This is a genomic window from Pseudoalteromonas apostichopi (assembly GCF_030297135.1).
GTDB classification, from domain to species: domain Bacteria; phylum Pseudomonadota; class Gammaproteobacteria; order Enterobacterales; family Alteromonadaceae; genus Pseudoalteromonas; species Pseudoalteromonas apostichopi.
Window position 1 is genome coordinate 2843374 of the sequence record NZ_AP028065.1, and the last position, 57671, is coordinate 2901044.

General features: G+C 41.8%; 45 protein-coding genes and 1 tRNA gene (2 of these 46 only partly in view). 30 read left to right on the plus strand and 16 right to left on the minus strand.

All coding sequences use genetic code 11. The annotated features are described in order from the left end of the window. The 23 genes from QUE86_RS12885 to purF all read left to right on the plus strand — a co-directional run. Positions 1–431: the 3' portion of a hypothetical protein gene (locus QUE86_RS12885; RefSeq protein ID WP_286257675.1), read on the plus strand. The gene continues 343 nt to the left of window position 1, outside the view; 431 of the gene's 774 nt are visible here — the last part of the coding sequence; its start codon lies off the left edge, out of view; it ends in the stop codon at positions 429–431. A gap of 698 nt (positions 432–1129) precedes the next feature. Next, a tRNA-Met gene (locus QUE86_RS12890) sits at positions 1130–1206 on the plus strand. A gap of 289 nt (positions 1207–1495) precedes the next feature. Then, positions 1496–1951, plus strand: coding sequence for a ribosome maturation factor RimP (rimP, locus tag QUE86_RS12895; protein WP_054553177.1), 456 nt, complete (start codon positions 1496–1498; stop codon positions 1949–1951). 38 nt (positions 1952–1989) lie between these two features. Next, the gene (gene nusA, locus QUE86_RS12900; RefSeq protein ID WP_130051981.1) at positions 1990–3489 is read left to right on the plus strand and encodes a transcription termination factor NusA; all 1500 of its coding nucleotides are present in this window, start codon (positions 1990–1992) and stop codon (positions 3487–3489) included. A 25-nt stretch (positions 3490–3514) separates the two neighbouring features. Next, a complete protein-coding gene (gene infB, locus QUE86_RS12905; RefSeq protein WP_130051980.1) occupies positions 3515–6172 on the plus strand; it encodes a translation initiation factor IF-2 in 2658 nt (885 codons plus the stop codon). A gap of 110 nt (positions 6173–6282) precedes the next feature. Then, positions 6283–6687 (plus strand): 30S ribosome-binding factor RbfA, encoded by a 405-nt coding sequence (gene rbfA, locus QUE86_RS12910; RefSeq protein ID WP_130051979.1) that lies wholly within the window; start codon positions 6283–6285, stop codon positions 6685–6687. Next, on the plus strand, positions 6687–7631 hold the full coding sequence (gene truB / locus QUE86_RS12915; RefSeq protein WP_130051978.1) for a tRNA pseudouridine(55) synthase TruB: 945 nt from the start codon (positions 6687–6689) through the stop codon (positions 7629–7631). Before rbfA ends, truB begins: the two co-directional genes overlap by 1 nt. Positions 7632–7741: 110 nt before the next feature. Further along, positions 7742–8011, plus strand: coding sequence for a 30S ribosomal protein S15 (rpsO, locus tag QUE86_RS12920; RefSeq protein ID WP_130051977.1), 270 nt, complete (start codon positions 7742–7744; stop codon positions 8009–8011). A 243-nt stretch (positions 8012–8254) separates the two neighbouring features. Further along, entirely contained in the window at positions 8255–10384 is a 2130-nt protein-coding gene (gene pnp / locus QUE86_RS12925) for a polyribonucleotide nucleotidyltransferase (RefSeq protein WP_130051976.1), read from the plus strand. Between the two features lie 128 nt (positions 10385–10512). Continuing rightward, positions 10513–11391, plus strand: a complete 879-nt coding sequence (gene nlpI / locus QUE86_RS12930) for a lipoprotein NlpI (RefSeq protein ID WP_130051975.1) — start codon at positions 10513–10515, stop codon at positions 11389–11391. A 13-nt stretch (positions 11392–11404) separates the two neighbouring features. Then, entirely contained in the window at positions 11405–12577 is a 1173-nt protein-coding gene (locus tag QUE86_RS12935) for a hypothetical protein (protein ID WP_286257683.1), read from the plus strand. Positions 12578–12788: 211 nt separating this feature from the next. Beyond that, positions 12789–15581, plus strand: a complete 2793-nt coding sequence (locus QUE86_RS12940; RefSeq protein WP_286257685.1) for a monovalent cation/H+ antiporter subunit A — start codon at positions 12789–12791, stop codon at positions 15579–15581. Beyond that, positions 15581–15925, plus strand: a complete 345-nt coding sequence (locus QUE86_RS12945) for a Na+/H+ antiporter subunit C (RefSeq protein ID WP_054553167.1) — start codon at positions 15581–15583, stop codon at positions 15923–15925. The genes QUE86_RS12940 and QUE86_RS12945 overlap by 1 nt, the downstream gene beginning before the upstream one ends. After that, on the plus strand, positions 15922–17439 hold the full coding sequence (locus QUE86_RS12950) for a monovalent cation/H+ antiporter subunit D (RefSeq protein WP_130051972.1): 1518 nt from the start codon (positions 15922–15924) through the stop codon (positions 17437–17439). Before QUE86_RS12945 ends, QUE86_RS12950 begins: the two co-directional genes overlap by 4 nt. Then, positions 17439–17975, plus strand: coding sequence for a Na+/H+ antiporter subunit E (locus tag QUE86_RS12955; protein WP_130051971.1), 537 nt, complete (start codon positions 17439–17441; stop codon positions 17973–17975). Before QUE86_RS12950 ends, QUE86_RS12955 begins: the two co-directional genes overlap by 1 nt. Then, complete coding sequence (locus QUE86_RS12960; protein ID WP_130051970.1) at positions 17969–18238, plus strand: K+/H+ antiporter subunit F; 270 nt, start codon at positions 17969–17971, stop codon at positions 18236–18238. Before QUE86_RS12955 ends, QUE86_RS12960 begins: the two co-directional genes overlap by 7 nt. An 8-nt stretch (positions 18239–18246) precedes the next feature. Further along, positions 18247–18579: a Na+/H+ antiporter subunit G gene (locus tag QUE86_RS12965; RefSeq protein ID WP_130051969.1), complete on the plus strand. Its 333-nt coding sequence runs from the start codon at positions 18247–18249 to the stop codon at positions 18577–18579. Positions 18580–18718: 139 nt separating this feature from the next. Further along, positions 18719–19513 (plus strand): tRNA pseudouridine(38-40) synthase TruA, encoded by a 795-nt coding sequence (truA, locus tag QUE86_RS12970; protein WP_130051968.1) that lies wholly within the window; start codon positions 18719–18721, stop codon positions 19511–19513. 158 nt (positions 19514–19671) lie between these two features. After that, complete coding sequence (accD, locus tag QUE86_RS12975) at positions 19672–20547, plus strand: acetyl-CoA carboxylase, carboxyltransferase subunit beta (protein WP_130051967.1); 876 nt, start codon at positions 19672–19674, stop codon at positions 20545–20547. A gap of 25 nt (positions 20548–20572) precedes the next feature. Continuing rightward, entirely contained in the window at positions 20573–21838 is a 1266-nt protein-coding gene (gene folC / locus QUE86_RS12980; RefSeq protein ID WP_130051966.1) for a bifunctional tetrahydrofolate synthase/dihydrofolate synthase, read from the plus strand. Between the two features lie 11 nt (positions 21839–21849). Further along, positions 21850–22503: an SPOR domain-containing protein gene (locus QUE86_RS12985; RefSeq protein ID WP_286257696.1), complete on the plus strand. Its 654-nt coding sequence runs from the start codon at positions 21850–21852 to the stop codon at positions 22501–22503. A gap of 308 nt (positions 22504–22811) precedes the next feature. After that, positions 22812–23306, plus strand: coding sequence for a CvpA family protein (locus QUE86_RS12990; protein WP_130051964.1), 495 nt, complete (start codon positions 22812–22814; stop codon positions 23304–23306). An 18-nt stretch (positions 23307–23324) separates the two neighbouring features. Next, positions 23325–24851, plus strand: coding sequence for an amidophosphoribosyltransferase (gene purF / locus QUE86_RS12995; RefSeq protein WP_130051963.1), 1527 nt, complete (start codon positions 23325–23327; stop codon positions 24849–24851). A 53-nt stretch (positions 24852–24904) separates the two neighbouring features. Here purF and QUE86_RS13000 read toward each other — a convergent pair whose 3' ends face one another. Then, positions 24905–25456 (minus strand): HdeD family acid-resistance protein, encoded by a 552-nt coding sequence (locus tag QUE86_RS13000; RefSeq protein ID WP_130051962.1) that lies wholly within the window; start codon positions 25454–25456, stop codon positions 24905–24907. A 156-nt stretch (positions 25457–25612) separates the two neighbouring features. On the opposite strand from QUE86_RS13000, the gene QUE86_RS13005 reads away from it, so the two are divergent. From QUE86_RS13005 to yegD, 6 genes are all read left to right on the plus strand, one after another. Beyond that, on the plus strand, positions 25613–27307 hold the full coding sequence (locus tag QUE86_RS13005) for a mechanosensitive ion channel family protein (protein WP_286257701.1): 1695 nt from the start codon (positions 25613–25615) through the stop codon (positions 27305–27307). A 368-nt stretch (positions 27308–27675) separates the two neighbouring features. Continuing rightward, positions 27676–29937 (plus strand): TonB-dependent receptor, encoded by a 2262-nt coding sequence (locus QUE86_RS13010; RefSeq protein ID WP_167658453.1) that lies wholly within the window; start codon positions 27676–27678, stop codon positions 29935–29937. Between the two features lie 110 nt (positions 29938–30047). Then, on the plus strand, positions 30048–30347 hold the full coding sequence (locus QUE86_RS13015) for a hypothetical protein (protein ID WP_054561952.1): 300 nt from the start codon (positions 30048–30050) through the stop codon (positions 30345–30347). 65 nt (positions 30348–30412) lie between these two features. Next, entirely contained in the window at positions 30413–31069 is a 657-nt protein-coding gene (locus QUE86_RS13020) for an HAD family hydrolase (RefSeq protein ID WP_130051960.1), read from the plus strand. Positions 31070–31146: 77 nt separating this feature from the next. Continuing rightward, complete coding sequence (locus QUE86_RS13025; RefSeq protein ID WP_175580445.1) at positions 31147–31986, plus strand: DNA ligase; 840 nt, start codon at positions 31147–31149, stop codon at positions 31984–31986. A 67-nt stretch (positions 31987–32053) separates the two neighbouring features. Next, positions 32054–33421 (plus strand): molecular chaperone, encoded by a 1368-nt coding sequence (yegD, locus tag QUE86_RS13030; protein ID WP_130051959.1) that lies wholly within the window; start codon positions 32054–32056, stop codon positions 33419–33421. Between the two features lie 30 nt (positions 33422–33451). Here yegD and QUE86_RS13035 read toward each other — a convergent pair whose 3' ends face one another. From QUE86_RS13035 to QUE86_RS13050, 4 genes are all read right to left on the minus strand, one after another. Next, on the minus strand, positions 33452–33916 hold the full coding sequence (locus tag QUE86_RS13035; protein ID WP_130051958.1) for a methylglyoxal synthase: 465 nt from the start codon (positions 33914–33916) through the stop codon (positions 33452–33454). A gap of 8 nt (positions 33917–33924) precedes the next feature. Beyond that, the gene (locus QUE86_RS13040) at positions 33925–34557 is read right to left on the minus strand and encodes a LysE family translocator (RefSeq protein WP_130051957.1); all 633 of its coding nucleotides are present in this window, start codon (positions 34555–34557) and stop codon (positions 33925–33927) included. A gap of 98 nt (positions 34558–34655) precedes the next feature. Further along, positions 34656–36494, minus strand: a complete 1839-nt coding sequence (locus QUE86_RS13045) for a S8 family serine peptidase (RefSeq protein ID WP_130051956.1) — start codon at positions 36492–36494, stop codon at positions 34656–34658. A gap of 223 nt (positions 36495–36717) precedes the next feature. Continuing rightward, positions 36718–37890, minus strand: coding sequence for a multidrug effflux MFS transporter (locus QUE86_RS13050; RefSeq protein WP_167658455.1), 1173 nt, complete (start codon positions 37888–37890; stop codon positions 36718–36720). A 166-nt stretch (positions 37891–38056) separates the two neighbouring features. Between QUE86_RS13050 and QUE86_RS13055 the strand changes: the two genes are divergently transcribed. After that, the gene (locus tag QUE86_RS13055; protein WP_167658456.1) at positions 38057–38533 is read left to right on the plus strand and encodes a hotdog fold domain-containing protein; all 477 of its coding nucleotides are present in this window, start codon (positions 38057–38059) and stop codon (positions 38531–38533) included. Here the strand turns inward: QUE86_RS13055 and QUE86_RS13060 are convergent. From QUE86_RS13060 to bcsQ, 11 genes are all read right to left on the minus strand, one after another. Continuing rightward, a complete protein-coding gene (locus QUE86_RS13060; protein ID WP_167658457.1) occupies positions 38530–39009 on the minus strand; it encodes a bactofilin family protein in 480 nt (159 codons plus the stop codon). The genes QUE86_RS13055 and QUE86_RS13060 overlap by 4 nt on opposite strands. Next, on the minus strand, positions 38999–40150 hold the full coding sequence (locus tag QUE86_RS13065; RefSeq protein ID WP_167658458.1) for a M23 family metallopeptidase: 1152 nt from the start codon (positions 40148–40150) through the stop codon (positions 38999–39001). The genes QUE86_RS13060 and QUE86_RS13065 overlap by 11 nt, the downstream gene beginning before the upstream one ends. 152 nt (positions 40151–40302) lie before the next feature. Further along, positions 40303–41616 carry a fumarylacetoacetase gene (gene fahA, locus QUE86_RS13070; protein WP_178926751.1) on the minus strand — a complete coding sequence of 438 codons (1314 nt, stop codon included), beginning with the start codon at positions 41614–41616 and terminating at the stop codon, positions 40303–40305. Between the two features lie 155 nt (positions 41617–41771). Next, positions 41772–42818: a 4-hydroxyphenylpyruvate dioxygenase gene (gene hppD, locus QUE86_RS13075; RefSeq protein WP_130051950.1), complete on the minus strand. Its 1047-nt coding sequence runs from the start codon at positions 42816–42818 to the stop codon at positions 41772–41774. 315 nt (positions 42819–43133) lie between these two features. Then, complete coding sequence (locus QUE86_RS13080) at positions 43134–45857, minus strand: metallophosphoesterase (RefSeq protein ID WP_286257720.1); 2724 nt, start codon at positions 45855–45857, stop codon at positions 43134–43136. 116 nt (positions 45858–45973) lie between these two features. Beyond that, positions 45974–47404: a peptide MFS transporter gene (locus QUE86_RS13085; RefSeq protein WP_130051948.1), complete on the minus strand. Its 1431-nt coding sequence runs from the start codon at positions 47402–47404 to the stop codon at positions 45974–45976. Positions 47405–47648: 244 nt separating this feature from the next. Beyond that, a complete protein-coding gene (locus tag QUE86_RS13090; RefSeq protein ID WP_250661816.1) occupies positions 47649–51461 on the minus strand; it encodes a cellulose synthase subunit BcsC-related outer membrane protein in 3813 nt (1270 codons plus the stop codon). Then, positions 51452–52567, minus strand: a complete 1116-nt coding sequence (gene bcsZ / locus QUE86_RS13095) for a cellulose synthase complex periplasmic endoglucanase BcsZ (RefSeq protein ID WP_250661817.1) — start codon at positions 52565–52567, stop codon at positions 51452–51454. Before bcsZ ends, QUE86_RS13090 begins: the two co-directional genes overlap by 10 nt. Beyond that, a complete protein-coding gene (gene bcsB, locus QUE86_RS13100; RefSeq protein ID WP_286257726.1) occupies positions 52567–54816 on the minus strand; it encodes a cellulose biosynthesis cyclic di-GMP-binding regulatory protein BcsB in 2250 nt (749 codons plus the stop codon). Before bcsB ends, bcsZ begins: the two co-directional genes overlap by 1 nt. After that, positions 54813–57479, minus strand: coding sequence for a UDP-forming cellulose synthase catalytic subunit (bcsA, locus tag QUE86_RS13105; protein WP_286257728.1), 2667 nt, complete (start codon positions 57477–57479; stop codon positions 54813–54815). The genes bcsB and bcsA overlap by 4 nt, the downstream gene beginning before the upstream one ends. After that, positions 57469–57671: the end of a cellulose biosynthesis protein BcsQ gene (gene bcsQ / locus QUE86_RS13110; RefSeq protein ID WP_167658465.1), read on the minus strand. It continues 520 nt past the right edge of the window; the window shows 203 of its 723 coding nt (coding positions 521–723); its start codon lies beyond the right edge, outside the window — the gene reads right to left on this strand; it ends in the stop codon at positions 57469–57471. The genes bcsA and bcsQ overlap by 11 nt, the downstream gene beginning before the upstream one ends.

Below are 57671 nucleotides of genomic sequence, written 5' to 3' on the forward strand. Positions count from 1 at the left end.
TGCGTAACTTGGTGGGTGCTAAGAAACAGGCAGCCATTGCCAAACAGATGAGCGCCGCATCTGAGCGTTACGGCCTACTTATTAACGGCGAGCAGCGTAGTATTGATAGGCTCATGGCTGAAAAGTACACCTTAACATCATATGCTAACAAGGTTGCCAATAATGAGGTCGCTAGTTTTATTCGCTCAAAACAGATTATGCGTAAAATTTCAGAGCACGAGAATAAAATAGATACTTATCAAGCTGAGCTTAACATGCAAATGTCAAAGCTTGAGCAACAACTAAGTAGCCGCCCTCGCAATTTAGCTGATGCAAATAGCGACAATGCATTAGCAGACAAAATGACAGCTCTAACTAGTCGCTTTAATACTCTTATCGCTATTGAGCAAAAACAAATCGACAGACTCAACAGCGAGTTAACGAAGCTATGAACTTAATCGTGCGGGACAATACGCGCTAAAAGACACCACATTTGAATAAGAAAACAAGTAACTTTTGACAATATTTGCAAACACTCTCGTAGCTTGCAGCCAAGCGCGATGCAATTGAGAGTCAATTGGGTGAATGTATGATTTGCGGGTTTCGATAAAGGCTCTGCAAAGCGAATCGATATCGTTAAAGGATACTTTTAAAAAGCTTAGGTTATTTGCTAAGTAATGGATAAATGGTGTGACTTGATGTAAGTCATCAAGATGACTGATTATCTTATTCAAAGCACAATACAAGATATAACTGCGCTTAGTTATGCTTTCATGATCTGGCACCACCATAGTTAACTTATATGAACTAAGATTGCGATGATAGGCGCTTGTATACTGATGAAAATCAGGTTTTAGCAATTCAATGTCTTGTAGTAACAGTCTTTTTTGAAATGAAGATAGACTCATAGTACATCGCTTAATAGCCGAGGCTATAGGTTGTTCTTATTATTTGATTAAATATAGACAAGAATTTCCAGTTTTGGAAAATTTATGACAAGGTTGTCATAAATTTTTTAGGCAAAAAATAGTCTAACTAATTCATGCTGGAAGGTTGCTAATTGAGCGCTACATGCTTATAATGGCCGCCATTGAATTGAGGTGTTTTGCACTCGATTAGATGATATTAAGTTACTTTTAATATCTATTGGCGCGGGATGGAGCAGCCTGGTAGCTCGTCGGGCTCATAACCCGAAGGTCGTCGGTTCAAATCCGGCTCCCGCAACCAAATACATGCTAAGGCATTGTAAGTGTACTTAGTATGCACAGTAATTTTTACTGTATGAAGTCGCGCATTCTGGTAATGCGCGTTTTGCGTTTAGGCTATCTAGTTTAATTTGGTCAGGTAATTGACTCGCAACCAAGCTTGGCCCTAGGCCACACAGTTTTATGCTTTAGGTGTGACGCCCCGCTTGGTTCGGGGCGTTGTTGTATCTGCTTGGCGGTGATTTTAAATCATTATTAAACTCAGTATTTCAGGGCTATATGCCCTTTTTTTGTTTGTATGGAGGATTTTCGTGACAAAACTTGAGCAAGATTTAGTAGCCATGCTCTCACCGGCCGTTGAAATGTTAGGCTTTGAGTTACATGGTCTTGAGTTTGTGCAAGCTGGTCGCCACTCTACATTACGTGTTTATATCGATCACGATGCAGGGATTACGGTTGACAATTGTGCCGACGTTAGTCGTCAAGTTAGCGCAATTTTAGATGTCGAAGACCCAATTACAAATGAATATGATTTGGAAGTTTCGTCTCCTGGTGTTGATCGTCCATTATTCAAACAAGATCACTACGAGAAGGCGCAAGGAGAAGAAGTACGCGTGCGTACTAAGCTTCCGCAAGATGGTCGTCGTAACTTTAAAGGCGATTTAGTATCAGTTAGCAGTGATATGATCACACTTTCAGCAGATGGCACTGAGCATATGATTATGATCAGTAACATTGAACGTGCGAACATCATCGCAAAGTTTTAATTCGAGTGCGAAGGAATAGGGCAAGCGAGGCATAACCCATGGCAAAAGAAATATTATTGGTTGCTGAAGCCGTCTCCAATGAGAAAGCGGTTCCAAAAGAAAAGATTTTTGAAGCGTTAGAGTTCGCATTAGCGACTGCAACAAAGAAAAAACACGATGGCGAAATTGACGTTCGCGTATCAATCGATCGTAAAACTGGTGATTACGACACGTTCCGTCGCTGGAAAATCGCTGAAGTTCTTGAAGATGGTTCTTTAGAACATCCATACAGCGAAATCACGCTTGAAGCAGCACAAGTTGAAGACGAAAACTTACAACTAGGTGATTACGTCGAAGAACAAATTGAGTCAATCAAGTTCGACCGTATTACGACACAAATGGCAAAGCAAGTTATCGTACAAAAAGTACGTGAAGCTGAGCGTGCTTTAGTTGTTGAAGAATATAAAGATCAACAAGGCGAATTGGTAACTGGTGTTGTTAAAAAAGCAACACGTGATGCAATCGTACTTGACCTTGGTAACAATGCTGAAGCGGTTATCTACCGTGATGATATGTTACCACGTGAGAACTTCCGTCCAGGTGACCGTATCCGTGGTTTACTTTACGAAGTTAAGCCGGAAGCTCGTGGCGCGCAATTATTTGTAACGCGTTCTAAACCTGAAATGCTAATGGAGTTATTCCGCATTGAGGTACCTGAAATTGGCGAAGAGATGATTGAATTACGTGCTGCAGCACGTGATCCAGGTTCTCGTGCAAAAATCGCAGTAAAATCTAACGATAAACGTATCGACCCAGTGGGTGCGTGTGTTGGTATGCGTGGTGCTCGAGTACAAGCTGTTTCAACTGAGCTTGGTGGTGAGCGTGTTGATATCGTTCTTTACGATGATAACCCAGCACAATTCGTTATCAATGCAATGGCGCCAGCAGAAGTTGCGTCAATCGTAATGGACGAAGATACTCATTCAATGGATATTGCTGTTGAAGCAGATAATCTAGCACAAGCAATTGGTCGTAACGGTCAAAACGTTCGTCTTGCTAGCCAGTTAACTGGTTGGGAATTAAACGTAATGACAGTTGATGACATGCGTGCGAAGAACGAAGCTGAATCAGACAAGCTAATTAACTTATTCACTGAATACCTAGATATCGATGATGAGTTTGCAACATTACTTATCAACGAAGGTTTCTCAACACTTGAAGAAGTTGCTTACGTTCCTGCATCGGAATTCCTAGAAATCGACGGTTTAGATGAAGAAACAGTTGATATCTTACGTTCACGTGCAAAAGACGCATTAACAACTAAAGCGCTTAAAACGGAAGAAAGTTTAGAAGGTGCTGAACCTGCAGAAGACCTACTAGCACTTGAGGGCTTAGAGCGTCATCTTGCATTTGTTATGGCAAGCAAAGGTGTAGTAACACTTGAAGACTTAGCTGAGCAAGGTATTGATGAGTTAGTAGACATCACTGAGCTATCAGAAGAAGAAGCTGGTAAGCTAATTATGGCTGCGCGTAACATTTGTTGGTTCGCAGACGAGTAATTTATTAACGGAGGTATTACACACTATGGCAGAAGTAAATGTTGAAAAACTAGCCGGAGATATTGGTACAACTGTTGATAAGTTATTACAGCAGCTTGAGCAAGCCGGTATATCTAAAAAAGCAGGTGATATGGTAACGGAGGCTGAAAAGTCAACATTACTTGATCACTTAAGCAAGCAGCACGGCGGTACAGGGTCTGAAGGCCCTGCTCGCATGACTTTGCAACGTAAAAGCAAGAGCACTCTAAGTGTGACTGGCTCAACAGGTAAAGCAAAGTCTGTGCAAGTTGAAGTACGTAAAACACGTACTTACGTCAAGAAAAGCGCCATTGAGCAACAGCAAGAAGAAGAGCGTTTAGCTGCAGAAGAAGCTGCACGTAAAGCAGCAGAGCTTAAAGCCCAGCAAGAAGCTGAAGAGCTAAAAGCGAAACAAGAGGCAGAACGCAAAGCGAAAGAAGAAGCTGAGCGTAAAGCCAAAGAAGAGGCTAAACGTAAAGCTGAAGCTGAGCGTAAAGCGAAACAGAAGCAGATGACCCCAGAGCAAAGTGCTAAGTCTGAACAAGATCGCGCCGAAGCTGAGCGTCTGCAAAAAGAAGCAGAAGAGGCCGCATTGAGAAAAGCTGAAGAAGAAGCGAAACGTCAAGCAGAAGAGGCAAGAAAGCTAGCTGAAGAAAATGAAGCTCGCTGGAAAAAGGAAGAAGAAGAGCGTAAGAAGCGTGAAGAAAGCGCTGATCACCACCTTACGACTTCAACTTACGCACGTGAAGCAGAAGATGAATCTGACGCACGTGAAGAGCATAGCGCTCGTCGTAAGAAAAAGAAAAAAGGACCTCAAAAAGATAAACAGGCTGCCGGTCCTAAAGGTAAGAAAGGCAAGCTAAAAGCACCAACGTCTTTACAACATGGTTTCCAAAAACCAACCGCTGACGTGAAAAATGAAGTTCGTATCAGTGAAACAATCACTGTTGCTGAGCTTGCATCACGTATGGCAGTTAAAGGTGCTGAAGTTGTTAAAACAATGATGAAGATGGGTGACATGGTTACCATTAACCAAGTGATTGACCAAGAAACAGCACAGCTTGTTGCTGAAGAAATGGGTCACAAGGTTATCATTGTTAAAGAAAATGAATTAGAAGAGAAAGTACTAAACGACCGTAGCGAAGAAGGTAAAGCCATTCCTCGTGCACCGGTTGTGACAGTAATGGGTCACGTTGACCACGGTAAAACGTCAACACTTGATTACATTCGTTCAGCAAAAGTTGCTTCTGGTGAAGCCGGTGGTATTACTCAGCACATTGGTGCATATCACGTTGAAACAAATGGTCATATGATCACATTCTTAGATACGCCAGGTCACGCCGCGTTTACATCAATGCGTGCTCGTGGTGCTAAAGCTACGGATATTGTAATTCTTGTTGTTGCAGCCGATGATGGTGTAATGCCACAGACTAAAGAAGCGGTTCAGCACGCCCGTGCTGCAGGCGTTCCTTTAATCATCGCAGTAAACAAGATGGATAAAGAAGGCATCGACCCAGATCGCGTTAAGAACGAGCTAGCACAATTAGATGTTATCCCAGAAGAGTGGGGTGGTGAAACACAGTTTGTGCATATCTCTGCGAAAACAGGTTTAGGTATTGATGACCTACTTGAAGCAGTATTAATGCAAGCTGAGCTACTTGAACTAACTGCGCCAGCTGAAGGTATGGCTGCAGGTGTTGTAATTGAATCGCGTCTTGATAAAGGCCGTGGTCCAGTTGCTTCAATCCTAGTTCAGTCTGGTACGCTTAACCAAGGTGATATCGTACTTTGTGGTCTTGAATATGGCCGTGTACGTGCGATGAAAGATGAGAACGGACAAGACATTAAGTCTGCTGGTCCATCTATTCCAGTAGAGATTTTAGGTCTATCTGGTATCCCTGCTGCTGGTGATGAAGCAACAGTAGTTAAAGATGAGCGTAAAGCGCGTGAAGTAGCACTTTACCGTCAAGGTAAATTCCGTGAAGTGAAGCTTGCTCGTCAACAAAAAGCGAAGCTTGAAAACATGTTTACGAACATGGCTGAAGGTGATGTATCAGAAGTTAACATCGTTCTTAAAGCTGACGTACAAGGTTCAATCGAAGCAATCGCTGATTCATTAACTAAGCTTTCTACTGATGAAGTTAAAGTGAAGATTGTAGGTTCAGGTGTAGGTGGTATCACTGAAACTGATGCAACTCTTGCAGCAGCGTCTAACGCGATTGTTGTTGGCTTTAACGTACGTGCTGATGCATCAGCTCGTAAAGTGATTGAGTCAGAAAACCTAGACTTACGTTACTACAGCGTAATCTACAGCCTGATTGAAGAAGTTAAACAAGCGATGTCAGGTATGCTTGCTCCAGAATTCAAGCAAGAGATCATTGGTCTTGCTGAAGTTCGTGACGTGTTCAAGTCACCTAAGATTGGTGCAATCGCAGGTTGTATGGTTACTGAAGGTATCGTTAAGCGTAGCGCACCTATCCGTGTACTTCGTGATAACGTGGTTATCTACGAAGGTGAACTTGAGTCACTACGTCGCTTTAAAGACGACGTTCAAGAAGTTCGTAACGGTATGGAGTGTGGTATCGGCGTTAAGAACTACAACGATGTTAAAGTTGGCGACCAAATCGAGGTATTCGAGACGGTTGAAGTACAACGTTCACTTTAATTTCGTTTAAGTTATTGCTTTAAATGGGGGCCTAGCCCCCATTTGTGCATTCGTAATTAAATTAACTTATTCTTTAACATCAATAAGTTATTATTTTAGAGTGAAATGAAATGAGAGAATTTTCTCGCACTGATCGTGTTGCTCAGCAAATTCAAAAAGAGATTGCTGTTATTCTTCAACGCGAAATCAAAGATCCACGCCTAGGCATGGTAACAGTGTCTGCGGTTGAGGTATCTCGCGACTTATCTTACGCAAAAGTATTTATCACGGTATTCAACACGGATGATGAAGATAAAGCCAAGCAAAGCGCTAAAATCTTAAATGAAGCAACGGGTTATATTCGTTCTTTATTAGGTAAACGCATTCGTGCGCGCATCATGCCAGAGTTACGTTTTGTGATCGATAACTCACTAATGGAAGGTATGCGTATTTCAAACTTGGTTGATTCTGTTATTCGTGAAGACAATGCTAAGCATGTAGACGAAGACGACGGCGAAGAAGGCACTAAAGGCTAATGGCTAGACGCAGTAAAGGTCGTGCTATTGACGGCATCTTATTACTTAATAAGCCGCAAGGTATTTCATCAAACAAAGCATTGCAGCAAGCAAAGGGAATATACTTTGCTCAAAAAGCAGGTCACACCGGTGCGCTTGATCCGCTCGCGACGGGTATGCTGCCTATTTGTTTTGGTGAAGCGACTAAGTTTACCCAGTTTTTGCTCGATACAGACAAAACCTATGTTGTTCGTGCCAAACTTGGTGAGCGAACTACAACGTCTGATTCAGATGGTGAAGTGGTTGAAACGCGTGAAGTATCGGTAACACCTGAGCAATTAGCTGAGCAAATTGCCAGTTTCTTAGGTGAGTCGGATCAATACCCTTCGATGTACTCTGCGCTTAAATACCAAGGTCAGCCTTTGTATAAATATGCCCGTGAAGGTATTGAAGTGCCGCGTAAGTGTCGAAAAATTAATGTATTTAGTTTAACGCTTGATGAGTTTGATGAAGCTAATAACGAAGTACAAATGACGGCACATGTATCTAAAGGCACTTATATTCGTACTATTGTTGACGACTTAGGTGAAAAGCTTGGCTGTGGTGCTCATGTTATCATGTTACACCGCAGTGCAGTTGGCCATTATCCAAGTGAGAAAATGGTCACTCTTGAGCAACTTGAAGAAAAGCTACAGCAAGCAAAAGCAGACGATGTTGCACCTTCAAGCTACCTCGATGAGCTACTATTGCCAATGGATACTGCTTTGGTTGACTTACCTGTGATTGAGATTACCCAAGAGCAGGGCGTGGCATTTAGTCATGGTCAAACAGTAGTGATTGGCAGGCCTGTACCAGATGGGGTAGTAAAGGTAATGGCTGATGGGGTGTTCATTGGTACCGGTGAGCGCCATAAAGATGGTCACTTAAAATCAAAGCGTGGCTTATCAAATCAGCTGCCTGAGTAAAGATTACCTTGTAGTTATAAGCAAAGCTGGGTAGAATACGCCCCGCTCAATCGTTTTGGCTGAATTAGTGATCGGCTAAAACACAATTTAAATTAATTTTTGGAGTTACTATGTCACTAAGCAATCAAGAAAAAGTTGAGATCATCGGTAAATTTGCACGCGCTGAAGGCGACACTGGTTCACCTGAAGTACAAGTTGCACTTCTAACTTTCGATATCAACAAGCTTCAAGGTCACTTTGCTAGCCACAAGCACGACTTCCACTCACGTCGTGGTCTTCTTCGCAAAGTAAGCCAACGCCGTAAACTGCTTGACTACCTTAAAGGTAAAGACATTGCACGTTACACTGCGTTAATCCAAGAGCTTGGCCTACGTCGCTAAGAACTAGATTACGAGAAAAGGGGCTATTTAGCCCCTTTTTTTGTGCGCGCATGAAAGGTATACTAGCGCACATCTTAGTAGGTGAATCTACTAAGTAATTGAAAAAACATCATTGCCAATTGTAGTACTTAATCGTGTTTTCATAAGCACAATTAAGTACTGTAATTGGTACTTTGATGGACTATTTTTTACCAATTCGGAGCACTGCTCTGAGTTGCTTTTACATTTAAAGGATATTTTTAAGTGCAAGCAATTATTAAAGAATTTCAACTAGGTCAACACACTGTGACTCTAGAAACTGGTGCTATCGCTCGTCAAGCTGACGGCGCAGTACTAGCAAGCATTGGCGATACTTCAGTATTAGTTACTGTTGTAGGCAAGCGCGATGCACAACCAGGTCAAGACTTCTTTCCACTAACAGTTAACTACCAAGAGCGTATGTACGCTGCGGGTCGTATCCCTGGTGGTTTCCTTAAGCGTGAAGGTCGTCCTAACGATGGCGAAACGCTTATCGCTCGTTTAATCGACCGTCCAATCCGTCCACTTTTCCCAGACGGTTTCGTAAACGAAGTACAAGTAATTGCGACAGTTGTTTCTGTTAATCCAGAAATCCAACCTGACATGGTTGCTATGATTGGTACTTCAGCAGCTCTTGCTATCTCTGGTATCCCATTCAATGGTCCTATCGGTGCATCACGCGTTGGTTTCATCAACGGCGAATATGTACTTAACCCAACACTAGCTGAGCTTGAAGAGAGCCAATTAGACCTAGTTGTTGCAGGTACTGATAACGCAGTACTTATGGTTGAATCAGAAGCTGAAACACTATCTGAAGAAGTAATGTTAGGTGCGGTTGTTTATGGTCATGAGCAATCTCAAGCTATCATCAACGCAATCAACGAATTCAAAGCTGAAGCAGGTAAACCAGCTTGGGATTGGACTGCACCAGAGAAAAACGTAACACTTGCTGAGAAAATCTCTGCAATCGCTGCTGAAAAAGTAGGTGAAGCATACCGCATCACTGACAAAGTAGCGCGTAAAGAAGCACTAGGTGTAGCGAAAGAAGAAGTTGTTGCTACTTTAACTGCAGAGCTTGCTGAAGGCGAAGAGCTAGATACACAAGAAGTTGGTAAACTATTTGGTTCTTTAGAAAAAGAAATCGTTCGTGGCCGTATCATCGCAGGTGAGAAGCGTATCGATGGTCGTGAACCAGATATGATCCGTGCACTAGACGTAATGACAGGGGTTTTACCTCGTACTCACGGTTCTGCAATCTTTACTCGTGGTGAGACGCAAGCACTTGTTACTGCAACACTTGGTACAGAGCGTGATTCACAGTTAATCGATGATTTAACTGGTACTAACAAAAACCACTTTATGCTGCACTATAACTTCCCTCCGTTCTGCGTAGGTGAAACTGGTTTTGTTGGCTCACCTAAGCGTCGTGAGATCGGTCACGGTAACTTAGCTAAGCGTGGTATTGCAGCTGTATTACCAACGTTAACTGACTTCCCATACTCAATCCGTGTTGTTTCAGAAATCACTGAATCAAATGGTTCATCGTCTATGGCATCAGTATGTGGTACGTCATTAGCTCTTATGAATGCTGGTGTACCAATTAAAGCATCTGTTGCTGGTATTGCGATGGGTCTAGTTAAAGAAGGCGAAGATTTCGTTGTTCTTTCTGACATCTTAGGTGATGAAGATCACTTAGGTGACATGGACTTTAAAGTAGCGGGTACTTCTAATGGTATCACTGCATTACAAATGGATATCAAGATCGAAGGTATCACTAAAGAAATCATGCAAATCGCTCTTAAACAGGCGAAAGCAGCACGTTTACACATCTTAGGTGTTATGGACGAAGCGATTTCAGCACCTTCTGAAGAGTTATCTCAGTTCGCGCCACGCATTTACACAATGCAAATCCCTGCGAAGAAAATTGCTGAAGTTATCGGTAAAGGTGGCGCAACTATCCGTCAACTTACAGAAGAAACTGGTACTACGATTGAAATCGAAGATGACGGTACAATCAAGATCGCAGCAACTGATGGCATCAGCGCTAACGATGCTATTAAGCGTATCGAGCAATTAACTGCTGAGCTAGAAGTAGGTACTATCTACACTGGTAAAGTTGTTCGTATCGTTGATTTTGGTGCGTTCGTTAATATTCTTCCAGGTAAAGATGGTCTAGTGCACATTTCACAAATCAGCACTGAGCGTGTTAACAACGTGACTGACCACCTGAGCGAAGGCCAAGAAGTTAAAGTTAAAGTTCTTGAAGTAGATCGCCAAGGTCGTGTACGTCTAAGCATCAAAGAAGCTATGGAATCAGCTGCTGAAGAAAAAGCAGAAGAGTCTAAAGACGCTTAATGATGATTGAATAACCAGTTATTTGCTGGATATAAGAAAAAGGGGCTGTTTAGCCCCTTTTTTTATGCTTTAATGAAACCTATCCGCTTCGATTTTGTCTACAGAGAATTCAGGTATTAAGGAATTTAATGATTTTTAAACACTTAGCATTGACCGCTGTGGCTATTTTTTCTTTAAGTGCATGCCAAACCACCACACAATCTGAGTCAGTCCCTATTGTTAATGTGCCTTTTACCGCACCATTGGCGCCTGATTTTCGTAATGAAATTACGATTGCTCGTTACTCTGAGTTGTTAAACCGCGCAGATTTAAGTGCTGAGCAACAGGCTAAGCTTTATTACGATCGCGGCGTGTTATTTGACAGCTTAGGTATGTCGACGTTAGCGCGAATAGACTTTAACCGTGCGATTAAGCTCAAACCAGATTTGGCTGAGGTATATAACTTTTTAGGTATTCACCACACACTGATGCAGCAGTATGAACAAGCCTACGAATTTTTTGATTCTGCACTTGAGCTTAATGAGCAGCATGAGTACGCCTATTTAAATCGTGGGATTGCACTTTACTATGGTGAGCGCCCATTACTTGCACAAGATGATTTACAACAGTTTTTAAATCGTTCACCCAGCGATCCTTATCGTGTGTTATGGCTTTATTTAGCGCAATCAGAAGCTGATAAAAAGCAAGCCTTAATTGATTTAAAAGCTAACTCACAAGGTGTAGATGAGTCACAATGGGGTTACCAACTCTTGGCACTTTACTTAGGTGACATTAGTGAGTTTGAATTTTTATCTGGCATTATTGAAGGCGTTACTTCAGAGCAAGAGTATGCACATCGCTTATGTGAAGCTTATTTCTATTTAGCTAAAATGCATCAAGCAGCTGGTGATAACTACCTTGCTGCTGACTATTTTAGGCTTGCCCTTGCCACCAATGTACATGAATTTGTTGAATACAAATATGCCCGTTTAGAGCTTGAGTTAATGGCTGGTGAAAACGCAAGCTAAGGTTTCTTTAATTGTGATTCTATTACTGAGCTTGGGTCTTGTTTCAAGCTCAGTGTCTCGTTTTATTCCCGCTTATTTTTATTACGCAAATACCAGCCCTTCACAAGTGACAGCTATCTATCATTTAGCGCCGAGTGCTATTAATTTGCAGCATTTAGTGTTGAGTAACTCGCAACTTCGCCAGCTGGCAAAGCTCGATGATAGCAATGCCGTGTATCAGCTTGCGCTTAGGTTTTTGCAGCAACAAGACTACACTGCAGCAAAATTATGGTGGCAGCCTTACTTTGCTGAATTTACTTTATTGCAGCAGCAAGCCTTAGCGGATCAGCTAGTCCAAACGCAACAGTGGCACGATATAAGCGGTTTAGGCCAAGCTGGCAAGTTACCCGAGGGGGATGCTAAGCAAGCTTGGCTATTGCAACAACAAATGCCGGTAGCTCAAATTGCCCCTGCTTATGCTCAGCAACAGCAATTTGCTTTATCAACAGCGACTTTACAAGCAAGCAGCCAGTGCAAATTTAATGTTTTAATGATGACAGATCACTACAAAGGGATTCAGGCTTTAAATCAGTATAAGCAGCAATACAGCAAAGCTCCTGAGCCCGCCAAAGACAGCTTTTGCTTCACTGAGGTTGTTTATGTAGCCGATAAATTTAAGTGTGATGCAAGTGGTGGGGCGCTTAGTTGTAATTGGCAAAATGCTGCAGAGCAAAAATGGCCTGAAGGTTTTGACTTTATTGTGATGATGTCGAATCAAGGGGCAGCAAATGTTCAAGGCGGTATTATGCATATTAACTCATCGCAACCTTATGCAGTGTTTTTACATGAATTAATGCACTTTAGTGGTTTTGAAGATGAATATGCTTTAGCAGAGAAAAAACAGCAGTGGCTGTGCAAGCAGCAAGGGTTAGTCGCTCCAAATTTATTTATCGCAAATGGCGTTCTTCCACCAAAAAGCTGGCAAAAGAGTGTCGCTTGCGACAATGAAAAAGCCTATAAACCTAGCCCTAATTGGTCGATTATGCAGTACCAAACTATGGGGTTATCTGAGCAATACAGAGCGCTTTGGCAAAAACAAATTAACCAGCCCTTAACAAAGCCGGTTCGGTTTTCTGAATATTTTGCCTTTTTAGGCTTAAAGCCAGTGTTTACAACAGCTTCCAAAGAGCAGAATTTTTCTGACTAATCGACTATTTATTGCTATTTTAGTATGCAAAGCGGTTAAATATTGTGCAAATAGGAGTGTCTCCTATAGACAAAATAGCACCTGATCAGTATAACTATACGCATTGTAAGCTTTTTTTGAAGCCAACTTTTAACCATCCAAATGAACAGTACGCAACTAATTAAAACTAGAGCGGTATTGATATTCTTATGACACTAAAAGGCTCCTAATTATGACTTTGCTCTGGATACCCCTGTTATCCTTAATCGGCAGTGTTATTTCATCCTGCACTTCAAAACTAACACGTAACCAAAGCACTGCTTTGACCATGTTAGCGCCTTTGATTGCCCTTGGAATTGTATTTTCGTATACCCCTGCAGTCTTTTCTGGTGAAATAATTCGCTACACTGCTGAGTGGATCCCGCTTTTAAACATGCAAGTTTCGTTTCGACTTGATGGTTTAACGTTACTCTTTCTGTATATGATCTTGGGTATAGGTACCCTAGTGATTTTTTATGCGCGTTATTACTTGAGTAATAGCGACTCAATGCCAAAGCTATACTGCTATTTAATGCTATTTATGACCGCAATGGTTGGCATCGTGATGTCAAACAATGTGATTCAGCTTTGGTTTTTTTGGGAGCTTACCAGTATTAGCTCTTTTTTATTGATCAGTTATTGGTGGCATAAATCAGAAGCTCGAAAAGGCGCGCGCATGGCGCTTGCTATTACCGGTGCCGGTGGTCTTGCATTACTAGCTGGTTTATTACTTATTGGTGATATTGTTGGTAGTTATAATCTTGACGTTATTTTAGCAAGCAAAGCGCTTATTCAATCTCATGAACTCTATGAAGTTGCGCTGGTATTAGTGCTATTAGGTGCTTTTACCAAATCTGCGCAATTTCCATTTCATTTCTGGTTACCACATGCGATGGCGGCACCGACACCAGTCAGTGCCTACTTACACTCTGCAACCATGGTTAAAGCGGGTATCTTTTTATTAGCGCGTTTTTATCCAGCGCTATCAGGCACAGATACTTGGTTTATCTTAGTGGCGATGACGGGTCTGGCGACTTTATTGGTTGGCGCTTATATCGCGTTGTTTAAGCATGATTTAAAAGGCTTGTTGGCTTATTCAACAATCAGCCATTTAGGTTTAATTACATTACTCTTAGGTTTAGACACTGAGCTTGCTACAGTGGCTGCTATTTTCCACATTATTAACCACGCTACGTTTAAAGCGTCGTTATTTATGGCAACGGGTATCATTGATCATGAAACTGGCACCCGTGATATGCGTAAACTTAATGGTATGTGGCGATTTATGCCGTATACCGCCACACTTGCTATGGTGGCAGCTGCAGCCATGGCGGGCGTGCCACTGTTAAATGGTTTCTTGTCGAAAGAAATGTTCTTTGCCGAAACACTACATCAACAAGTGCTTGGCTCTATGTCGTGGTTAATTCCAGTGTTAGCAACGATTGCTGGTGCACTATCTGTGGCGTATTCAGCGCGCTTTATTCATGACGTGTTTTTCAATGGCGACCCAATTGATTTGCCAAAACAGCCCCATGAGCCACCACGCTATATGCGTGTACCAATCGAAATTTTGGTTGTGCTGTGTTTACTCGTTGGTATGTTCCCGCACTTTGCAGTAAGCGATATTTTAGCTTCGGCATCTTTCGCAGTGCTTGGTAATGTAGCCCCGGATTATAAGCTATCAGTATGGCATGGCTTTAACTTACCTCTGTTAATGAGTTTTATTGCAACAAGCGTTGGTGTGATGATTTATGTGCAGCGTAAGCACCTGTTCCACTTCCAAGCGTCATTACCAACTTTGAATGCTAAAAAAGGCTTTGAGCGTGGCTTATATAGCTTGATTAAGTGGTCACAAGAAAAGATTAAACGTATCGAAAATGGCTCCTTACAGCGTTATGCCTTTGTGATGATTGCGGTGGTGCTCATGTGTGCGGGTTGGCCTTTATTTGAAATGCGCCAGTTAGCAGGAGCAAGCGAGTTAACCCCAATCGATTTCCATAATGCAATAGGTGCAGGCTTACTAATAATTGGTGCGTTGGCAACGGTTATTTGGCACCGCTCACGAATGATATCTTTGATTATGATTTCAATTGTAGGCCTGATGGTATCTGTTGCTTTCACTCGATTCTCTGCGCCAGATTTAGCACTGACTCAGTTAACGGTTGAAGTTGTCACCGTGATGCTACTGATGCTTGCACTGTTCTTTTTACCGCAGCGTACTCCGAAAGAATCGAGCTCACTGCGTATTCTGCGTGACTTGGGTATCTCATCGGCCATTGGTGTGGTTGTGGCAAGTATTTGTTATGCGCTTCTGACAAGACCACTTGAGTCAATTTCTGACTTCTTTGTTGCCAATGCAAAAACTGGCGGTGGTGGTACTAACGTTGTAAACGTTATCCTCGTTGACTTTAGGGGGTTTGATACCCTAGGTGAAATTACCGTATTGGGTATTGCTGCATTAGGTATTTATAAACTGCTTATTAACTTGCCGCTGTTTATGCCAGCAAGTGATAGCGAAGGGCGCCCATGGGCAAGAGAGCGTTACCCAATTCTACTCTCGAGTATTTCACAAAGCTTGTTACCACTTGCATTACTTGTGTCTGCGTATATTTTCTTACGTGGCCATAACTTACCAGGTGGTGGCTTTATTGCAGGACTCGTTACCGCGATTGCATTTATTTTGCAATATATGGCCAATGGTTCGCATTGGATTGCAGACAGATTTGACGTGAATTATCGTAAGATTATTGCGTCAGGTATTGCTATTGCATTGTTCACAGGTATTGGAAGTTGGTTCTTCGAACGTCCATTCCTAACAACCTGGTTTGATTATTTTGATATTCCGTTAGTCGGCAAAACAGAACTTGCTAGTGCTATCGTATTTGATTTAGGTGTGTATTTAACTGTTGTAGGTGCAACGCTGATGATTTTAGCAAGTTTAGGTAAATTAACTGCTGATACACCCAAGCAAGAGGTAAATATTTAATGGAAGTATTGTACGCATCGTGCGTCGGCGTGCTGGTTGCATGCGGAATTTACTTAATATTGCGGGCTCGTACTTTCCCTGTGGTACTCGGCCTGACTATGTTGTCGTATGCAGTTAACCTGTTTTTATTCTCTTCAGGTCGCTTAACAATTAACAAAGCGGCTGTACTTGGTACAGGCAGTGAGTATGCCGACCCACTCCCTCAAGCGCTGGTTTTAACAGCAATTGTAATTGGCTTTGCGATGACCGCTTTTGTGGTTATTTTAGCGATTCGTGGTCGTGCAGATTTGGGTAATGACCATGTTGATGGTCACCTTGTTAAATCATCGAAGGAGCAAAAATGATTCAGCATTTAGCTTCTTTACCGATTCTAATTCCGATGTTGGCAGGTGTTATTTTACTCATGCCGCCATGTGGTAAAAACTTACATATCCGTCGTGTTTCGTCGGTTATTTTGTCGATTGTCACATTATCAGTAAGTGCTTACTTATTATACCACGTTAATAGTACAGCACCGCTTGTTTACGCAATCGGTGACTGGTCTGCACCATTTGGTATTGTGCTGGTTGCCGATAGACTAGCAACACTACTGGTGTTACTTACCAGTTTCCTTGGTGCGGTTGTAGTGCTCTATAGCTGTGCAGGTGATGATAAAAAAGGGAGCTTTTTCCACCCATTAGTGCACTTTTTAGTGTTAGGTGTTAATGGTGCCTTTTTAACTGGCGATGTGTTTAACTTATTCGTATTCTTTGAAGTCTTGTTAATTGCCTCATACTCATTATTGATGCATGCAGGTAACAAACACAGTACACGTGCTGCACTGCAATATGTGATTTTAAACTTAATTGGTTCAAGTGTGTTCTTGATTGCGCTAGGTGTACTTTATGGTGTACTAGGCACATTGAATATTGCTGATTTAGCGCAAAAAGTCCCGCAATTGACGGGTGACGATGTTTACCTCGCTAAAATTGGTGGTTTGTTATTAATTGTGGTATTTGCTTTAAAAGGCGCGTTATTACCATTGCATTTATGGTTACCGAATACCTACGCAAGTGCAATGCCATTGGTGGCTGCATTATTTGCGATTATGACCAAGGTAGGTGTTTATGCCATGCTACGTGTGTATACCGTAATATTTGGTGATAATGCTGGCGAGCTTGCTCACATGGCACAACCTTGGTTATGGGGCTTAGCACTAGCGACCATAGTTATGGGTGGTATTGGTGTATTAGCGAGTCAAGACCTTAGAAAGCTTGTTGCGAATCTGGTTGTTGTATCTGTAGGTACTTTAGTGGCATTGGTTGCGATTCAAAATGTCTCTGCAACAGCTGCATTACTTTACTACTTAGTGCATTCAACTATTATTTGCGCAGCACTATTTTTAATTGCAGATTTAATTGCTCAACAACGCGGTAAAGTTGCCGACCGATTAGTAGCAGGTCGTGCCGTTGCACAGCCATACTTGCTTGGTGCTTGTTTCATAGTTGCTGCTCTTGCCGTTGTTGGTATGCCGCCGTTATCTGGCTTTGTAGGTAAAGTATGGATTTTAAAGAGCACGCTAGATAGTGAAAAAGCCATGTTGTTTTGGCCAATTTACCTAGTATCTAGTTTGGCGTTATTAGTGGCGGTTTCACGCGCTGGTACAAGCTTATTCTGGGATCATACTCATAAAGACAGTGAAGCAATTGAAGGCACCAAAGCACATCCTCTTAAAGTGATTTCAGTAGTTGCGCTACTTGCATGTTCACCTTTAATGGTTGTATTTGCAGGACCTATTTCAGACTATATGCTAGCAACATCAGAGCAGTTGTTTGATATCAACACTAGCATCAACACTGTATTACAAGGAGGCCATTGATGCGTTTAGAAGCTCGCTTTCGTTGGTTGCCAACACCATTTCGCAGTGTTTTATTATTTATTGTATGGCTGTTGTTAAATAACAGTGTGTCGCCTGGACACCTGTTTTTAGCTGCATTTTTCGCAATTACCATTCCGTGGATTACTTTCCCATTTCGTGATCCTCAGCCGCTAATTGTAAGGCCGGGTCTTGCGTTTAGGCACTTATTGTTGGTGCTTTATGATATTGTGACTGCCAATTTACAAGTGGCACTGTTGATTCTCGGGCCCACTAAAAAATTGCGCCCAGGTTTTATAAAAGTGCCTTTGGATTTAAGCCACGAAATGCCAATTACTATTTTGGCAAGTACAGTGTCGTTAACGCCGGGTACTGTGAGCGCAGAGGTTTACCCTATTCCTGAGTCCCTCGAAGAGGGGGCAGAGATTGAGCAGCGCTATTTATTAATCCATGTGCTCGATTTAGCTGATGAACAAGCGTTAATTAAAACGATTAAGCAGCGCTATGAAGCACCGCTTAAGGAGATTTTTCGATGCTAGATACCGTTTTTTTAATAGTTTACGCCATGATAGCTATATCTTTATTATTAAACGTGTGGCGGTTAATTGTAGGGCCGTCGGTACCTGATCGTATTTTGGCTTTAGACACTATGTTTATTAACACCATCGCTTTAATTATTCTGTATGGCATGAGCATGGGAACAGATTTATATTTTGAAGCCGCATTATTAATCGCTATGCTTGGCTTTGTTAGCACGGTAGCTGTATGTAAGTATTTGCTACGTGGCGATATTATTGAATAGGGTAGCAAATGATGAGTGAATGGATTGTATCAATCTTACTATTAATTGGTGGTTGCTTTATTCTAATAGGCTCAATAGGCCTTGTGAAAATGCCTGATTTTTTTATGCGTTTACACGGTCCAACTAAAGCAACAACCCTAGGAATGGCATCGTTATTGATTGCTGCGATGGTGTATTTTAGCTATACCAATGAAGGGATGAGCGTAAAAGAAATTCTCATTTCAATTTTCTTACTGATCACCGCGCCTATTAGCGGCTATATGCTGATTAAGTCAGCAATCCATCATAAGCTTCGTGCTAAAGATGGCACTAAGGGCCTCGATAACATCGAAGAAGATTAATACCAGCTCGCAATAATACTTAAGGAATTGGTGTGATATCTGAGTAACAGAACAATGTGATCTACTCGAGTGGCTTTTATTGAGCTCGTAGATCGCATAAAATGCCCCGTCATTTAGTACAGTAGGTAAATAGAGCATTATGCGAGTAGCACTTGGAGTAGAATACAACGGCGCGCGTTACAGTGGTTGGCAACGTCAATCACACGTCAATAGCGTACAACAAGAAGTAGAAACGGCGTTGTCGCGTATTTGTAATCATCCAGTCGAAATTGTTTGTGCAGGCCGCACCGATGCGGGTGTACATGGCACCGGGCAAGTGATCCATTTTGATACTCACGCTGAGCGTGAAATGGTCGCGTTCACTATGGGTATGAATACCTTACTGCCAAAAGATATTGCTATTCGCTTTGCCCAGCCTGTAAGCGAAGACTTTCACGCTCGTTTTAGTGCTACAGCTCGTCGCTACCGCTATGTGATTTATAATTACACCTATCGCGGCGCTATCATGAGTGAAGGGGTGACACACTTTCATCACCCATTAGACGAAACTAAAATGCAAGAAGCCTGTCAGTATTTAATAGGCGAGCATGACTTTACTTCGTTTAGAGCACTACATTGCCAAGCAAATACAGCAAATCGTACTATTCACCACCTGTCGGTAAAACGCCAAGGTGATTATGTGATTATTGATATTAAAGCCAATGCGTTTTTACATCACATGGTACGAAACATCACAGGGTGTTTGATGGACATTGGTCTTCATAAGCATGAACCCGTGTGGTTAAAAGAATTACTCGATTTAAAAGAGCGCGCTAAGGCAAGTGCGACAGCGAAAGCTGCTGGCCTTTACTTAGTTGACGTGGATTACCCAGAACATTTTGGCATTCCTAAAACACCATTAGGGCCTTTGTTTTTACCTGATTCAGACAGTTAGACTTTAGTAGACTACTACTAAGACCAGTTTTTTATATCGTCTGCGGGTAATTCATGTTTTAATTGAAAAAATCTGTCTGTTTATTTGTTATCAGAAACACAAGTGAGTGTTTCCAATTAAACAGACTGCGACACAGAACAGCATTAAGAGAGTTGCAAATGAGTTGGTTAGAAAAAATCTTACCTAAAACGACTAAATCGTCAGGTCGTAAAGAAATCCCTGAAGGGGTTTGGGCTAAGTGTACAGACTGTGATTCAATTTTATATAAAGCAGAATTAGAAAAAGCACTCAACGTGTGTCCTAAGTGTGATCACCACATGCGTTTAAGTGGCCGTAAACGTCTTGAAAACTTTTTAGACGATGCTGATCGTCAAGAACTTGGTGCAGAGCACGAACCAAAAGACGTATTAAAGTTTAAAGATTCTAAAAAATACTCTGACCGTATTACCCAAGCACAAAAAGCAAGCGGCGAAAAAGACGCACTTGTGGCAATGAAAGGCCGTTTAAAAGGCATTCCTGTTGCTGCTGTTGCTTTTGAGTTCTCGTTTATGGGTGGTTCAATGGCGTCAGTAGTAGGTGCTCGTTTTGTTGAAGCTGTAGACCAATGTTTAGAGCACGACATGCCACTTATTTGTTTCTCTGCATCAGGCGGTGCACGTATGCAAGAAGCACTTATGTCATTAATGCAAATGGCTAAAACAAGTGCTGCGCTTGCGAAAATGAGCGAAAAAGGCTTACCGTTTATTTCAGTATTAACTGATCCAACAATGGGTGGTGTATCTGCATCACTGGCAATGCTTGGTGATGTAAACGTTGCTGAACCTAAAGCGCTTATCGGTTTTGCGGGTCCTCGCGTAATCGAGCAAACAGTACGTGAAACGCTTCCTGAAGGTTTCCAACGCAGTGAATTCTTGCTAGAGCACGGTGCAATCGACATGATTGTTGACCGTCGTGAAATGCGTGACACCCTTGCACGTATCTTAGCGAAATTTATGAACTTGCCTTCTACTGAACAAGAGCATAGAGTAGCGTAAATTTCAGCTTAACTGATTAAACGCTATGACAGAAATCCTTCCTAGCCAATCATCAAGCCTTGATGATTGGCTTTGTTATTTAGAAAATGTCCATCCTGCCAATATCGAAATGGGTTTAGAGCGCGTAGAACGCGTGGCAAACCAAGTAGGTTTACTTGATACATCAAGCAAAATAATCCTTATTGCAGGCACTAACGGTAAAGGGACCACTGCCCGTTGCCTAGAAAGCTTATTACTTGCACAGGGTTTTAGTGTGGGTACTTATGCTTCGCCGCATCTTATTCGTTACAACGAGCGCGTACGTATTAATGGCCAAGAGCTTGATGATCAATTCCATGTTGATGCTTTTGATATGCTAGAAAAAGGCCGTGCTGACACGCAACTAACTTATTTTGAGTACGGTACCTTAGGTGCACTGGCTATTTTTAAACGTCACGCCGTTGATTATGTACTGTTAGAAGTCGGCCTTGGTGGTCGTTACGATGCCACTAATATCGTTAAACCACATGCTTGTGTGATCACCACCATAGATTTAGACCATAAAGAATATCTAGGTGATACCCGTGAACTTGTTGGTTACGATAAAGCTGGCATTTTCCGCACCAATACGCCTGCTATTGTTGGCGATTTAGCCATTCCACACACAGTAACTGATTATGGCAACGAAATTAACGCTGATATGGTGCTATCAGGTCGTGACTTCATATTCACAGAAGACAGTGAAGGCTTTAAATGGCAGTACCAAGATAAAGACTGGCGCTTAGCTAAGCCTGCGATCCCTTGTCAAAATGCAGCAACCGCGTTGACCTTACTAGCAAAACTTGACCTACTGCCAAGCGAGCAACAAGTGCGTGACTGCTTAGCTAACCTTATTGTCGAAGGTCGCTTTCAGCAGTTAAGTGAGCAACCGCTTATTTTTACCGATGTTGCGCATAATCCTGAATCTGCTCGATATTTGGCACGCAAATTAAGCGTGTATAAAGATCAAGGGTTTAAAATTCATGCATTAGTCGCTATGCTTGCAGATAAAGATAAGGTGGCTGCTATGTCGGCCATGGCGAATGTTGTTGATCAGTGGTCGTTAGCAAGCTTAGATTGTTTCCGTGGAGACAAGGTTGAGAATCTTGCTAAAGCATTAGCCGAAACCGCATCAACAGCGCCAAGCACGCACTATGCGAGTGTTGAAACTGCGCTAGATACGTTATTACCAAATGTCGATGAAAACACGTTAGTGATTGTGTTTGGTTCATTTATAACTGTGGCTGCAGCCATCAATTACTTTAAAAAATAGAGAGGAAATCGGTGAACGCAGGGTTTATTAATCGCTTAGTAGGAACCACGATTGTGGTTGTGGCGGCTATTGTCTTCATCCCAAACATTTTGGATGGTGAAAAGGTTCATTATAAAGAAGGCTTTAAAGCAATTCCTGAACGTCCTGAGTTCACTACCATTGACTTGCAAGAGGCGATTGATAATAAAGTATCTTCAGCGGAGCAACCTTCGCAAATTTCGGTTGAAGATATTCAAGCAAAGGATACTGAACTTGTTACTAATGAAACCCAGCAAATTGATGATGCGCCGAAAATGGTTGAAGCCTCAACAGATGAGCCTGTCATTACCAAAGCTGAGCCAAAAGTTGTAGTGCAAGAACCAGCAAAGCCAATCGCTAAAACCCCAGAGCCAACTCGTAAGCCAGAAGAGAACCTCACACAAATGGCTTATGTCATTCAGCTGGGGAGTTTTTCCCACGCACCTAATGTGAAATCACTACAGGAAAAATTAAAAGCGAATGGTTTCAAAACCTTCACTCGGCCAGTCAAAACCCCGAACGGCACACTTACAAAAGTCTTTGTAGGCCCTTCACTTAGCAAGAAAGAGTTAGAGAGTAAGCTTACTGAGTTAAAGCAGTTAACCAAGTTAAATGGCAAAGTTACTCAGTTTGAAATTACAAAATGATCTGGCAAAGGATACCCAAACTACCTGTGGATCCAAGTTTCAGCACTATTACAGGGATTAAAACTCAGGGCTTGGCATTCAAGTAGTAGGTACCTTTCAAATTGCTACAACGCAGTAGTGGAAGCCCTGTGAAGCGCCCGAAGGGCATGGCTAAAACGCATTTATTCTGCGTTATTGATTTTGACAAGGGGACACCATTCCCTACAATCAATGCCTTGCCTAAATGCGTTTTATCTCATGCTGAATTCTTGCATCCACAGGTGGTTTGGGTATAGAATGCGCCCCAAATTAACGACTAGTTGGTTCTTATGATCTGGGTTGATTACGCCGTACTTGGTATTATTGCACTATCCACTATCATCGGCTTAATACGTGGCTTTGTAAAAGAAGCAATGTCATTAGCTGTATGGGCTGGCGCATTTATCATCTCTAGCTTGTTTTACCAATATTTAGCATCCTTCCTAACAAGTATTTCAGAACCCCTTTTAAGAAATGCAGCCGCAATAGCCATATTATTCTTTGCGACACTCCTGTTGGGTGGGTTACTAAACTATATTTTAGGTGAACTTGTACAACGTACTGGTTTATCTGGCACAGACCGTGTGTTCGGCATAGTGTTTGGTGCTCTTCGTGGCGTGTTGGTCGTAAGCGCGTTACTCTTCTTTCTTGATGCTTTTACCGGTGCACCTAATACGCATTGGTGGGGCAACTCTATTTTGATTCCAGAATTTGGCTTTGTTGTTGAGTGGTTCTTCTCGTACCTCGAAAACAACTCGAGCTTTTTAAATTCTGTAAACCGTTAATCGGCGAGGATAAATTTAATGTGTGGTATCGTTGGCATAGTCGGAACTTCTCCTGTTAATCAGGCGTTATATGACGGCTTAACTGTTTTGCAACACCGCGGTCAAGATGCAGCTGGCATCATTACCATTGAAAACAACACGTTTAGCTTACGTAAAGCCAATGGCCTAGTAAAAGACGTATTTCATACCCGTCATATGAAACGTCTGCAAGGTACAATTGGTATTGGCCATGTTCGCTACCCGACAGCTGGTTCTTCTAGCTCGTCAGAAGCGCAACCTTTCTATGTTAACTCGCCATTTGGTATCGCACTTGCGCACAATGGTAACTTAACAAACGCAGAAGCATTAAAGCAGCAACTATTTTCAGAAGCTCGCCGTCATGTTAATACAACGTCTGACTCTGAAATTTTACTTAACATCATGGCGCATGAGTTAAGTAAATCAAACAAGCTGAAACTTGATGCGGAAGATATCTTCACTGCGGTAACTGAAGTTAATAATAAAGTAACAGGTGGCTATGCAACGATTGCGATGATCATTGGTCATGGTATTGTTGCATTTCGTGACCCTAACGGCATTCGCCCACTGGTTTTTGGTAAGCGCGAAACAGCAAACGGTACTGAGTACATGTTTGCATCAGAAAGCGTTGCTTTAAAAACCGACGGCTTTGAGTTTGTTCGTGATGTTGCACCAGGTGAAGCAATTTACGTAACTGAAGATGGTCAGCTGTTCTCACAATCGTGTGCTGAAAAAGCAACTTACGCACCGTGTATCTTTGAGTTCGTTTACTTTGCGCGCCCAGATTCAACGATTGACCGTATGTCTGTTTATGCAACACGTGTAAACATGGGAACTAAGTTAGGTGAAAAAATTGCACGTGAATGGGCTGATAAAGACATCGACGTTGTCATTCCTATCCCTGAAACATCATGTGATGTAGCGCTTGAGATTGCCTCTGCTCTTAACCTGCCATACCGCCAAGGTTTCGTTAAAAATCGCTACATTGGTCGTACGTTCATCATGCCAGGCCAAGAAATGCGTAAGAAGTCAGTTCGTCAAAAACTGAATGCCATTGACCGCGAGTTCAAGGGTAAAAACGTATTACTTGTTGATGATTCAATTGTGCGTGGTACAACGTCAGCACAAATCGTTGAGATGGCTCGTGAGTCAGGTGCGAAGAACGTTTACTTCGCTTCAGCTGCGCCAGAGATTCGTTTCCCGAACGTTTATGGTATCGACATGCCATCGGCAGCTGAGCTAATTGCTCATGGCCGTGAAGTTGAAGATATCAACGCAAGCATTGGTGCAGATGGTCTTATCTATCAATCGCTAGATGACTTAATCTCGGCAGTAAGCCAAGAAAATCCAGAAATCACCCGTTTTGAAACATCAGTATTTGATGGTCAATACATCACTGGTGATATCGACCAAGACTACCTGAACCACATTGACCGTTTACGTAATGATTCAGCGAAATCAACGCGTGAAAATGCGATGTCTGCGAGTTTAGAGTTACACAATCAAGAAGAAAACAGCGCTGATTAATCAGTCCTGATTTGATTGATATAAAAAAGGAGCTAAACAGCTCCTTTTTTGTTTTATATTTGAGAGTGTTGCATTTTTTTCAGCTTAAGTGCTAATAGTACCATCATTATGCCAAACACGATGGCGTAGCTGGCAACGAGCCAAAGCAGGGTGATTATGCCCGCGCCAGGGTTAAATATCAGATATCCACCAAAGATAATCGAAATAATACCGCTGCCAATTAACAGCCACTCATTAGTGATTTCTTTGCGTAGTTTACTGGCAATAACAATCTCAATCACACCAATAGCAATAGCCCATGCGGCAATAAAGTACAGCATTAAGATAGCCGTTACGTTGGGAGCAAACAGGGTCACAAGTGCAGCTGCAATTGAAATTAGACCACCAACTAATAGCATCCACCAAAGTGGGTTTTCATTTTTTGAAGCAATAGCTAACCAAGTTCTAATGGCACCATCGACAAAAAAGTAAGCGGCGAAAATAAACATCAAAATCGCTAATGAGGCTTCTGGGGCAAACCAACCACAAATACCAAAAATGATAGCGATGACACCGTGGATCATTAATGATGACCAATGGGGGATTAGTGAACTTGAAATCTGCATTATCGTTTTCCTTTGCTTTAGTCTCTATATAACTAACATCTCAGCGCTTACTTGCAAAGATTTTTAATTATTTTTTGTACAGTTACACAAACCGTGCTCTAATTTAATTAGCTGATTATTTCAGCGATTTAATGTTTATAAGACAAGGAACAAAGTGTGAGCCGTTGTAATACAAAGTTTTCATTACAATTTAGTAAGTTATTAGTGTGTTTTTTACTGTTGTTCAATGCGCCATTATGGGCAACAACCACACCTGAAGTTACCGTTAAGTCCTTAATAGATAAAGACAACAAGGAAGAGCAAAGTGAACAAAAAGCAGCTAAGCAAGAGCCTGAAGTCAGTTCTCCTGCAGCCAGCGAAGAAAAAGAAACGGCTTTAGAGGATGATTTACCTTTCGACACATATGGTCGAATGACACCAAGAAGTTCAATGCAGGGTTACTTGAAAGCGGCCAGAGCTCGTGACTTTGAACGGGCTGCTCAGTATCTTGATTTTCGAAATTTACCTAAGGATGTGTCTATTATAGGGCAGCTTCAACTAGCTGAGAACTTATCTGTAGTACTTGATCGTACACTCTGGGTCGACATTGATAACTTAAGTAATAAACCCGAAGGAAAACAAAAAGAAAGTGTGCCAAGTTATCGTGATTTAGTGGGGGAAATCTCAACCTCACAAGGTACTGTGCAAATCTTATTACAGTTGATTCCAGACCCAGAAAGTGGCAATCGCATCTGGAAAATATCGAATGCGACGGTAAGCCAAATTCCCTTATTGACGAAAGAGTATGGCTATAGCCATGTCGGCGAGTGGTTATATAAAAACTTGCCAGATGTTGAGTTTTTAGGTGTGCTACTTTGGCAATGGGTATATTTTGTTTTTAGTTTTTTGCTTTTCCTTGCAATAGCAATCATCTTGACGCGTATTATTACTTTTATACTTGCCCATTTAAAAGTGCCAGTCGAAAAAGATGTGATAGCGTTCATCAATGGGCCAGTTTGCTTATTGCTGGCTGTATTTATGTCGCGTTCTTTGAGTGATCAGTCGAATGTAACGATTGCTGTACTCGCTTTATTTCATGGTGCAACAGTACTTTTGATTGCATGGGGTTGGATATGCCTTCGTACAGTTGACATAGTGAAGCATAGACTTGGTCAGCGCTTCATTAAGCAAGATAGGCCCCAAGTGGTTTTTTTACTTCGCCCAATTAGTAACGTTGTAAAAACCTCAATTGTAATTATCTTGCTATTTATGTGGTTTGAAAACTTAGGATTCAATGCCACAACGCTATTAGCTGGTTTAGGGATCGGTGGTTTAGCCATCGCGCTGGCTGCGCAAAAAACGGTGGAAAATATTATAGCGGCCATCACACTTTATATTTCAGCACCAGTTAAAATTGGCAGTTTATGTAAATTTGGTAGCCAGCTAGGCACAATTGAAGAAATAGGACTGAGAGCAACTCGAATTCGCACTCTTGACCGCTCTGTAATATATGTGGCGAATGCAAAGTTCGTTGATATGCAGCTTGAGAATGTTTCTGAAAGAGAGCGTATTTCTTATAGGCCGAAATTGATGCTCAGTGCGAATACCAAGCAACAAAATCTAATCTCGTTTATGCAAGCCCTAAGAGAGCTTTTAGAACAACATAAACATATCGCCTTTGAGCCTTGCAGGGTTCGTTTTAAAGCTTTCTCGCCTTGGGCTTTACAAGTGGATGTACTAAGCTACGTAGAGACTGTCGACTTTGCATTTTATATGGAAGTAATAGAAGAATTAAACTTAGCAATTTTAGGCTTATTAAATGAGCATGAGTGCGAATTAGCTAATCCAGAATTCGCACGTGTAACTGATTAGTTGCTAAAAAAGGGGTAAATGAAAGTGGCTCTCATTTGTGCATGATGTCTACACATTGTCGTGATTAGATGGACAGGACATATGTCCGCTTTAATCAAAAATAATTGCATAAAATCTTCTAAATGCGGCGATGTTGCCGCTAATTGTTGTAAAATAATTGTATATTTATAATTTTTAATGCAGTAAAAGTGTCATAAAGTGTTATAATCGTCAGCGTTCGTTCAGCCTCTTTACTTCGTTTTGCACTCTCGATTAAGAGGTCCGCGCAGCTTATTACAAGGCGCGAAAAATTGGCCGAGCCCGTCAAATGAATTGACGCAACATCATCACCGTTGAATAAGAGTGCATAAAAAAGGTTAAAACCCGACATGAAAGCAATGAAAAGATCTACGTTAGCAACACTTATCAATGCAACGTTGTTCTCTGCCGTAGCAGGTACTTCATTTTCAACTCTTGCTGCAGACGAAGCCTCAGCAGCAAAAAACAATCAATTAGAAGTTATTCAAATCACCGCTCGTAAACGTGTAGAAAACGCACAGGAAGTACCTGTAGCTGTATCTGCTTTACAAGGTGACAGCTTAGATGCATACAGCTCAGCTGGTATGGATATTCGTTTCATGAACGCGAAGATCCCAAGCTTATCAATTGAATCTTCGTTTGGTCGTTCATTCCCACGCTTTTATGTTCGTGGTCTAGGTAATACTGACTTTGACCTAAATGCTTCACAACCTGTTTCTTTAGTGGTAGATGAAGTAGTTCAAGAGAACGCTATCTTAAAAGGTTTCCCTGTATTTGACGTAGCACGCGTAGAAGTTCTTCGTGGCCCACAAGGTACTTTATTCGGCCGTAATACACCGGCTGGTCTTGTTAAATTTGATACAGTTAAACCATCACAAGAATTTGAAGGCTATGGCTCAGTATCTTACGGTAGCCGTGGCGCAGTTGATTTTGAAGGTGCTGTTGGCGGTGGCTTAACAGATCGTTTATCAACACGTGTTTCTGTTCTTTGGCAAGAAAAAGATGATTATATTGATAATCGTGCACCAGGTTTTGAACAAGATGACGTATTAGGTGGTTACACTGAGAAAGCGGCACGTGTTCAATTCTTATATGAAGGCGACGACTTCACTGGTCTTTTCAATTACCATGTACGTGATATGGATGGTACGCCAATCGCATTCCGTGGTAATGCTATCAAAGCTGGTACTAACGATTTAGTAGATAATTTTGAGCACGACGTGGTTTACCACGATGCTGCTTCTCGTGCGACTCAGCAAGTTGAATCTCAAGGTGCAAGCTTAAAGCTTGAGTGGGATATCAACGATTTAACACTTACGTCAATCTCTGCATGGGAAAGTGCTGAAATCTATTCTCGCGCTGATATCGACGGCGGTTACGGTGCTAGCTACTTACCAGATATGGGTCCTGGTTTTATTCCATTCTATTCTGAAAGTGCTGACGGTATTCCAGATCAAGACCAGTACACGCAAGAACTTCGTTTATCTAGCAACTATGCTGGCGACGTAAATTTCCAAGTAGGTGTATTCTACTTTGATGAAGCGCTAACGATCGAAAACTTCAGCTACGACACTTATGGTTCAACGCCAGGTGAGTTAAACGGCTATGTTATCCAGCAACAAGATACCAAAGCATGGGCGGTATTCGGCTCATTAGATTACACAATCACTGATGATCTAAAAATCACTGCGGGTCTTCGTTACTCAGATGACGAGAAAGAATTCTCTGCGAACCGTACTTTAAGCCCTGCTGGTGGCGGTGCGCTTTTCCTTACAGAAAACCCAAGTGACGATCACGTTAGCTGGGATCTATCTGCTAACTATAAGATCAACGACGACGTAAACTGGTACGCACGTGTTGCGAACAGCTTCCGTGCACCAAGTATTCAGGGTCGTATCTTATTCGGTGATGAAGTAACTGTTGCTGAGTCTGAAACTGTGACGTCTTTCGAGACAGGTATCAAATCAGACGTTCTTGACGGCCAAGGTCGTGTAAATGCCACTGTGTTCTATTACACAATGGATGACCAACAATTAACAGCTGTAGGTGGTGGTGCAAACTTCAACCGTTTAGTTAATGCTGATAAGACAACTGGTTACGGCTTTGAGTTAGACACTGAGTGGGTATTAACTGACAACCTAAACGCAACATTTAACTTAAGCTACAACAATACTGAGCTTGACGATAAAGATTTAGCCGTTGACGTATGTGCTCAGTGTACTGTTACAAATTCTTTAAACAGCGCAGGTCAAGCTATTCTTGATGGTAATAGTTTACCGCACGCACCTGAGTGGATCTCTAACCTAACATTACGTTATAGCCGCGAAGTAGCTGACGGTGAATTCTTCACATACGCTGACGTGTCTTACCGTAGCGAAATCAATTACTTCTTATACGAGTCAGTTGAATTTGAAGGTAAGCCATTAACTGAAGTTGGTTTACGTGCCGGTTACGCTTGGGCTGAAGGCGACAACGAATATGAAGTATCAGCATTCGTTCGTAACATGTTCGACGAGCAACAATCAATCGGCGCTATCGATTTCAATAACAACACAGCAATGGTGAACGAAGAGCGTTACATCGGTGCTGAGTTCAAAGTAAGCTTCTTCTAAGCTGAAAGAATAAGTCCTATCAAAACCCGCTGTATAGCGGGTTTTTTCGTTTATAATCGTGTTTGTAACTGCTAAAGTGGCAGCATTAAATTTTGAGAAAGAGAAGAAGTATGGCTGGATTTTGGAACTACCGTGTAATTTTTTGTGAAGCAACAAAAGATGAAGCGGCACAATATCAAATACATGAAGTTGAATATAACTTAAATGGCAAAGTGACTAACTGGTCAGAAACCGGTGCAGCGCCATTTGGTAATACAGTCGAAGAACTTGAAGCAGACGCTGATCGTTTAAAAACAGCGTTTTCTAAGCCAGTATTAAAAGTGGTAAGAAAACAACGCGGTTACGAGCTGGTTGATGTAGAAACAGGCGAAGAAGCGTTTGCTGAGCCACCTGCGGGTTTAACTGAGTAACAAATTATATTTATCGAAGGTGCCGAATGGCACCTTTTATTTTTTAGACTGTAAAAGGAATGAGGATGACTTTAAAAGCAGTATTGTTTGATATGGATGGCACACTTGTCGACTCTGAAAGTGTGCATTTTAATATTTGGAATGATTTACTAGCCCCTTTTGGCGTGCAGTATGATGAGGCCACGTTTTGTCAGCGCTTTTCTGGTAGACCAACTCTTGAAGCTGCAAAGGAAGTTGTTGAAAATTATGGGCTTAGTATCACTCCACAGCAGCTAACCGATGATAAATATGCTGCATTTGGGCGCTTTGTTAGTACTAATTTACCCGCCTATATGCCTCATGCAAAAGCAGTGCTTGAGCAAGTAAAAGCCAGTGGTTTAAAAATGGCATTAGTAACAGGCAGTGCAAAAGATGAAGCCTATCCTATTTTAAAAGGCTATGGCATTTTTGATTGGTTTGATTGTGTGGTTACCAAAGATGATGTTAACAACCCTAAACCATCTGGCGACCCATACCAATTGGCACTTGATACGTTAAATATAACCGCTAATGAAGCCGTTGCAGTCGAAGATACCTTTACCGGTGTCACCGCCGCAAGTAATGCCGCTGTTGCTGTGTATGCGGTGCCGAATCATTTCACTTTAGAACATGACTTTAGTAAAGCGGCGGGGGTGTTTGCTGATTTGGGCGAATTTTTCAAATGGCTACAAACTAACCTATAATTAAACGGCTATTACTAAGCAGCATTTATTAAGTCGTGAAAGCTACTTAAAACTTACAAATTTGCAAGGAAGCAATGATGGTTATGATCACTCGTGCGCTGATGTGCGCAATCACTTTATTATTAAGCCTCTCGGTCGAAGCTCAACAAGCCCCTTCAGTACTTTTAGCAAACGTCTATGAAGCTGACAAGGTCAATGTAAGCGAGTATTTAGTTAGTGAAAAATATGATGGCGTTCGGGCCATCTGGACTGGTAGTCAATTAGTAACCCGAAACGGTAACCCAATTTATGCCCCTGACTGGTTTACTGAGCCACTTCCTAGGGTTTGGCTTGATGGAGAACTTTGGACTAAGCGCCAAGATTTTGCCACTTTGAGCGGTATCGTTCGAAAAGCCATTCCTATTGATACTGAATGGCAAACAGTAAGCTATATGATATTTGATATGCCTGATGCGACAAAACCATTTAGTCAGCGCTTTGAGGACTACTCGCGGTTAGTAAATCAGCTGCAAAGTGAACATATTAAAGCTGTGGAGCAAACGCACTTTAACGATAACAAGCAACTTAGTTTGTTTATGGATGAGCTAATAGCGCAAGGTGCTGAGGGCGTGATGCTGCATCTAGCGGCTGCTAAGCATAGTGCGGGACGCAGTGATGCATTGTTAAAGTTAAAACCCTATTTTGACGCTGAAGCGGTTGTAATCGGTTATGTTGCAGGAAAAGGTAAGTATAAAAATATGCTTGGCGCACTCAAGGTGCGCAACAGTGATGGTACTGAATTTAAAATTGGCTCGGGGTTTTCTGATCAGCAAAGAAAGTCACCGCCAGCCATAGGTAGTACCATTACCTATAAATATCATGGTTTTACTAAAAATGGTTTGCCACGATTTGCAAGCTTTTTACATGAAACACCTTAGCGTCATTCAAAAATGGCTGCGACTATGGTAAATTTCGCGGCCTTTTTATTGATGTATAGGTGCTAGAATGTTTGCAGGCTTTGATTACGGTAGCTCAAATTGTGCAATCGGTGTAATGGATAACGAGCAACAAGTGTCATTAGTGCCGCTTGAACAAGGTAAGCAGTATTTACCCTCAACACTTTATACTCATCACAGTGCTTTAGTTGTCGATTTTGTGGCAAAGCACCTCACTGGTAGCCCATTTGAGCATGACTTTAAAACTGAGCGCAATGCGCTTTTAAATACCATTCCTCGCATTAAATCAGATTTAGATATTCAAGCTGGTGATGAGACCTTATTCATCGGTCGTGAAGCAATTAGCGAGTATGTGCAATTTCCTGAAGAAGGTTACTTTGTAAAATCACCTAAATCATTCTTTGGTGCTGTGGGCTTAAAGCAAGGTCAAATAAACTTCTTTGAAGACATTGCTACGGCGATGATCTTAAAAATTAAGCAGCGTGCAGAGCAGTCACTGCAAGAGTCATTAACAGAAACGGTAATCGGACGACCGGTAAACTTTCAATCAGTTGGTGGTGAAGAATCTAATCAGCAAGCACTGGGAATTTTAGAACGAGCAGCAAAGCGCGCAGGCTTTAAAGAGGTGTCGTTTTTATATGAGCCGCTAGCGGCAGGGATTGATTATGAAACTTCATTACAGCAAGACCAAAAAGTATTGGTTGTAGATATTGGCGGGGGTACCAGTGATTGTTCATTCGTACAAATGGGGCCGAGCTTCCGTGAAAAGCAGTGTCGTGATAATGATTTTTTAGCCCACAGTGGCAAGCGTGTGGGTGGAAATGATTTAGATATTGCCCTGAGCTTTCATGGTTTAATGCCATTATTAGGTTTAGGTACTGAGTTTAAATCGGGTCTTCCGCTGCCGAACCAACCGTTTTGGCAAGCGTGTAAAATCAATGATGTAAACCTGCAAAGCCAGTTTTATAGCGATGCCCATCATCGTGAGTTATTGACTCAAGTTCGTGAAGTTAAAGAGCCAGCGCTTTTTAAACGCTTAATTCAATTGCAGCAAAATAAGCAGGGTCATCAATTAGTGCAGCAAGGCGAAGCGGCAAAAATTGCACTCTCGTCAGCGAACGAATTTACCACAGACTTGCGTTTCTTAGATTCAGATTTAATGCAATGCTTAACGCTAAAAGACTTAGCTTTAGCTGTTGATGACTCAATAAGCCAGATAGTGAGCTTAGCTAAACAAGCGATTCAAGAGGCAGGCACAACACCGGATGTAATTTACTTAACGGGTGGTAGTGCGCAATCACCGCTGATCAAGGCTGCGTTAAAATCACATTTAGGTGATATTAATATGCTGAACGGGGATCACTTTGGTAGTGTTACTGCAGGTTTAACTAAGTGGGCGCACAAGCTTTATAGCTAATCGCCCCACTTAGGTATACAACTTTAATAATTAAAGAGTCACTTGGCGCGTTGCGAGGTATTTTTCGTAATCTGGCAACGTGCGGCAAAGCTCTGTCTCCATCATAGGGGAGCTTAAAAGCATATCGGCACTAACTTCATTACAGGCAACAGGAATATTCCAAACCGCAGCTAAACGAAGTAATGCTTTTACATCAGGGTCGTGGGGCTGCGATGCAAGTGGATCCCAGAAAAAAACTAACACATGCACCTCATGTTCAGCAATTTTAGCACCTAATTGTTGATCGCCACCCATAGGACCACTTAATAGCTTTATCACTTCAAGCCCTGTTGTGCGCTCGATTAAATGACCCGTTGTTCCTGTACCGTATAGCGTGTGCTTACTTAAAATATCCAGGTGCTTTTCACACCATGCCTGAAGGGCTGCTTTTTTGCCATCATGGGCTACGAGGGCAATATTCTTTTTGGCGGGTAAAGCTTGTTGTTTTTGTTCCATAAGTGCTCTTATATCAATAGGTTAATTGCTAACGCAATAAAAACTAGTCCCGTGATCCGATCAATCCAAATTTGGGCTTGTGGATGTTCACGAAAATAACTGGCTATCTTATCGCCGAAATAAATATACGTGCAGTCGATTGGAAAAGCAAAAAGCGGGTAGAGTAATCCAAAGAAAGCGAGTTGAAATGTCGTTGAAGACAAGCTCGGATCGACGAACTGAGGAATAAAAGCAATAAAGAATAAGGCAACTTTCGGATTGAGTACCTCGGTCATCATGGCTTGAAACATCACATTTTGTTTTTTACTGGTGCTAACATGAGGCTTTTCGCTGCAGTCTGGTTCAGGCCCTGTGAAGGTATCCTTTAAGGTCATTATACCTAGGTAGCAAAGGTAGGCCGCGCCTAAATACTGAACTGTGGTATATGCTACCGTGGATGCTTTTAAAATTGCCGTTAAACCTACTACTGCCAAAATAGTATGCACCACACCACCTAAGGCAAAACCAAAGGCACTTTGCATTCCGGCTTTACGGCCATTTGCAAAGGTTTGCGCCATTAAAAATGCATTAGAAGGGCCGGGAGCTACGGCAATTAAAAAACTGGCGCCTAAAAACGACAGTAACGATTCTGGATTGATCATTGGCACAAAGTTAAAAAGCTAGGTATTTGATCTTAACAAGCTTTTAGAAAAAGAAAAAGCGGGCAATCAATGCCCGCTGATTTGGGTTGGGGAAAGTATTAGAACGTCACTGAGCTATTGTTTGAACAAACAGTTGTGCTTTGTGCTTCACATACTTGGTAAGTGTAAGTACCACCGCCTTTCGATGTGATAGTGTCAGTATAGCTGTTAGTGTTTGCCACTGAGCCTACCTTGCTACCATTACGGTATACATCAACTGTGCTTGTTGCTGCGCCATTCCAGCTTAAATCAACATACGCAGTGCCTTTTGATTTATAACCTGACGTAGAAAGGCTAATATCATCGCTACCAGGAGTTGTGCCGCCGCCATTATTGCCACCTGCACAGCCATTTGCCATTAGGTATGCATCTGCATCAGCTGCTTTAACAATACCGTGACCGAAGTAAACATCGTGACCAGAAGCGCCTTGGTCTTGTGCTGTCGCTTTTAAGGCATCACGAATTTCTGTCCCAGTACACTCAGGATGGTTTGACCAAACTAGTGCTGCAATACCAGATACAGCAGGCGTCGCCATTGATGTACCGCTCATGAAACCATAATCACTGGTACCAATTGCGATATCAATTGTTGTACTTGAAAGAAGTGCTGAACGGTCTTCAAGTGCTGCACCTACAGCAGGAATTGTTGTATCGTTAGTATCGCCTAATGTAGCGTATAACATGCCTGCTTCGTTATTAATGATAACAGCGCCGATACCACCTGAGTTTTCACAGTTATTCACTTTGTCATAGAACGAGATATTACCGCGGTCAATCATACAGATTTTGCCAGCTGCGCCAGAATCTACACTTTCAGCAGTACCCATGTAATAAGCCGTGCCTGATGCATTTCCTGAGTTCTCCATTGATGAAGTTGCAAAGCCCGCACCATCTGCTGCTAAGCTAGCCGAAGTGGCCATACCTGCAGGGTAAGTAGAAAGAGTATCAACACCACCTGCTGTTACTTCAACACAGATAGTTTCATCTGTAGTAGCGCGTTTACCACGACCAGACGTACAGCTAGGGAATTGCGAGAAATCTGCAATTTGGTTGTTCGCATCATTTGCACCTACCATCATTACTGATGGATAGCCTGCAGGGTATGAACGTACGTTATTACCATCATTACCTGCCGCAGCAACGACTAAGCCGCCTGCACTTGTGAAGTTAGCAAACGCATTAGACTCGGTGCTATTTGAACCACCACCACCTAGGCTCATGCTAATAATATTTGCACCTGCTTGAGAGCATAAGTCCGCTGCGTGTGCTAAATCTGAAGAGTAACCCCAGCCTTCAGCATTAAATACTTTGATGATGTGCATTGCAACGCCAGGTGCCATACCAACCACACCTACATTATTATCTGCTGCGCCAATTGTTCCGGCGACGTGAGTACCATGAGGACCACCATTATCGAACCAGTTACCAGTACCACTGTCGTTGTCACCAGTAATATTACCCCAAATGAAATCAGGATTCGAAGCATCTAGACCTGAGTCAATTACACACACTTTCATGCCAGCATTTGCATCAAAAGTAACTTGGTCTGCTTGTGATTGGTAAACTGCGTAAGGGGTCAGCTGCTGCTGCATAGCATTACCCGCGTCATCGTTATAAAGCGCCATTGGCACACGTTTTTGGTCTTCTTCAATCAGTTTGATGTGAGGGTTGTTTAATAAGCCTTTCACGCTCGCTAGGTCATGACCTGAGAATTGCGCTGCAATGAAGCCATTACCATCAACTTTAATATCACCACCGAGCTTTTTAGCGAGTGCTTTGACTACGCCTTTTTTATTGTTGTCTACTTGGATGATGTAACGGTCATTTGCTGCGTTTGCAGTTCCTGCTGCACATAGTCCACTGATGATCAGTGCTAATGCTAATTTATTCTTTTTCATAATTCGTATCCCAAACATGTCATTTAGTTAACCAATTGTTAACGTGGGTAAACAATAGTTTAATCTTCGGTTGGGTACAAGAAAAATAATCCGCAAAAACGGAACAAATTATTCTAGAAAGGTGATTTTTATAACTGTGAGATATAAAAGGATGGCTAAATGGGCAAATGAAGTATAACGATTCTCATTTACCCATATTAGCTAAAAGTATGGTAAAACTTTTTTATGACAAGCGCTTATGTTTAAGTAATAAGTAAGTAAAAGGAGTGAGCATCAAAAAATGTACGCCAATTAATACAGGTGTCGTTAAATTTAAAAATTGCGTTATAAACACTAATAAACTTGCGCCACTCATTTGCATCAAGCCGATAAGTGCAGAAGCTGTGCCTGCTTGTTTAGGAAACATACTCAATGCACGACCTGCCGATGAGCCAAGTGTTAAGGCATAACCAAAAGCTGCCAAGAACATAGGAAACATTAAAGCTAAAACTGAATTTTGCTGACTAAAAGCCAGCATTATGCAGCCTGACAATACTAACAACATAAGTCCTGCTTTTAAGGCTCGTTTGGGCTGGCGCTTTATATATATGGGCATGACGAAGCTTGCAAAAATGCTCAGGGCGGCATTACAGGTAAACCAAAAAGTAAAGTCGGTGACACTGCCACCAAGCTCTGTGATTATCCAACCCGGAGCAAGGGTTACAAAGACTAAAATAGCGGACATAGTCACTAAACAAATTAAGCTATGAAATAGAAAGAGTGGTGTGGAGATAATAGGTATAAAGCGCCTTAAGTCGAGAATATGACCACTGTAAACACTGTCTTTAGGGCGGGTTTCTTTATAGAGAAACAAAACTATAAATAGGCCAACAAGTGCAAAACTGACCATGAATAAAAAGTTCATGCGCCAACCAAATTGTACGGTTAACCAAGCACCAAGAATAGGCGCAAGGGCAGGAATAAAGCAGACAATGCCATTTAAGTAAGTAATGATTTGTCCGCTACGCTCACTACCAAATTTGTCTCTAACTATTGCAAAAGCGACGACAAAAGTTGCGCATGCTCCTAAGCCTTGTAATGCTCTTGCTATCATTAAGGTGGTAAAGTCTGGCGCCAAATATGCCCAGAATGCAGCTAGCCCATAAATCGTAACACCGCTAATCGCAACAGGTTTACGGCCAAATTTATCTGCAAGTGGTCCCGCAATAAGCTGCCCAAGACCGACTGTAAGCAAAAAAATAGCCACGGTTTGCTGAAGTTGCTTTTCTGACGCATTCAATTGTTCAGCGATAGTAGGAAATGCTGGAAGATAAATATCAATACCTAATGGGCAAAAAACAACCAGAAGGCCGAGGATAAATAATAAACTGAGGTTTTTGTGCTGGCGTGACTGCATTCGCTCTCCTTTAAAACGGTATTTTATGTGCCCCTAAAGGAAAAGAAAAGCATTCACTTAGCTAAAAGTGTAATCTTTAAAACTGCTTACAAAAATTTTCCATTTCGCTATCTGGTCTGATGTGTTAGTTTTTTATCTCACATCATAAAAATAATGGATAAACGTCGTGAGCTCACAATCATCATTATTAAAAATTTGGACTAAATGTCAGTCACTGCCAAAAGGTAATTGGTTATTTAGTAAAGCTGTCTGTTTTAAAGCTCCTTATTTCGGCTCAATAAAGCCATTGATCACAGGTTTAACAGCAGGGCATTGCAGTGCAACCGTTAAAAACCGCCGAGCAATCCATAATCACATTGGTACTATCCATGCTATTGCCCAGTGTAATATAGCTGAGTTGTGCGCAGGTTTAATGGTCGATGCGACGGTGCCGGCAAAAACACACCGCTGGATCCCAAAAGGCATGACAGTGAATTATATAGCAAAAATTGACACAGACATGCGTGCAGTTGCAGATATAGAAGTACCGAGTGAGTGGTTAGAAAAGCAAGATTTGTTAGTACCGGTGAAGGTTTTTAACAGCCGCGATGAATTGGTGTTTACAGCAGATATCACAATGTATGTAACTGCTAAAAAACGTTAAGACTTATCAGCGGCTTGTTTGTTTACAAACGACAAGTCGTTGTCATCATCGGGGAGTAATGATGAACTGGTTTCTTCAGGCTTAATAGGCGCCACATTATCTTCTTCATGACGATGTTTTAAGCTGCCTTCAATGATTGCTCCCGCTTCAATGCTAAGGGTGTCATGAAATACGTCACCATGGACTTCTGCGGTGCTTTCAATTACCACTTGATTGGCGATGAGTGTTCCGAAGATTTTACCTTTGACAGTTACACTATCAGCCTCAATCACGCCTTCAATCACACCAGTATGACCAATCACTAGGTGTTTAACATGTAAATCACCATCGATCCGACCATCAAGTTGGACTTCACCTTGGCAAGTAAGGCTACCAGTTAAACGGACGTCTTCAGAAATAATTGAAGGAGTATGGTTGGTTCTTTTTAAAGATGAGCCAGACGAGCTAGCTGCTGGTTGCTTTTTTCTACCGAACACGAGAAAGGGCCTTTGTTATTTTAACTGGATTGACATGTTTGCCATTCACTAAAACTTCGTAATGTAAGTGCGTACTGGTGCTACGGCCAGTACTTCCCATTAAGCCAATGACATCATCTTTAGTTACCGTTTGGCCTTTTTTTACTTTAATTTTATTTAGGTGGCCAAAGCGAGTGATGAAACCATTTTTGTGTTGTAGTTCGATAAAATTACCATAACCACCATTACGACCAGCACGAAGAACCGTACCATTAGCGGGCGCAAAAATTTCGGTTTTATGCCAACCAGCTAAATCAACCCCTTTATGAAATGCACGACGACCATTCAATGGGTCTTTACGAAGGCCAAAACTGCTTGAAATGTAGTAATCGGCAGCAGGGAGCGTTTGTGGCAATTCACTCAGCAAACTTTCTAGGTTGTTTAATGCTAATAAGTTATCTGCAATCGCTAAAAATTCAGCAGGAATTTTTGATTCATCAAATAAATCGAGTGGACCACCTTGAGCTGTATCTGAACTTTCTAGTACCGAGGCATTGGCAAGGCTGCTATCAAGGCCTGCACCCTCTAATATGGCAACGATTTCTTGATGGCGAAGTTTTATTTGCTCATCCAATACCACAAAGCTGTTGTTATAAGCGGCATCAAGGCGCACTAAGCGTTCAGGAATACTTTCTAAGCGTTTAACTTGTTTTGGCTGCTGTTCACCTTCTAAAGGAGCATGAAATTCCTCAGAGTGTTCCTTAACAGGTAAAAGCAATGGCTCAGCATTAGTTGGTAGTGCAGGTTTGTTCATTGATTCTGGTAGCGACTCAATCATGCTTTGCAATAACGCTTGTTTTTGCTCAAGAATAGCCAACTGCTCTAATTGTTTTTCATAGGCAGCTTGTTGCTGGTAGCGTTGTTTTTGCCACTGTTGTTGTTTGCTGAGTTGGTTTTGTTCGATGCTGATGATTTGGTCGGCTTGTGACATGATCTGGAGCGTTGAAATACTTAACCAAGCAATAGCTGTTAAAATGACCAGAAGTGTTGTTAATTGTAACCAAGGCGCTAACACTAAGTGCTTTACTTCGCCATTTTGACGGATCAACAGCTGTCTAGCTGGAAAAATCGTGCGGTAAAAAGACTTAAGTTTAACTAACATGGCGTACAAAATTTAACTAATAACCGAGTTAAGATAGCAATCTGATTTAAAAAAGCCAGAAAAAAATTGTAACTCAAGAGAGAAATGGCAAATAAAAAAGGGCAAATAATGCCCTTAATACTTGTTTTGTAAATGAAAATAGCGAGTTATTTTCATTTGGCAGGTAGCACTGTACCCTCAACTGAACCAAAACCAATGCGTGCAAAACCGTCTTTTTCACACCAACCACGCATAATTACGTTGTCGCCATCTTCTAAGAAAGTACGTTGCTCGCCATTAGCAAGGGTGATTTTTTCTTTACCGCCGCGTGATAGCTCTAACAATGAACCTGCTTCTTCGTGCTCTGGGCCTGATTGAGTGCCAGAACCTAACATGTCGCCAGGTTGGAAGTTACAGCCATTTACAGTGTGGTGAGTCACCATTTGCGCCACAGTCCAGTAAGAGTGTTTGAAGCTAGATTTAGATACTTGTGTTGGCGCTTCGCCAGCTGCACGCATCTTTTCAGTTTCGATTTGTACATCCATTTTGATATCGAATGCACCAAACTCACGGTTATGAGAAGACTCTAAATAGTCCATTGGTTGCGGGTCATTTTCATCACGTGTCCAGTTTGTTCTAAATGGCGCCAGTGCTTCTGTAGTAACAATCCAAGGAGATACAGTCGATGCGAAGTTTTTCGCAAGGAACGGACCAAGTGGTTGGTATTCCCATGCTTGTAAGTCACGTGCAGACCAGTCATTGAATACACAGAAACCAAATACGTGGTTTTCAGCATTCTCAATGGCAATTGCATCGCCTAATTCATTACCTTTACCAAGGTAAATACCTAATTCAAGTTCATAGTCTAGGCGTTTACAAGGGCCGAATGACGGTACTTCAGCATCTGGTGCTTTAGTTTGACCGTTAGGGCGGTGGAACGTTTGACCTGATACATCAATTGACGATGAACGGCCATGATAACCAATTGGTACCCATTTGTAGTTAGGTAAAAGTGGGTTATCAGGGCGGAATAGGCTGCCTACTGCTGTTGCGTGGTAAATAGAGGTATAGAAGTCAGTGTAATCACCAATGCGACAAGGCAGCGCAAATTCGATATCTGCTTGAGCAATAAGTGCTTCGCTTAATTGCGCTTGCTCACTGGCACCTTCACGTAATGCTTTTGATAACGCAAGACGAAGTGCTGACCAATATTGCTGACCAAGGCCCATAAATTCATTTAATGTAGCTTGGCTCGCTGCTTTAACGGCAACTTGTGCATCACCTGAGAATAAACCAAGGTCGTTTACTTTCGCTAAATCGATAACTTGATCACCAATTGCTACAGCGCCACGGAACGCTTCGTCTGAATTTTTACGACGTACTTCTGCAAAAGGAAGGTTTTGAATTGGGAAGTCACAGTTCGCTTCGTTAGCAGATGCAACCCAGCTTTTTAGATTAATATCGTGGGTTTCGTTAATTAGGCTCATACTCTTTCCTTATTTGTTCGCGCTGATGTGTTAGTTATCTATATGGAGGCAATCAACGCAATTTAAACAGTTAGTTTAAAACAGAATTTAAAACGACAAAAAGCAGCGTGTGAATATAGCCAAACCACACGCTGCTTTTTATTCATAATGATGATTTAGATTACACCACGACGCTCTTGATCTCGTTCGATTGATTCGAAAAGCGCTTGGAAGTTACCTTCACCGAAACCGCCGTCATCTACACGTTGGATCATCTCGATAAAGATTGGACCAAATAGGTTCTTCGAGAAGATTTGTAGTAGGTAACAATTTTCGCTTTGGCTATCTACTAGAATTTGATGCTTACGGATCTTCTCTTTGTCTTCTTTAACCCAAGGCACACGGTCAAAAATTGTATCGTAGTACTCAGGGATGATATCAAGCGTAGCAATCGTTGATTGGTCAAGCTTATCAAGTGAGCTTACTAGGTCATTAGTAAGGAATGCTAAATGTTGTACACCCGGACCATTGTACTCATTTAAGTACTCATCGATTTGGTTGTTGTTGTTATCTTTGCCTTCGTTGATTGGAATCGAGAAAGTACCGCATGGAGATTTAAGTGCGTAAGATAATAACGCTGTTTTTTGGCCTTTAATGTCGAAGTAACGTACTTCAGTAAAACCAAATACGTCTTTGTAGAAGTTAGCCCATGTTTCCATAGTGCCTTTATAAACGTTATTAGTTAAATGGTCGATACGGATGAAGCCTTTGTCTTCAACAATGTTTTGCTCACTTAAATCTTCGAAGTCTGACTCATAGATAGAACCTTTGTCACCAAATTGCTCGATGAAATAGATTAAGCTGTCGCCGATACCGTAGATAGCTGGGTAAGGTAAATCTTTGTGTGTTGAGTCTGTCGCAGGTTTTGCACCGCGCTCAACAGCAACATCGAATGCTTTTTGCGCATTTTCTACACGCCAACCCATAGAACAGATTGCTGGACCGTGGCTTTTAGCAAATTCAGCAGAGAAACCATCACGCTCATTATTTAGTAAGAAATGAATGTCATGTTGGTTGTAGTAAACAATGTCTTTACCTTTGAATTTTTTTAGCTTTGAAAAGCCAAAATCAGTAAACACTTTGTCCATGTAATCTGCATCAGGTGTTGCGTATTCAGTGAATTCAATGCCCATTAGGCCTAATGGATTATTTACTTCGCTCATTGTCATTACTCCCGCAATTATAAGCACTGCGCTAAAAAAGAATTATTGTTCTGTAATGAGCGGATGATTAACCAGAAATTCGATAAGGGGAAGATCCCAGCACTATTTAGCTAAAGCCTTCTTTGTAAATTAAATGGGACAATGATTTTAATTTCAGCAATTGCCCTAACAAAGGCAGTGAGTAAGCCACTAGGTTGACTAAAAGAGGTTAACCATCTTTATGGTTATCTATATGTATTTAATAGTAAATTTCAGCATTTTTCAGGCAATAAAAAAGGCCTGAAACGGCCTTTTTTATTAAGGCGATTGTATAGTTTAGTTTACGGTTTGGCGCGCTTTGTTAAAAAACTTGCTGCGTTGTTGTAACCAAGGGTTATTCATAATTTGTGGTGCAGCTTGATAATGACGCTCAACTACTTGGTTTAAGGTACGGGTTGATTGCGTAAAATTAAGTTGTTGCTGGGCAGCACCCATATTGGCAATCTCGGCATCAGTCATCGCACGACCTGCAAATAACAAGGCGTTTAAGTAACCCGGCTTAGTTTCGTAGTCATTATCGGTTAAAAGTAAGGCCGCATTGTTTATTGCCCAGCGCTCATTGATTTCACCTTCATCTTTAATACCAATTAGCTCGCCATCAAGATAAATTTTTAGTGCACCATTGTTTGGAGCAGCATAAAACACAAAAGCAATACGGTGCCAGCTGTTTGCTGTAAGCTCGCCAAAGTAACCGCTATCACTGGTGGCAATACCGATGGCGTTATCTCGGCTGACGTAAAGGTCTGCGTCATCACTATTAGTGATATCGGTTTGTAGTAATGAGCGCCACTCATTGGTGCTTTGTTCTGGCCACATAATATCCATCACTAAGGTGTAATCAGCGATAAGGCCTTTTGTTTGATAATCACCATTAGCAGCACTATTAGCCGTTAAGGTTAAGCCTTGTGTTGGGCTATGACGAGCAAAGGACAACACGCCAGAGGCTCCACTTGGTAAATCAGCAATTTCAAGTTCAGTGGTGGTCGCAAATTGGCTATTCTCTGGCCCCCAGTTTTTGTCTTCAGGGTCATAAAAGCTGAGTGTTGCAGGGCCAAAGTCACTGCTAAACCCTTGCTCAGGATTATTAAAATTCCATACTGTGACTGCATCATCCGTTTTACACGCATTAAGCGTGTTATCGGTATCGAGATATAAACATTGGCTGGTGCGTGCTCGTGCGTAATTATCAAGCAGCCACCAACTTTCAGCGACCAATTGCGCTTCTAAGTTTGGCAGAGCTGGGAAGAATAATTCGCTATTAAGCGCTGGGCCTTTAAATAGAGCTACGTGGTAATTACTTGCATCATTAATGTTATCAGGCACTAAAGAGACCCATTCAGGTCGGCTTTCGAGCATGTTTTTTAATTGGCTGCCAGTCACCGCGACTTGATAAATTGAATTAAAGCCCGGGGTATTCGATGGTTGGCGTTCAACCTTAAACGCGGCATGGAAGTCTTCTTGGGTTAACGTTCCTGGTAGCCAGCGATCTTGTACTTGGCTTGCATCAAGCAAGGCCGCATCAATAGCAGGGAACTGCTGCATGGCAGCTTTGGCAGTAATCGTCGTGAGTTCTTCTGCAGTGGGGTAATTTTCTGAAACGGCAATTTCGGTGTTTGCATCTGGGGCATAGCGACCCATGATTTCATCAATGGCGGCTTTAGTGCTTTCATCTCGGGTCGTAATGCTGGTTGTTGCTACGGTATTGTAATCAACATCTGCAAGCGTTTTGTCATCAAGGTTAAAGGTTAAGGTAAGATCAGTTAGCCCTTGAGCAAAAAAGTTTGGCTGAATGACAATGCTGCCGTTATCTAAGGTTTGATAGCTTTCACCGCCATGGGTATGTCCACCAAGTACTAAATCAATTCCTGCAACATTTTGTGCAATACGGGTGTCAGTGCCTTCACCTAAGTGACTCACCATGACCATGTAATCAACATCTTGACGGTATTGGTTAACAATCTGCTCAGCCACTTCTTGCCACTGCCAATTCATTTTAAAATTAGCGATAAAATCAGGGATCGGTTCCTCTTCGATAGGATCATCAAGTTCATTCCAAGGCACTGAAGTCATACCAAAAAAGCCAATTCGAAGACAACCAACTTGGACAACTGAAAAATCGACACCGGCAAATGGCGTATCGCTGCTACCATCATATTCGGTATTACTTGAAAGCACGATGGCATTATCGTCATCGGCAAAGTCCAGCAGTTGCTCAGGTCCCCACGCATAGTCGTGGTTACCAATCACTCGTACGTCAAAGGCCATTGCTTTTATTGCTTCGACTGTGGCTAACCCTTGTGAGGTTTGTTCAGCTACAGTGCCTTTTTCATAATCGTCACCGCCATTGGTGAATAAGGTGTTAGGGTTTTCAAGTTTTGCATTGTCGTAGTAACTGCGAATACGGCTGAATAATTGCTCTTTAAAGCCAAAGCGCGCGTGTAAATCAGCAACATGAATAAAGCGTACAGTTTGGTTACTGGCTGTGTCATTACATTGCTCGCCAATGGTTTTACTAACCGAAGGAATGGTGCGAGAAATTAAAGCAAAGCTACCAAATTCTGTGATAGCACTGACTGCAAATCCATCATCGCTTTGTTCAGTAGTGAGAGTTTGCCATTGCTCATCGACTAACTGCACTATGCTAAAGGCAAGGTTGGTTTGTTCATTTGGTAACTTAATCGCTAAACTTAATGGCTCAGCAAATATCAGGTTATTGGGGCGAAAGGTATGAATGCTCGAGACAATACCTTGCTCTATATCTGTGCTTGAAGCGCTTGTCTCAGTGTAAGTAAATGTGGTGTCTGTTGTAACCGTGTTACTTATTGCATTAAGTGTGACATCGCCCTGTGCAAATTCAGCCGATAAACCATTTTCAACAGAAATAATTAAACCAGACTGATCAGGAGCTGCTGCGACTTCTTTTGTTGTTTTATCGCCACCACATGCTGTCAGTAATAAGCTAGTCAGAATAATGACCAGTAGTTGAGTGTTAGAGCGCACTTACTCAGTTCCTTTGCCATACCAAATTAGTATAAGAATATAGTATCAGTTTTAAGGGCGCAGAGGGAATAGAGGAGAGAGAAATTCCCCGCAGCGGGCGCTACGGGGAATAAATATTATTGCTTTTCAGCTGTCACTTCTAGCTCTTCAGCTAGGATGTGCTCAGTAGTTTGTGGCTCGTGTTGGCCTTCAGCACCGTGCATCCAAGCTACAAGTTTGTCGCTTAGTAAGTACATGATAACAGCAGAAAGAACCGCAGTTGCGCCTAAACCAATGAAGATACCCATCGCGTTGTCTAACGCTTCTTCACCTTCACCTAGGAATGAACCTACGAAACCTGCAATCTTGTTTGCAACCGCAGTACATAGGAACCAAATACCCATAAGCATTGAAGCTAAACGTAGAGGTGCAAGTTTACTCACCATAGATAAGCCAATTGGAGATAAACACAACTCACCTAGCGTGTGGAATAAGTAGAATAATACTAACCACATCATGCTGATTTGTAGGTGCTCACCTTGACCTTGTGTCATAAGCGCCAGGATCATAGTAATGAAACCAAGTGCTAAGAAAATAAGTGCAATAGCAAACTTAACTGGTGAATTTGGTTCACGTTTATCAAGCTTTAACCAAATAATGGCAACTAAAGGTGCAAATACAATGATGAAAATTGAGTTTAATGACTGGAACCAAGAAGCAGGCACTTCAAAACCAAGTAACATACGGTCAGTGTAATCGTTAGCGAAAAGGTTCATTAAACCACCCGCTTGTTCAAAGCCCATCCAGAAGATGATGCTGAATACACTCATAGTGAAGATAACTTTAATACGGTCAGTTTCAACTTTAGTTAATGGCTCTTTAGTATTTGATTCAGACTGCGCTTGAGAAAGCTTAGCTGAAGGTACAACACCGATGTTGCCTAAGTATTTGTTGCTTAATGCAAGCTGTAAAAGTACAGATAAAACCATACCTACACCAGCTACGATGAAACCCCATTGCCAGCCCATTGCTGCAGCAGCATAACCCGCAACTAGAGGACCTAATGCACCACCTAAGTTGATACCCATGTAAAAGATAGTAAATGCGCCATCACGACGTTGGTCACCTTCTTTATATAAATCACCAACCATGGTTGAGATGTTTGGCTTGAATAAACCGTTACCAATACAAAGAAGGGTTAAACCAATATAGAATACGTTTTCTTCTTGGCCAGCTAAGTAGCTGTGCGGAATACCCATAGTGAAGTGGCCAGCAGCCATTAATAAACCACCAAGGATAATTGCTTTACGTTGCCCCAATACGTTATCGGCTAACCAACCACCAAACAGTGGTGTAATGTATACAGCCATTGTGAAGGTACCATAAAGGCTTAATGCGTCTGCATTTGACCAACCAAAACCACCTTCTTGAACAAGCGCTACTAAGTATAAAACTAAGATGGCGCGCATGCCGTAATAACCGAAACGTTCCCACATTTCTGTGCCGAACAACAGGAACAACCCTTTAGGATGCCCTAAAAAGTCACCTGCTTTTGGTAATGAACTCATATTTACTTCCTAACTCTAAGTTTTTATTTGAGGCCTTATTGTTTTTGCTTTGGTCGTTCTATGTATTTATTTAGTGAACGGGCGGCCATGTTTTTTGATGCAGCTAAGATAATGGTTTGTTGCTCAAGTTTTATACTTGAAGGTAAGAGACACACCCTTATCCTAGCTACAAGTGCGCTACAGTATACATAGACCTTATGGTGAGGGGAAGATCTTGCGACACTTGCCCCTTGGGATGCGATGGTTAGTAGCTTGCATAAGGCACAACAGGTTTCCCAGGGAATGCCAGCTCGCTATACACCGGATTAAAGTAATAACGGAAGTACAGCTGAGCGTAATTCGGTTCGTAAAAATCGGCTCTATCTAGGTTGAAGTAACCACCAAAGAACCAATGAGGAGTGAATCGATACTCAAAACTTGCCCCTAAGTTATACGATAAGCCGCTGCTGGTATCGCCCTCAAAGTATGGCACAACACCTGTTACGGCTGTTTGAGCTTCTGCTTGGCCTTGCAAAATAGGGTCGTTCGGGAAAAATGCGATGTCGTCAGTGGTAGTGGTAGACCAAGATACCCCAGCACGAAGCCTATAAATAAAATTATGACCAACCCGTTTATCAAAAATAACAGGTAAAGAAGCACCCAAGTAGTTTTGCGGACTGTAATAGCCACCATGTCCCCAGGTTTCTTCACTTAAATTATACTTATATGACCAGTGTAATAAGTTAAGACCTAGGCTTAATTCGGCGTTTCTTTCGCGAATATAGCGATAGTAACTACCACCCATTAGGCTGTAGCTTTGGTTGTCTTTTACATTTTTACCTTGCAAGATTTGATAGTTGGTGCTGCCCCAAAAACCCCAGTCTAGGCCTAGGTCATGGGATAGGCTAAGTTGTAATTGCGTTGCTCTAACGCCACCCCATACTTGGTTGGTAAAGACATCTTCAAGTCCGGCGTAAGATAATACAGAGCTAGTTACTGGGCGTTTATTAAACGTGACGCCATAACCAAAGTCGCCTAAATCACCTTTGTAATTAACGCCCCACACGATATCTTCGACTAGAAAGCCAAGTGGAGTAGTACCAACATCAATGCGCCATTGCTCGTTTTGCCAAGCAAGGCCAATATCCATACCTTGTTGCTTTGGTTTTATACTTAAAAGTGGGCAATCAAAAATACAGAGGGCCCCTTGACCATAGCGACTACCAGCAAAGGTTTCATCAAAGCGGGTTTCTTGGCTTGATATTGTCATCGGGTCTAATTTCACAATCCCTGTGCCACCCCACAAAGGGAAACCTGCTTCAATAGGGCTTGCACCAGCGCCGAGGGTTGACTCATTTTGCGTACTGGTTTGGCTACTTAAGTTGATTGCGGCGGTAATATACGCTTGCTCATCTCGCTCGATGCCTTGCAATTGGCGCTTAGCATTATTGACATACCACGCTTCATTTTCATCAAGGGCATAAAGCTCATAGTTCTGCTCATCACTTAAGTTGCTCGTAGCAGCGTATGGGTCAACTGCCGCACGGTACCAGCTTTGAGCAAGCTTATTCTGGTGCTTAGCTTGTGCAACCGCAGCAGCTTGATAATAGAGCTCTTGGTTATTGTTGGATTTAGCCAGCAATTGCTCAGCTAGATTTATTGCGCTCTGAGTATCTTCAAATGGTTCAAGTGCAGCCATTAATTGCTGCTGACGATAGCTTTGCTCACTCGAAACTTGATTAATTTGCCCAGCAATGATGCGATCTGCTAGATCATCTCTTTGCTGCTGACGAGCAAGTGTTGCAATAGCCAAAGCGGTATCTGTTGACACTGTTTGACCTTTAGCGATGTGCTGCTCAAAGCGAGTAATAGCTTCGTTACTATTGCCTTGCTCGATATGAGCATTGATTAATGCTTCTGACAGTTCTGAGTTATCAGGGTATTGTGATGCAAGGGCAGACAGCTTGGTAACTCTTTGGTTACTATCGCTAAAGCGATTAATATAGTTTATTTGCAGTGCTAGCCATTGTGACTGCTCAGCATCGGTTGCGTTACTCGGCAGTTGATAGTCAGCAAACCAGATATCAGAGGCATTTTTATCGTCGCTTTCAATAAGCCAAGCTGCATAGGTCATATGCCAATAAGGACTCAAGCTTGGATCACGAATTAGGGCTTTTTTCAGCTGCCTAATCGCATATTGTTGCTCATTAATTTGCTGCCATTGGCTGGCAAGCTCTGCTTGCATTAAAGGCGTTAATGGTTGTGCTTCTAACTCGGTGAGCTTATAAATCACCGTGGCCTTATTAGTGGCTGTATTATTGGCAGAGAGTCTTTCAAGCTTGGTATTGATGCTCAATTGCTCTGTGAGTACATTGATTTGTTCAGTACGCGCGTTATTTGGAATGTAATCTAAGGTTGCCAATGCTCCTTGAAAATCATTCAACGAACGTAAAAATAAAGCATGGCTATAGCGTAGCTCTGCATCTAACGGAAATTGCCACAAGGTTTTTTTATAAAGAGCTTTGGCATGATCAACCAAACCTTGTTGTTGGTATAAATTTGCAAGGTCATAATAGAGCCAACTTTGACGAGGGCTTTGTTTGATTGCCAAAAGTAACACATCAACTGCTTCATCTAGCTTACCTTTGGCAGTAAGGTCATCAGCGCTGGCTCGCAATTGTTGTGTTTGTAATAGCGTGTAATCTTCAGTAATCAATGCCTGTTGTTGTTGATTTAAGCTGTTATAAAAACGATGACTACGAGCATAATTATCATCTGAGGCAGTTAATTCGAGCATGGCGCTCAAGGTAGCCTGTTGCAAGGGATCGTCTTTTAGCACTTGCTTATAGAAATTCATCGCGTTTTGGTATTGCCCAGCTTGCTTGGCAAGTTCTGCGCGGTAAAACAACACGGTATTCGGGTCTTCATTTAAGGTATCAGCTAAATCAAGTTTGAGACCTGCACGTTTCAATTCATTGCTATTGATGGCCGATTTAGCTTCATCTATGTATTGCCAAAAACGTGCGGTATTGGCCAAACCTATAAATACAGTAATACGATTTGTATCGATACTATATTGTTGGGCTTTTTTAAAGTACTGGTACGCTTTGGCATTTCTACCTTGTCTAAGATTTAATAATCCAAGACTATTGTATATTTCAGGGTCTTGAGGTCGGCCTTGTAGAGCTTTTTTAAATAGTTTTTCAGCTGTATTAAAATGGCGTTTTTCAAGCTCAGTGCTGCCTTTAAGCCATGTTTGGTAAGCTGGATCGGCTTGTTTCTTTTGCTCAGCTAAATGTGCTTTTTTAAAGTCACTAAATTGCAACTGACCTTTACTGCTTTTTGGGTAAGCAGCAAAGTAACGCTGATATTCGCGTTCAGTTTGTTTATTAAGCGGCATATCCTCAAGGGCTGCAAGCCACGCAAACTCAGCTTCAACACCATATTGGTTACTGTGAGCATAATGGATCAGTAATGCAATGGCTTCTTTATTTGTTGGGTTTTGCTTTAACAGATGTCTTGCATAGGCAAGCTCAAAACGGCCACTATTTGGGTAGCGTTTTAGTAAAGAACGATAACCGCGCAGTGCTTGCTGATATTGATTTGGATCTTGAGCAAGCCAGTTTATGTGCTCCAGCTCATATTCAATATTAGGGTAGGCGGATTTAAATAGCCGATTGTAGATTTTTACCGCGTCACTGTATTGTCCGGCCCTGGCACGAAGTCTGGCTTGTTGAACCGCTTCTTTGTCTTGATTATTTACGCGTGCGAGCATGATTAAGCTTGTTACGCACGGATGCGACAGATTACTAAGCTCTCCTAACCGAGCATTGGCTTTGTCATTTTCTTTTAGACTATATAAAACGCGCACCTCGGCGCATTGCACTTGAGTATTTTTAGGTGCAATGCTTTGCAGTTTTTCTAAGCTGTCGCTCATTAATTGATTATCGCGCTCGATTTCACCAAGTTGTATTTGGCTAATTAACCAATCAATTGATTGACTATTAAGGTCCTTGTTATTTGCTGCGGATGCACTGGAGCTCGCTAAAACTGCTGCAAGTAGCCACTTTATCGGCATTCATTGCTCCAGTTAGTTGTTAATGTTCCTTTTTTATCAATACTAAAACGCTTATTCAGGGCGCTATTAGCAAATAAATACAATACGCTGTCGTAATAGCGGCTGGTGGTAAAGCGTTTATCCATCATGATTTGCTGCTGTAGCGCAGTGACAGTTTGTGAAGCATTATCTTCTGCAAGCAGTGGTAGTAATGCCGCAATAAAGCCACTTGGGGCGTTGCCTGATGTTTTTCCCGTTAGCGCATTGGTTTCAAGTGGCACTTTGCCTGAAGAGACGATGCTATCAACAAAAGGTTTAAACTGCTGTGTAAGGGCATTTTTATAGGGGGCATCTTCTGCCATCATACTGGCCCAAAGGTAGACGCGGATAGCATTGTAACTACCTGTAGCAGGGGCGCTTTTATCATGATAAAAGCCTTTTTCCACGCTGTAATTAACCCAATCAGGGCTCACGCTTTTTGGTGCTGTATCTATTAATAACTGCGCCGAGTTATCGTTTAATGTTTGCCAAGGCGAGTGCGGGTATAGGTGCGCAAATTGCGCAAATATAAATAGCGGTGCATAGCTTGGATTTAATTTCCAGCTATTGTCTTTTTCAAAACCTGTTGGCCCAGGTAATAGAGTCAGACCGAGGTTTGGTATCTGCGCTGTTTCTTCACGAATGATGCGCTCAGCAAGTACTGAGCTGAGCACTGCATAGCGTCTTTCATTCCATAATATTGCGGCTTGTGAAAGGCTATAAGCAATCCATAAATCTGAATCAGACGCTGGATTTGAATCAAGGATTTGTCCTTGGTTTTGCTTTATTCCCCATTGCCATGCTGGTAAACGGGTGCTTAAATCACCTTCAGAAAGGTGCACTTCGGTCCATTCAAGTAATTTATCAAAGCTGGCTTTATCATTTGCAAGTAAAGCAAAGAATAGCGCATAAGATTGCCCCTCTGAAGTGGTGATGCTGTATTCACTGCCTAAATCAATCACTCGTCCTTCGGGTGTAATGAAGTGAGTTTTAAAGTTATTCCACTGCGGCCATGTACTACAACTTAACTGAGCCAATGCATTGGTAGAATAAATAAAAACGAATAATAAAGAAGCGATAGTTTTCATTATGCTTTATCTCCTTCAGATAAACGTTTTTTGGTTAGTAGTGCGAGCACTCGCCACAACATAAATGAAATAAGTAATAGTGTTAGTAGCGATAAAATCGCTAACAGTACTGGACGGTCTGAAAAGTGAAACCAAATGAGCGTATGAATAGGCACGTGACCGACAAAATACTGCTCATCGGTTTTAATCGTTTTGATGCCTTGGCTATTAATAATTGCTGAACTACCTGTAATTTGAACCGTTTTTTCTTCATTTAATAGGGCATCAGTTAGTAGTGCATAAGCACTTTCATTACTGGCAATCAAAGAAACTACTGAGCGGTCTGAATCGAACGGTGACTGGAATCCTGACATCACGGCTAAACGACCAATGCTACTTATGTTTACTTTAATTTTTTCAGCGCCTTTGGTGTCATATGCACCATTGTAGATAGCTTGATCGACAATGCGTTGGTTGTTGTTGAACAGCACACTTAACGCGCTGTCTTTGGCAAGCGATGTTAAGAAAGAATCAGGCTTACCAATGATAATAATGTCTTTATCTTTTAGCGCAAATTGGTTGCTTGGAAATTGAATGTCTAAACGGTGCGCAGGATAGCCAGTAATAGCGCCTAAATGACCTGTGAAGTTAAGTAATAAGCTAATCGCATTAACTGAGCTGTTAGCTTCCATTACTAAAGTACTTTGGTGTAAATCGGCATATTTGGTGAATGGAAAACCACCATTTGCAAAAGCGCGTAAGTTTGGCATGGCAATGTAGTGATGGAAGTCACTTACATCAATCGTTGAGCTGCCATCAATTGCACCAAACTCACCACCGGCAGGAATGGCACTACACTCACCTGTTTTTACTACTGCAAAATTAAAATCATAAGTTAGTTGATTCTTAGTTGTTAAATCAAGGCCTGTTAATTCAAAGTCTTGGCGAGTTTTTGTTGGGTTGTAATCTGAAAGTAGAGGCAATAAGGTATTGGTTGTAATAGTCTTACCACCTTCATTATCAAGAATAAAGCCATCCACAAATTTATCGTTTATCAGCATATTTAAACGCGACAACATGTTTTTCTCAACTGGTGTGTTGCGGTAATTCAAAGTAATAGGAATACCGTTTTCACGCCAAGTGAATAAATCTGGTGCAAAGCGTAAATCTAAACGAACTGGCAGACCGCGATAACCCTCTGACTGAAGTTGGGTTGGGTATTCAATAAACTCATCAAAGCTCACTGCGCGATCAGAACGCACCCACAGTGGCGCATCATAAGCTTCTCTAAGTGGTAAGTTGCTAATTGCTTCGATGATTGCACTGCGACCTGTCATTACTTTATAGCCAAAGACTAAACCAACAACGGCTTCTTTCAATTGCGCGGTGTCTTTACCTAAAACCAGAAGTATTTTGGCGTAACGCTGAGTCGGGCTGCTGATGATTTCTACGGTAGGCTTTTCAACATCAGGGTAATTCAATAAAAAATCAGGTTTGTTGTCGTTTGTTGCGAATACGACACTATGTTCTGTTGGTGTTGCATTAATTTGCACTGGGAATTGCGCTTTGCGCCATTTTGCCTGTGCGCCAAAAAAGCTTGATAGTGCAGCCGCTGCTTCGAGTGTGTTTTCATCAGGTTGTGATGCAAAAACGAATGGTAAAGTGACCTTATTGTAGTCACGTGAGTCAAAAAATGGTGCAGGGAAATACTCAAGTAAGCTTTCAAGAGCAAGTGACTGACGGTCAATAGAAATACGGCTGCTTTTACTAAGCTCGGCCCATATTGTTTTACTATAGTCATCCTGACAAACCAGATCGTAAAAACCGACTAGTTCGAAGCGAATTTGGTTAAAGTCTTTAATTAGCTTAGGGTTAAGAACAATGCTGCGCTCAGAGACTGTGCCAATTGGCGTTGTCTTATCATCAATAGGTAGCACAGTGACAAGGTTTTCATTTAAGAAAATTTTCAAATGTGAGACACGACCAATAAGTGATGGTGAAGTTGTGTATGAAAAGTCTAGAGTCAGTTTTTTCCCTAATTTATCGAGGCGGTTTGTAAAATCAACACGGGTACTATTACTCACTCCATCAAGCTTGAACTTGCTTAAACCAAGCTTTTCAAAGCTTAGCGTCATGCTTTCAATTGGTGCTTGTTCTGGGTAACCATCATCAAAAATCGCTTTATTAGAGAGAGGCTCAGCACTTATCGCCCAGCCAGATATGCCGAGTGTGCCAAAAGCTAATAACAAGGTTAAAAAAGTTTTTATCATGATGTTTTTAGTACTTTTGTTGGTTTTTTAGGTAATAACGACGCCACAAAGTACAAGACTCTTGATGCAAACGCAATCGCGGGTCTTAATTCATTTGGGGCATGGAAAATCAAGTTCTTAAAGCCTCTTAGACTGGTATAAAAAACGTGAGAAAAGCTGTATGAAGGCTTGTCGTGTTTAAAGTTTTCTTGCCAATCAAGCCAAGCATCAGCACGTGAGAAAGTGCATTGAATAAAGGCTTTTTGTTTTTCTAAATCTAAATCCCTGAGGGTAAGACCCAGTTGTTTATCGCGGGTGTTACAGATATAAGTTGGGAATGAAAACTGCTTCAAGCCACGGCTCATGAGTAGCTCGACTTTATCATTTGCACGGCAAAGGTGATTATGTTCAGTTTCAAGGCCAACACCATTATTTGAGTAGTCCGTAATCTTTACTTTAATAGTACGGCCATTAGCAAGGCGAATAGCTGCAGGGAAATTTGCTTTAATGCGGTGTGAGCTGCGTACTTGTTTGGCTTCAGCGGCAACAGCCACAGCTGCACCCAAAATTATCACGTTATAGCTTGCCCACAGCATGCTAATGACCAGTACACCTATTTGTGAACTATCGCCGAAGAGCAATCTAAACACGCCGTAGGTCATACCCAAAACGTTAACAAGCAACAAGATTATATAAGGCTTTGAAATCGTCCAATCGTAGTGATCTTGCTTGTTTAAACCGCCTTTTTCAGTCACGTTAAATTTACCCTTATTCGGGTTTATAAGCGCAACTGTCGTGGGTTTTAAAATATACCAAGCAAGTACTGACTCATAAACTTCGCCCCAAAATGAATAGCGGTATTTACCTTGAATTCGAGAGTTGGTTATTTTTACCTGTAACAGGGTTGGCACAATATAAAGAAAGATGGCAACAAACGGTGCATAGATAATTTGCGCATTAAAATAAATTAATGCCAGTGGCGCTGTTAAGAATACAATTCGAGGAATGCCTGATAAAAAGTGCAACATAGCGTTTAAATAGCACAAGCGCTGCGCGATATTTAGGCCCTTACCAAACAGCGGGTTATCTAATCGGAATATTTGTGCCATGCCGCGTGCCCAGCGAATACGTTGACCAACGTGGGCAGATAAACTATCTGTAGCTAGGCCGGCGGCTTGTGGAATATTAATATATGTTGTTTTGTAGCCAGCGCGCTGCATTCTCAAAGCAGTGTGGGCATCTTCAGTGACGGTTTCTACGGCAAAACCACCAATTTCTTCAAGGGCACTGCGCCTTAAAACAGCACACGAACCACAAAAGAAGGTCGCATCCCACATATCGTTGCCATCTTGAATTAAGCCATAGAACAACATATTTTCATTTGGGATTTTACGATGGTTTTTGAGGTTGCGCTCAAATGGATCGGCAGAAAAAAAGTGGTGAGGTGTTTGTACTAAACACACTTTACTGTCATTGATGAATTGTCCCATTGTCATTTGTAAGAATGAGCGAGCAGGGATATGGTCACAGTCAAAAATAGCAATATAGTCGCCATTCGTCACTTTCATCGCATGATTCATGTTACCGGCTTTGGCGTGGTTGTTATCAGGGCGAGTTAAATAGCCAACACCAATTTGCTCTGCAAATTCGGCAAATTCAGGGCGCTTACCATCATCTAAAATATAAATGTTAAGCTTATCTGCAGGCCAATCAATACTTTGCGCGGCGATTGTTGTTGGCTTCACAACATCAAGCGGCTCATTATAAGTAGGAATATAAATATCAACTGTTGGCCAGTTTGCTGTGTCTTTTCCTAACGCGATTGGTTTACGGTTTAATGGATTGATGGTTTGGAAAAAGCCTAATATTAGTACTAACCAAGCGTAACTTTCAGCAAGCAGCAAACCAATCCCTAGGGTAAGGGCTAAAGGGTCACCCCAGTTAAGAGTGTCAGTGTAGCGCCACCATAGATAACGTGTAGAGGTTGTCACAGAAAGGGTGATCATCACAATAGTGGCCATTTTCCCTTCAACCCGCCTTAGAGAATAAGCAACAACCAAAATTAAACTAATGAACACTGCTTGCGCTTCAATACTAAATGGCACGGTTACAAATATAGCCACCGCAAAAATAATGAGAGTGAAAAAAGCGACCTTCAAGGTGCTGTTTCTCCAAAGTGGAGAGCGACTCACTGCTTTATATGATTTAGTTTTTGTTTGCTTTCTAGCAACTAACCAAAGCCCTTTAAAAGAGCGTACTAGTTTACTGTCTGCCAGTCTCAATAAGCGAGCTGATCGCGTGATTTTACGCCAAGATTTACGCTGCTCAACGGCGATATGTTGCTGTGAGGTTGTGGTGGTATTGAATAGCGCAAGGTACACACTTTGCAATGCAATCCGAATGCAATTGCTTGGTGTAAGTACTGGTTGAGAAACATGAGGATACAAGCGTTTAAGTTTAAGCTTTAACTCACGTTTTTTATTGTTATCTAATTTAATAAACAATGACAAAAAAAGCACAAAGAAGGGGAGTAAAATCGCTCCCAATAGGCTCATTTTGTGTTGGTTGTAATAACTATAAAATTTTATAAATACGAAGCGGACAAGTTGCTTCGTTAAAAACAACCCTAAAATACCTTTAAGTAGTCGGTGTGTGACACCGAGTGAATGGATGCTATTGGTCATTCTGACTCGCGCGGCTTACAAGCCAACCGGCTAGCGTTTCAAAGTCATCATTAGCAACACTGTATGGCGCACAGTTAATTGCCACATTTCTAAATGCAGTTGCTTCTTTGATGACTTCATCTTTGTTGATATATAAAGGTGCAATTAATGGTAATTCAGTTTGCCAAAGCTGCAATAAATCTGATTCAAGCT

Coding starts and splice junctions, on each gene's coding strand:
- nusA (WP_130051981.1), top strand. CDS start 1,990: ATGGCAAAAGAAATATTATTGGTTGCTGAAGCCGTCTCCAATGAGAAA.
- infB (WP_130051980.1), top strand. CDS start 3,515: ATGGCAGAAGTAAATGTTGAAAAACTAGCCGGAGATATTGGTACAACT.
- rbfA (WP_130051979.1), top strand. CDS start 6,283: ATGAGAGAATTTTCTCGCACTGATCGTGTTGCTCAGCAAATTCAAAAA.
- truB (WP_130051978.1), top strand. CDS start 6,687: ATGGCTAGACGCAGTAAAGGTCGTGCTATTGACGGCATCTTATTACTT.
- rpsO (WP_130051977.1), top strand. CDS start 7,742: ATGTCACTAAGCAATCAAGAAAAAGTTGAGATCATCGGTAAATTTGCA.
- nlpI (WP_130051975.1), top strand. CDS start 10,513: ATGATTTTTAAACACTTAGCATTGACCGCTGTGGCTATTTTTTCTTTA.
- QUE86_RS12940 (WP_286257685.1), top strand. CDS start 12,789: ATGACTTTGCTCTGGATACCCCTGTTATCCTTAATCGGCAGTGTTATT.
- QUE86_RS12945 (WP_054553167.1), top strand. CDS start 15,581: ATGGAAGTATTGTACGCATCGTGCGTCGGCGTGCTGGTTGCATGCGGA.
- QUE86_RS12950 (WP_130051972.1), top strand. CDS start 15,922: ATGATTCAGCATTTAGCTTCTTTACCGATTCTAATTCCGATGTTGGCA.
- QUE86_RS12955 (WP_130051971.1), top strand. CDS start 17,439: ATGCGTTTAGAAGCTCGCTTTCGTTGGTTGCCAACACCATTTCGCAGT.
- QUE86_RS12960 (WP_130051970.1), top strand. CDS start 17,969: ATGCTAGATACCGTTTTTTTAATAGTTTACGCCATGATAGCTATATCT.
- QUE86_RS12965 (WP_130051969.1), top strand. CDS start 18,247: ATGATGAGTGAATGGATTGTATCAATCTTACTATTAATTGGTGGTTGC.
- truA (WP_130051968.1), top strand. CDS start 18,719: ATGCGAGTAGCACTTGGAGTAGAATACAACGGCGCGCGTTACAGTGGT.
- accD (WP_130051967.1), top strand. CDS start 19,672: ATGAGTTGGTTAGAAAAAATCTTACCTAAAACGACTAAATCGTCAGGT.
- folC (WP_130051966.1), top strand. CDS start 20,573: ATGACAGAAATCCTTCCTAGCCAATCATCAAGCCTTGATGATTGGCTT.
- QUE86_RS12990 (WP_130051964.1), top strand. CDS start 22,812: ATGATCTGGGTTGATTACGCCGTACTTGGTATTATTGCACTATCCACT.
- purF (WP_130051963.1), top strand. CDS start 23,325: ATGTGTGGTATCGTTGGCATAGTCGGAACTTCTCCTGTTAATCAGGCG.
- QUE86_RS13000 (WP_130051962.1), bottom strand. CDS start 25,456: ATGCAGATTTCAAGTTCACTAATCCCCCATTGGTCATCATTAATGATC.
- QUE86_RS13010 (WP_167658453.1), top strand. CDS start 27,676: ATGAAAGCAATGAAAAGATCTACGTTAGCAACACTTATCAATGCAACG.
- QUE86_RS13015 (WP_054561952.1), top strand. CDS start 30,048: ATGGCTGGATTTTGGAACTACCGTGTAATTTTTTGTGAAGCAACAAAA.
- QUE86_RS13020 (WP_130051960.1), top strand. CDS start 30,413: ATGACTTTAAAAGCAGTATTGTTTGATATGGATGGCACACTTGTCGAC.
- QUE86_RS13025 (WP_175580445.1), top strand. CDS start 31,147: ATGGTTATGATCACTCGTGCGCTGATGTGCGCAATCACTTTATTATTA.
- yegD (WP_130051959.1), top strand. CDS start 32,054: ATGTTTGCAGGCTTTGATTACGGTAGCTCAAATTGTGCAATCGGTGTA.
- QUE86_RS13035 (WP_130051958.1), bottom strand. CDS start 33,916: ATGGAACAAAAACAACAAGCTTTACCCGCCAAAAAGAATATTGCCCTC.
- QUE86_RS13040 (WP_130051957.1), bottom strand. CDS start 34,557: ATGATCAATCCAGAATCGTTACTGTCGTTTTTAGGCGCCAGTTTTTTA.
- QUE86_RS13045 (WP_130051956.1), bottom strand. CDS start 36,494: ATGAAAAAGAATAAATTAGCATTAGCACTGATCATCAGTGGACTATGT.
- QUE86_RS13050 (WP_167658455.1), bottom strand. CDS start 37,890: ATGCAGTCACGCCAGCACAAAAACCTCAGTTTATTATTTATCCTCGGC.
- QUE86_RS13065 (WP_167658458.1), bottom strand. CDS start 40,150: ATGTTAGTTAAACTTAAGTCTTTTTACCGCACGATTTTTCCAGCTAGA.
- fahA (WP_178926751.1), bottom strand. CDS start 41,616: ATGAGCCTAATTAACGAAACCCACGATATTAATCTAAAAAGCTGGGTT.
- hppD (WP_130051950.1), bottom strand. CDS start 42,818: ATGAGCGAAGTAAATAATCCATTAGGCCTAATGGGCATTGAATTCACT.
- QUE86_RS13085 (WP_130051948.1), bottom strand. CDS start 47,404: ATGAGTTCATTACCAAAAGCAGGTGACTTTTTAGGGCATCCTAAAGGG.
- QUE86_RS13090 (WP_250661816.1), bottom strand. CDS start 51,461: ATGCCGATAAAGTGGCTACTTGCAGCAGTTTTAGCGAGCTCCAGTGCA.
- bcsZ (WP_250661817.1), bottom strand. CDS start 52,567: ATGAAAACTATCGCTTCTTTATTATTCGTTTTTATTTATTCTACCAAT.
- bcsB (WP_286257726.1), bottom strand. CDS start 54,816: ATGATAAAAACTTTTTTAACCTTGTTATTAGCTTTTGGCACACTCGGC.
- bcsA (WP_286257728.1), bottom strand. CDS start 57,479: ATGACCAATAGCATCCATTCACTCGGTGTCACACACCGACTACTTAAA.